Here is a 57,671-nt window from a genome sequence, read left to right as displayed (position 1 = left end):
CCGATTATTCCGGCTTTGACCTCCGGAAGGCCGAACTGGGTGTTGTCTGCAGCGACGATGATGTCGGCGCACATGGCAAGCTCGAACCCGCCGCCGAGGACGTAGCCTTGGACCGTCGCAATCAGGGGCTTGTTCAGTACTCGAAGCGGTCCTCCCACGCCGGTAAGGCCGCCTCCGAGCGCACGCCGTGATGGGCTCGCAGCGGTACCGCCGCTGATGTCGGCACCTGCGCAAAAGGCTCGTTCGCCGGTTGCTCCGAGCACGGCAGCCCAGATATTGGGGTCGTCCTCGATCTCGTCCCATCTACTTGCCAACTGCTCGTCGACTTCGGCCGAGATTGCGTTGAGGACCTTTGGACGGTTCAAGGTGAGGTAGGCGACGTGGTCCCGGACCTCGTAGAGAAGTTCGTCGGACACGGTCAGCTCGTCTTCTGTGTGCGTGGCGTCGGGACGAGCGCGTGGGCCTTCGCGTGGTAATTCTCGGTTCCGGCAGTCTTCTGTTCGCGACGTGAGATCTTCCAGCCCTCGTCGGTCCGGGTGAATTCGTCGTGGTACTGGGCGTACACGATCCCGTCCGGACGATCTCGGTAGTACTTGTGCCACGCGTAGAGAACCGACCGCACTTTCGCAGTGTCCTTGTTCACGAAGTCGATCACGATGTTGCTGACGTGATGACTCGTGCCTGCGAAGAATGCGGCGATTCCAGTTTTGTCGTTCGAAAGCACATCGAGGTAGTTTTCTGCGCCGGTGGCACCATGAGAGGGGCCGTAAGCAACGTACAGGTCCTCGACGAAGAGGGGGAGCATCGACTGGGGGTCGGCTGCGTCGAGATGAAACGCATACTGGAAAAGAACTCGTTCGATATCCCTTTCGTCGACAAGACGCTGTACGACTTCAATAATGTTGTCTTCGTTGACCGAAGTCATGACGCTCCATCCATTCTCAGGTGTCGATCCGGATCCATGGTTCATGTCAGTCTACGGTCATGTTGACAGCTCGTCAACGGTGCCGTTGCCTGTGAGAGGAATAGATCGGGTCGGTGCTGAGAGATCGGAAGTCGGTGCGACGCGAAACGATTCGATCACCGACTTCAGGCCTTCTTCGGCGATGCGGGCACGTAGTGCTGCCACCTCCGGGGTCATGTGGGCCAATGCGTCCGCATCGGCTATGGCTCCCAGCGCATTACGGGTTCCCATCGCCTCCATCGCGCGATTGATCGAAACCTTCTTGATGGTCAACAGGCTGGGCGGCACTTGAGCGATTCTTCGTGCGAGCGAGGCCACGCGTGCTATCAGTTCGCTTTCCGGGACGGCGTGATTCGCCCAGCCCCACTCGACTGCGGTGCGTCCATCGATGCTGTTGCCCGGAACGAACGCAAATTCCTTGGCCCGTTTCGGTCCGACGAGAGTTGCCCAGACGGGCGAGACGTAACCGGCCCCGATCGGAATGGTGACTTCCGCGATTTTCGCGTTCTCGGTCACGATGGTGATATCGGTGAAGGTGGCCAGCTGCGTTGCTCCGGCGACGCAGTAGCCGTGAATTGCTGCGATAACTGGCTTGGGGTGGTCCCAGATGGCGAGATACCGATCGATGTTCCTCTGCAATCGGGTGCGGTCGGCCACGGGGTCCGCGGCCGTGGTCGGCGCGACTTGTCCAAGGTCGTATCCGGCGCTGAAGCCTTTACCCTCTCCCCGGATGGCGATCACCGGTTCGCCCGTATGTTTCAGCCGCGCAAGTGCGTCGGAGAACTCGTCGAGCAGTTCGTTGGACAGTGCATTGGCCTTGTCCGGTCGGTTCAGCACGATCCAGGACACAGGTGAATCGTGTTCGACCCGTATGTTGACGTAGTCGGGCATTGCTGGATGTTCGGGCATGTGGCTCCTTGATTCGAGACGCGTCCAGTCGAAACGCCGCTTCCGTATTCGTCACACTAGGCAGCCGGTATCGCGCCGTCAACACCTGTGTTGCCAACATGTCGACGGTGTCGATAAGCTCCGCTCGGCAACGTTTTTCGACCGATGAGGAGAGTCGTGACAGTCAGTCAGCAACAGATCGACACGCAAGCGGCTCGCCTGTTGGAAGAGGTTCCCGACGGTGACGATCTGACCGAAATCCAGGTTGCGCTGATCCAATTCGCACTACGCACCACCTCCTCGGCCCTCGACACCCTCGGAAGCAGGCAATGGGCGGAACGTGCAGTTGCGGCGGGAGCGACATTCGACCAGCTGCACGAGATCGTCACGCTGCAATCCAGTGTCGGAGTACATGCTTTCTTCGAGAGTTCTCGTGCCCTGGCATCGGCGGCGTGCCCCGAGGGTGGTTGGCCGCCCCTGGACGAGCATCGACAACAGCTGTGGGACAGGCACATCGGCGGCACGAAGTACTGGACGACCATGCGGGAGGAGATTCCAGGCTTCTTGGAGTCCCTGCTCCGAATGTCTCCCGAAGCATTCGAAGGATTCATCGCCTACTGCGGACTTCCGTTCCGGGCACAGTTGGTTCCGAACATCACGAAAGAACTCATCAGCATGGCGTCGGACGCAGCGACAGCGCACAGATACCTACCAGGGATGCGGATGCATCTACGAAATGCTGTCAGGATGGGGGCAGGACGTGCAGCTATCGATCACGCACTGAGGCTTGGTGCCGAATCTCCGAGCTTCATCGGCGTGGAGTAGGGCGGGTGCATCGGCCTACTCCACGCTAGGAAGAGACGAGCCCCACCAAGCGACCGGCGATCAGTTTCTCGGCGTCGTCGATGATCTGCGTCACGACATCCGCGCAGGTCAGAATGTCGGTGACCAACGCCTGGCTTTGTCCGACCCACCACAGTCCGTCATCCATCCGGCCTTCGGTAAGAACGTTCTGTCGACCCCGAGCACCCGACGCCAGCGCTGCGATGTCCTCGAATGTCGTTCCTTCTCGCTTTTCGATGTCGAGAATCTCATCCGATACTGCGTTCTTGGCAACTCGCGCGGTATTGCGGAATTTTCGAAAGATCAGATTGGTATCGCGTTCGGTATTGGCCACGATCCGATCTTTGACGTTGCGATGCACAGGAGCTTCCGCAGTCGCGACGAAGCGGGTTCCCATATTGATTGCATCCGCGCCGAGCGCTAGAGCCGCGACGAGGCCTGCGCCGGTGGCGAATCCGCCCGAAGCGATGATCGGTAGATCTGTGCGTGCCGCGACGGCCGGAATGAGGACGAGACTGGATACGTCGTCCTCGCCGGGGTGACCTGCACACTCAAACCCGTCCACGGACAACGCGTCGACGCCGAGCTTCTGCGCGGAAATAGAGTGCCGGACGGCGACGGTCTTGTGAATTACTTTGATACCGGCGGACTTCAGTGACGGTAGATGGTCCTTCGGGCTCGAGCCGGCTGTTTCGACGATTTTGATCCCGTTGTCGATGATGACCTGGCGATACTCGTCGTAAGGAACGGGCGCGATCGTGGGGAGAATTGTCAGATTTACGCCGAACGGCCGATCCGTCAAGGCCTTCGTTCGTCGAATTTCCTCGTCGAGGGCAGCGGGCGTCGGTTGCGTTAGGGCCGAAAGGAAGCCCAGCGCACCGGCATTGGCGACGGCGGCGATCAAGACAGCTCGTCCCGCTCCGGTCATCCCGCCGCACACTATCGGATGTTCGATATCGAACTCTCGCGTGAATCGGGTGGAGATCATCGGTGGTCTTCCTTGCTGAGGTGGGGAGTGGGCTGCTGAAGCGTCCGGTCCGTCGCTCCGTCTCGGAGGTCTTTCAAGCGCGCCTCGATCTCGGCATCGGGGTAGCCGTGGGTGAGCACCGCGTTCTGGCCGGACAACACGGCCTCGACGGCGAGCTCGCCAAGGGTCTCTGCTGCTACGGGAAGGTTGTACGTGAGCGTCGCAGCTCGTTCGGGCTCGTAGGCCACGATGTTGCGAACCGCTGATCGATCGTTGTCGGGCCGGAGGCGCTCACTGGTCGCGATCGAGGTGGGGACGAGTCCTGGGTACAACACGGTGACGCCGAAGTCGTCGCCATGGTCCTCGAGTTCGTAACGCAACGCGTCGGACAGTGCGGTGACTGCTGCTTTGGAGGCCGCGTATGGCGCGTGCCCAGGAGCGATGTCGAGCGCAGTCACCGACGAAGTGTTGACCAGGTGTTTGTGGCCGGACTGCTCGCGCATTCTCGGTACGAAGCTGACTATCCCGTGCACGACGCCGAAATAGTTCACCTCCATCGCCCACGCAAAGTCTCTGATCGAGGCGTTCCAGGATGCGCGATGGGGTCGCATCGACACTCCGGCGTTGTTGCACAGAACATCGACACGACCGTGCCGAGAGAAGACCGAATCGGCGAGAAGCTCGACCGACTCTGCATTGCTGACGTCGACTCGTGCCGCGAAGGCGGTTCCGCCGAGCTCGGACACTTCGGCGACGAGCCCGGCGGCGGCCGCTTCGTCGATGTCGGCGACGATTACTCGAGCGCCACGAGCGACGAACGACAGCGTCATCGCTCGCCCGATCCCGGTCGCGGCACCGGTGATGACGACGACGGATTCGCTGTTCAACGATGCCTCGGTCATGTTCATGCGTTCCTCACCTTTCACCATGCGGTGTAGCCTCCGTCGACCAGCAGTGTATGGCCGGTTATCAGACCGGATGCGTCCCCGGCCAGAAAGGCGACGGCACCGACGATGTCCTCGGGTTCCCCGAAGCGGCCCAACGGGATTCGAGCGAGCAATTTGTCGCCCCACCCGGGTCGCGACAGGGTGTCGGCGGTGAATTCGGTTCTCACGAAAGTGGGGGCGACGGTGTTGACTCGGATGCCGTGTGCCGCCCACTCGATTGCGAGAACCTTGGTGAGTTGATCGAGGCCGCCCTTGGTCGCGCAGTACACCGCGCGTTCCTCGATTCCTACCGTGCCTGCCTGAGACCCGATGTTGACGATGGCACCGGGGGTACCGGCCGATACCCATTGCTGCGCAACGGCTCGGGTGAGGAAGAACGTACCTCGCAGATTGGTGTCGACGACGGAATTCCACTGCTCGATCGTCACGTCGAGTGCCCGTGCGGGGTGATTGACCCCGGCGTTGTTGACCAGAATGTCGAGGGAGGTGCCGCGCATGCGTACACCGAAACGCTCGACGAAGGGCGTAATCGAGTGCACGTCCTCCAGGTCGAGAACGAAACCTTCGGTGCCGAGGTCGGATTCGATCTGCCGAATACCGGCCTCGGTTCTCGATGTCCCGTACACCGTCGCACCGAGTTCGGTGAGTGCTGCTGAGATGGCCTTTCCCAGACCCCTGTTCGCTCCGGTGACCAGAGCAGTCTTTCCTGAAAGTGAGAACGTGAGCACAGTGTTTACCGCGGTCGGACCGAGAGCGTGGCCGGAGCCCATGGCAACGGTGCGCCGCCGTACTTCGCTGCTCGCACATCACCTGAACGGGCGTGGCCCTCGAAGTACTCCACCCGCGCAGCTCTGCCGCAGAGGGTTCCGAGTTCGGCGCTCGCGGACTCCGAGGTGATCTCCTGATAGGTGACGGTCTTCAGGTATTTTCCTACCCACAGCCCTCCCGTGTAACGCGCTGCACCGCGTGTGGGCAAGGTGTGATTGGTCCCGATCACTTTGTCTCCGTAGGAAACACATGTCTTCTCGCCGAGGAAAAGTGCACCGTAGTTACTCATGGATTCGAGTGCTCGACGGGGCGTGTCGGTCAAGATCTGCACATGCTCGGACGCGAACGTGTCCGCGAGGGCGTACGCGGCTTCGATGTCGGCGGTGACGATCACCTGTCCGTGGTCTCGCCATGCGACACCTGCGAAGTCGCGCGTAGGCATGTCCGGCAGGATCGCGTCGATGTGCTCGATCACGGTGCGAGCTAGGGCCTCGGAGTCCGTGATCAGAACGGCAGGCGAATCCGGGCCGTGCTCGGCCTGGCTGAGAAGGTCCACTGCGACGATGAACGGGTCCGCATTCGAGTCGGCGACGATCAACACCTCGGTCGGCCCGGCGAACAAGTCGATTCCTACCTGGCCGAACAGTTGCCGCTTGGCCTCGGCGACGAAGGCGTTGCCCGGACCGGCGAGCATGTCCACTTTCCGAATGCTTTCGGTGCCGAGTGCCATTGCCGCAACAGCTTGCACGCCACCGAGTAAGTAGATGTCGTCCGCACCTGCGAGATGGAACGCGGCAACGGTTGCTGCGGGGATTTCGCCTCGGATCGGTGGGGTGCACGCCGTGACGTGCGGAACGCCTGCGACCTTCGCCGTCACCGTGGTCATGTGCGCAGATGCAACCAACGGGTATCTACCGCCCGGTGCATAGGCTCCGGCTGCGGACACCGGAAGATTGCGTTGTCCGAGATGGACACCCGGCGAACTCTCGACCTCGAAGTCGTGCAGGGAGTCGCGTTGATGCTGAGCGAAAACTCGGACGTTACGCTGAACGGTCTCGATGTCGGCGATGACCTCGGCAGGAACTGTCGAGATGATCTCGTCGATCTTCTCCGCGCTCAGTCTGAAACTTTCCGGGCTCCACTTGTCGAATTTCTCGGAATAAGCGCGGACCGCAGCGTCGCCGCGGTCGCGGATGTCGGCGATGACCGTGGACACGGTGTCCGCGACCGAGGGGTCACCGGCGGTCGCGGTGTCGACTACTGCGGGTGTCTTCAAATGAAGTGTGTCGGGCATGATTGCCGCCTTTCTATGGTGCTGGTGGTCGGGAATATCAGATGCGACGGTGACTGCGCTAACGTGCCTGCTGGACCGCTGCGACTTCGAGGATGTCGAAATCGCTCAGATCGGGGCGTCTGACCATCTCCCAGTATTCGACGTTCAGGAAGGGCATGACGAAAATGACTCGGCCTTTGGAATTGCGGTAGTAAGTCGCGAATCCCGGATGGGTCCACACCGTCTTGGAGTGCATAGTGTCGACGAGTTCGTTGTATTGGTTCGTCGAGTCTTCGGTGGCGCTGATAGCAGTGATGTTCTTGCGGAACATTTCGGCGAGAAGGTCACGAAGATAACGAGCTTGAAGCTCCATGAAGTACATGAAGCTGCCGCTGCCCGGTAGCGAATGCGGTCCACCGAGCATGAAAAAATTAGGAAAATGCGGAATGGAAACGCCGAGGTAGGCGCGAGGGTCGTCGTCGTCCCAGGCCTCGCTGAGATCGAGCCCTTCCTCGCCGCGTACCTCGAGCGAACTCAAGAACCGTGCAGCCTCGAATCCCGTGGCCCAGATGATGACATCGACGTCGAGTCGTTCACCGGTGGACAATGTGAGTCCAGTCCGCGTCACATCCGAAACTCCGCTCGTGAACAGATCGACGTTCTCGCGCTTGAGAGTCCGATACCACCCGTTGTCGAGGAGCATTCGCTTGCCGAAGGGCGGGTAATCAGGGACGGCTTTTTCGATCAGATCGGGTCGTCCTTCCAAGGCGGACTCGATGTACTTCGTCAGGAATTCACGCTGTCGGTCGTTTCTCCGGTTCACCGACCGTTCGGGGTGCGGCCACGACGGATCCACCCGAAGCGCATCGATGATCTTGTCACCGTGCTGATAGAAGAGCCCGATCCAGTTCCACGCCCTGTATAGCGGAAGATGCTGCAGGAGTGTGCGTTCGGCAGTAGGTACTTCCTCGCGGAACTGCTCGAAGGGCGCAACCCACTGCGGTGAGCGCTGCACGATGTCCAGGTGCTCGACGATCGGAGCGATCGAAGGTGAGATCTGCTGGCTGCTCGCGCCTGCCCCGACGATCGCGACACGTTTGCCGGTGAGATCGAGGCCATCCGGCCATCTGTTCGAGTGAAATTGAAGTCCCTCGAACTCCTCGCGCCCCGCGATCGACGGTAGTTTCGGCTGGTTCAGCGAGCCGACCCCACTGATGACCATGTTCGCGACATGGGTGTCCAGTTCACCTTCCCGGTTTCGGGTGGTGACGGTCCACAGTGCGCTGTCGTCGTCGTACACGGCGCTCACGACCTCGGTCTCGAACGAGACCTCGGTGCGGGCATCCAACGAGTCGAGCACTCCGTTGAAGTATTCGTAGAGCTCGTCCCGAAGCTCGAAATGTCGATCCCAGTCTCGATAATCGAAAGAAAACGAGTAGAGGTGGCTCGGTGTGTCGACACCCGCGCCGGGGTATCGGTTCTGGTGCCACACGCCGCCGGCATCGGCACCCCGCTCGAACACGGTGAACTCGATACCGAGTTGCTGCAGTAGGTGAATGGCGGCGAGCCCGGAAATCCCCATTCCGATGACGATGGCGCGCGTACCCGCAGGAGGGGTGACGTCCGGTACGTCGTCCTGCTCGTCGCTGTCGGCGGAGCGTCGACGTAGCTCCTCGGTCAGAATCGCTGCGTATCGCCGGTCGATCGGTTCACCGAGGAAAAAGCTCGCGGCCTTTTCCATGTCGCGAACGTCGCTCAGATCCAGCACCGGGCGCCGGTGGGCGAGCAACGATGCGATCGCGTCGACGGCTGCGTCGCGGACGACGCGTTGATCGGCCTCGGCGATATCGCCGGTCGGGCGAGGTGATACTCCCCGAAAATGGCTGGGAGCGAACCGCGGTCCGATCCAGGACTCGTCTCCGGTCACCTGATAGAGGACCATCAGCAGCACTGGCACCGAGGCCCCTTCGACCGCCTCGCGAACCTCGTCTTCTGTCAGCGCAGGTGCGCCGTGCGATTCGGCGTTGTGATGCACCTTGGTCGTCGTATTGGTCATCGTTCCTCCGTATCGAGATTTCTTCTCCAGTCAACATGATCGTTAACGACCCGTCAACACTTGTGTTGAAACCTCTTTTCGGAAGGCGATCGATCGTTAACGGAAGCGTTGACGGCCGCCGGTGACCGGCCTAGTATTCGGATTCGGCTCGTGAAGCCCCGTCTCCGAAAGAACCGACTCGAGACGATCTACGAATGCAAGGATCAGGTCCATGTACAACCAGTCCGTGTTCAGCGAATGCATGCCGCTCGGCGATGTGCTCATCCGTTCCGGCGAACGTTTTCCCGACCATCCCGCGCTCGTATTGCCGGACGAGACTCTGTCGTACCGCGAGATGACGGCGGGCGCAGTTCGTATCGGCCGCCTGCTCGTCGCGCTCGGACTGACGGCCGGTGACAAGGTTGGCGTGCTTGCGCCCAACTCACGCGAATTCGTCGAGGCCGCGTTCGGTACGGCGCTCGCAGGCGCAGTGCTCGTGCCGCTCAACCCGCGTCTCCGCAGTCGCGAATTGAGTTACATCATCGCCCATTCCGAAATTTCGGTCGTGCTCACCACGGACGCACTCGCACCCCGCACGGACTTCCGCGCGGAACTGACTGCAGCTTTCCCGGGAGTGGCGACGACCGACTCGCTGAGCCTGGAACTACCCGAAGCACCACACCTTCGGAGGATTATCATGTTGAAGGGTGACGGGGGCCCCGGAATCGTCGGTGCATCGGCGGTGGACGAACTTGCGCAATCGGTGACGGAGGTCGACATCGAGGTGCGAAGGCAGCGGGTGCGACTGCGGGACGACGCCGTGATCATCTACACCTCGGGAACCACTGCTTCACCCAAGGGTTGCGTGTTGTCGCATGAGGCCGTGACACGAGGGCCCATCGGACGCACGGCTCAGGCTGTCCCATTTCCGGAGCCGCGGGAGATGAGGGTCTTCTGGTCACCGGCACCGCTGTTTCATATCGCAGCATTGCAGGGCCTGATCGCCTGTGTAGCAATGGGATCGACGTATCTGACCGATGTGTATCTCGATGGTGGACGCGCACTGACCATGGTGCGCAAGTGGCGTCCGACCTCGTTGTGGCCGATGTTCCAGTCGGCTTTCGATACTTTGATGGACGCGGAGGGCTTCCGGGAAGACGACCTGGAGGATGCCACGTCGTTGATTACGGTCGGCAGTGCCGACGAGATGCGCTTTGTCCAATCGAGATTCCCGAAAGCGTTGCTCGTCAACGGATCTGGAATGTCGGAGATGGCAGGCCACTTTTCGTTGTCCGCACCCGCAGACGACATCGAATTGAGGGCGACCACCTCCGGGGTGCCCGTACACGGGGTAGAGGTCAAGATCGTAGACCCGGTGACATTGGATAATGCGCCGGTCAGCGAGCTGGGTGAGCTCTACGTGAAGGGTTACGCGATGATGACCCGCTACTACCGAGACCCGGAGCAGACTGCCGCCGCAATCGACGACGAGGGCTGGCTGCGCACCGGAGATCTGTTCCGCACGTTGAATAGTGGTCATCTTCGCTACGAGGGCCGGCTGAAGGACATGATCAAGGTGGGTGGTGAGAACGTCCCTGCCATCGAGGTCGAGTCCTATCTGTGTACGCACCCGGATGTCGTACTTGCGCAGGTCGTCGCCAAGCGCGACCGTCGACTCGACGAGGTGCCCGTCGCTTTCGTCGAGTTGCGCGAAGGTGCCACTGCGGGTGCCGACGACATCATTGCCTTCTGCAGGGGACAGATTGCGAGCTTCAAAGTCCCACGGCAGGTGTACTTTCTGAGCGCCGAAGAGTGGCCGAGGTCGGCCACGAAGATGAACAAGAGGGCCCTTCGCGAGGTGGCCGCAACCAGATTGTAATCAACGGGTGTGTTGCCTGTCACTCTTGGCAACGCTAGTGTTGATGGCATCGAGTGTCCAACGATTCGATTCCACTGCTGCGGCAGTTGCCCGGCAATTCTCTGAACCGAGGAATTCGCATGACTCAGAATTCAACGCCCGCAGTCGCTTTCACCGAAGAATCCACGGCCCGACGTCGTCTTTTTGGCGGAGCAGTCGGAACTTTCGTGGAATGGTTCGACTTCGTCACCTACGCGGTGACGGCACCGACTCTCGCGCTGTTGTTCTTTCCAAAGTCCAATCCCTCTGCGGCAGTGCTCGGTACGCTCGCGATCTTCGCCGTCGGCTTCATTGCTCGCCCATTGGGCGGAGTCGTGTTCGGATACCTCGGCGATAAATACGGTCGTATCCGCGTCATGGCATCGGTGATTTTGTTGATGGGCGTAGCCACGGGAGCGATCGGATTATTACCGACTTACGCCAGTATCGGAATTGCTGCCCCTATCCTTCTCCTGTTCTTCCGTTTGATCCAAGGATTCTCTACTGGTGGCGAGCATTCCGGGGCGCTGAGTTTCGTATTGGAATCAGCTCCGTCGGACAAGCGCGCATCGTGGATCGCCATAATCTATGCCGTGACGATTCTGCCAAGCCTGGTGCTCGGCTTCGGGATCATCGGTCTGCGTGGTGCTATTGGCGACGACGCGTACACCGATTGGGGTTGGCGTCTACCGTTCTTCCTCGGTGCACTACTGGCGTGTGGTGGACTTTGGATCCGCCTAAAGCTCAGTGATCCTCAGGAGTTCGTCAAGGCTAAGAAGGAACGCGTAGCTGCGAGCAAGAACCCGCTCAAGACTGCAGTCGTCGAGGAATGGCCCGCCCTGCTGCGGGTGTTCCTGCTCCTTGCGCCCACGCTGATCGCCTACTACCTCGGGATCACCTACCTCTACACTCATATGGTCTCAAACCTCGGCATGAATCCGAACACCGCCTTGCTGGCCAACACGCTCGCAGGAGCATCCATTGCGGTTCTGGTTCCCGTCTTGGGGCGCGTGGCAGATCGCGTCGGCCGAAAGCCGTTGATGTGGACAGGCGCGGCTTACATGACGGCTATTGCGTTCCCTGCGATGTTCTTGGTCAATACCGCCACGTTTTGGGGTGCGTTCTGTGGCAGCCTGCTACTCGCGTCTGCTACGTCCCTGTTCGTTTCCGGGTCGATCGTGACGATGCTCGAACTCTTCCGGACTTCGAGCAGGTATTCAGGGCACGGGTTGTCCTACGGAATGGGCACAGTAGTGTTCGGGGGCTTCACGCCGATAATTGCTGGCAGCCTGATAGACGCGGTGAATCCATCTGCTCCTGCTGCAATGGTCGTCGTCGCGGGAGTCGTAGGCATGATTGTCTTGCGGTACACGCCGGAGACCAAGGACGTTGCTCTCGCCACCGCAGTCTCCCGGTCCGTTGCTGATTCTGCGTCTGACGGTGCAGCGGACAGAAAGCCCGACTTGCATGCGGGATCTGCTCAGTAACTGCAGACACACAACGGCATCATCGCCTGGCTGACCACAGTCGGTCCGGGGACACCGCAGAAAAATACAGTCAAGAACCAGTCAGTCCTGGCACGAGCGGGTTTTGGCCAAAGATGACAACGCGAGAATCATGAGTGACATTCAGCGAGTTGTTGCCTACATGCGATTCGAAGAGGCGTCGCTCGATGTCCCGTTGTCCGACGGGGTGCGTTCGCTCGGACTATCACTGCATACGGAGGTCGGGTGGTCCGCATCGCGTGTGCTCTTGAAGCCGAGGCGGATGTGCGCGTGAGCACCACCGCGCCAGGGACACGCTGACGGCACTGGAGCGCTAGCCGAAGGTCGGTCATGGCGGTGTCAAATAGCCGAACAGGCAACGCCTACAGGCTATTTCGACGATCTCGGTCAAACCGTTCTCGAACATCAGGTCGTCCGACAATGCCGCTTTGACCTCGATGGCACCGGGACCGGTCAGCGTCCGTCTCGTGTGTCGTCGCGGGTGGGCTGCCGCGGCGGAAAGTACGACGGCTGCACTGCGTGCAACCTTGTGCACGCTTGCCTGGTATCAGGATTGTCTACCCCGGCCCTTCACGGCAGGTACGGAACGACGGTTGGGTTGTCCAGCACGGTTCTGCGCGCGTGATGCCAGGCACCGATCAGTGGAGACTCCAGTCCGTGAGTGGCCAAGGTGATTTGGGGGTTGAAGTGTGGCACCCTTTCGGATCGTGAGCGGATGAGGTCGTTGACGTACGGCTCCAGCCATGGGAGCAAGGCGGGGAGTACGCCGCCGAGTACTATGACGTCGACATCGGTGTAGTTGCTCATTGTTCCGACGGCAGATGCGAGCGCCTTGCCTCCACGGTGCAATGCCGCATGCGCATCGGCATTGTCGGCTTTCAGTAGTTCGATCAGGTCGGTGACAGATCGCGAACTGTCGAGGCCTGCGTGTTCCAGAAGCGCGTTCAGGCTGAGATACAACCCGAGGCATCCTCTTGCCCCGCAACTGCACTGCGGGCCTGCCATATCGACGCCCACATGTCCGACGAGTCCTGCTAGTCCATGCGACCCACCGAAAATGTCGCCTTCGATGACCAAGGCACCGCCTACGCCCTCGCGCTGTGCGCTGACGTACGCCATCGCATGAGGCCGCGCATCACTCTGGCTCGCGGTGTATTCGGCCAGTGCGCTCAGCCGCCCCTCGTTGATGACTTCGACGGTCCGAGGTTGCGCAAGCGCCTTTTCGAGAGGTGATCGAATGTCGAGTGCGCGTAGGCCCAATGGAAGGGCGGCCACGATGTTCGAGTCGTGTGCAACGATCGCCGGCAGAACAGCAACGGGGTTCGCGATCCACGCGTTGGTGGCATGGTTCGCACGTTCGATCGCGGAATCGAACATGTCCGCAAGCGCGGTAACGAAACCAGTTGCATCGCCTGGCTCGATGGTATGGGCTCTGCGTCCGGACCACAGAACTTGACCCGCCATGTCGCGGACCTCGCCGGACACTGATTCGGGAAAGAGCTGCACTGCAACCGTGCGCACACGATCCGGTGCGAGCGTCAACAGCCTTCGCGGTCGCCCTCGTCGTCCTTGGACGTTGCCGGACTCGACCAGCAATCCCCGCGCAATCAAGTCCTCCACCATGGTGGTTACAGTCCCGCTGACCAAGCCGGTCCGCTCACGCAATTCCATACGCGCACACGGTGCGTTCTCGGCGGCGGCGGCCATCACCAGAGACATGTTGTGTCGGCCGACATCGGAGGAGAGAGCGGGAGAGCCTGTCATGGACTCGTATTGTCCGCTACATCTGCCGGCGGACGAAACGAGGCCGACACGAATCCGAACGCCACAGTCTGTGGTGACCTGCCAGAGCGTGCCGGCGATTCGTTCTCCAGTCGTTGGCTTCCATCTCGAACCGTCCCCGGATTCGCATACGACGAGAAATTGAATAACAGATATAGCCTGCGGCAAATCGACGTCGATTCCCGCTCGAAGTTAGAGAATCTTTTAGTCAATCGTTGACTTATTAACCTGAACCGTCTTAGTGTCGTAGAGCACACTTTCGATATCGGAGCTACGGTTGCCGTCGACTCGACGCAGACCAGTAGGGATCGAAAGCATCTGCGCCGGAACGCAATCCGAGTCGCGGAATGCCTGTGCTGCCGAAACGACAGAGGGAAGAAAGCCATGAGAGGCGTCATTTTTACAGGCAACCGCAGGGTGGAAATTCGCGACTTTCCCGTTCCGGAGCCCGGACCGGGCGAAGTAGTCGTCGCCGTACGAGCGTCCGGAATGTGCGGAAGCGATCTTCACGTATACCGCGCCTCGCCAGACGGGGACGACACGGACGGACAAGCGATTGCGGGCCATGAGCCTGCCGGTGTCGTCCACAGTGTCGGGACCGGAGTAGGAGACCGGCTTGCTGCGCCGGGCGACCGCGTCATGGTGCACCACTACATCGGGTGCACGACGTGCGACAGCTGCAGATCCGGGTGGCCGCAGATGTGCACGCAAGCTCCGTTCAGGGCGTTCGGAACTCAGGAGCACGGTGGGCACGCTCCATACATCGTAGTTCCGGCAGCGACCTTGGTGCCTCTCGACGACTCATTGAGCTTCGAGGCGGGGGCGGCCATCGGATGTGGCACCGGCACGGCATGGGGTGGCCTGGAGCGCCTCGGCGACGTTGGGGGATCGACCTTGGTGGTCTTCGGACAAGGTCCAGTGGGGTTGTCGGCGACGATGCTTGCGACAGCGAGGGGTGCTCGTGTCATCGCCGTCGACCCAGAACCGGCCCGCCGGGTTCATGCCGAGCGGTTCGGCGCCGTAGCCACCGTCGATCCGACAACGAGCAGTGCGTCGGACATGATTCGGAACTTGACCGACGGTGCGGGAGCGCCGCTCGTACTGGAAACCTCCGGAAACTCCTCTGCAATCTCCGCTGGATTGAATTCTCTGCGTCCGTGGGGAAAGATTTGTCTGATCGGTTTGGGTGCGGGTGAGGCACGATTCCGGGTGACCGATTTCTATCGAACACAGGTTACAGTCATGACGTCGTGGACGATGTCCATCGTTCAACAGCGACAGTGCGCCGAATTCATTGCGCGCGAGAAAGTGCCGATTGACGAATTGTTCAGTCACCGTTGGCATCTGAGTGAGGCCGCCCAAGCCTACGAAGAATTCGACAAGCAGAACGCCGGGAAGGGTGTGTTCGTGTTCGACCCGCTGGATTCAGATGTCGAACGAGTCGGTGCCGAATCCGCTATCCCGCAAGAGGGCCGATAATGAACACAGTAAATCCACGTCGCCGCCTCATCGGAGGATGCATCGGCAATGTCTGCGAGGTCTTCGACTACTCGATCTATGCTCTTGCCGCACCGGCGCTCGCGCTGCACTTCTTCTCGCGGGAGAATCCTACCGCCGCCTTGCTCGGAACCTTTGCAATCTATGCATTGGCCTTCTTCGCGCGACCCGTCGGGGGCGTTTTGTTCGGCTTCATGGCGGACAGGGTCGGCCGCCTCAAAATATTGTCGTTGACGATTCTGCTGATGGGCGGAGGAACGGTCGTCACGGGGTTGCTTCCCACGTACGAGACAATCGGCATCGCTGCGCCCGTGCTCCTCGTTCTGTGCAGGCTCCTGCAAGGACTTTCGATGGGAGGCGAATCGTCAGGCGGCTACAGTTTCATCGTGGAATCCGCACCGGACGGCAAACGCGGACGTTGGATCGGTTTCGCCGTGTGCTTCATCTACGTCCCGACTTCGCTCGCCGCAGTGTTCGTCCTTGGCGTCCAAGCAGCCCTGGGCAGCGAGGCCTATTTGGATTGGGGCTGGAGAGTGCCGTTCATTTTCGGTGGTCTCATCGCAGTGGCAGGGTTCTGGATACGCCGAACGCTCGACGATCCGGAGGAATACACTGCCGCAGTTGCCAATCAAGGTGACGCGCGGAGCACGATCCGGGAGGTAGCTGCTTCGAGAAAATCGATGCTGCGAGTGATACTTCTGCAAGTTCCACAGGCCGTAGGAGCCTATCTTCTGGTCGGGTACATGTTTACGTTCGTCGTGAAGACAGGCGGTCTCGGTGAAAAGCCGGCTTTGTTCTCCAATGCCGCGGCCATCCTGGTCTTGGCAGTAATCGCAGTGTTCTTCGGCTCGCTGGGTGACCGTATCGGTCGAAAGCCACTGCTCATCGGTGGCGCGTCGTGGTTGGCGGTGACCGCGTACCCGGCGTTCTCGCTCGCCGCGTCCGGAACGCTGTTGGGTGCACTCGTCGGACAGAGCCTTCTTGCGATCGGAGTCGCCATCTTCGCCGCCGGTTACTTTGTCACGGCCGTAGAACTATTCCCGACTGCAGTGCGCGGCACCGGTCATGGGTTCTCGTTCAACCTATCCGCGGCCATTTTCGGAGGGACCACACCGCTCGTCGCCACCGCCCTCGTCGGCTCTTTCGACAGTCCAGTTGCCCCTGCGTTCTACGCGATGTTGTTGATCCTCACCCTCGGTGCAGCCGGCATAGCCATGACGCCGGAAACCAAGAACACCGACTTACGAACATCTGTGCAGTCGACTGGATTAACCGGGAGGATCTCTTCGTCCGATCGATCCACTGTCGACACAAACAGCAGTTAGACGCAACGGCACCAGGCGCGCTTCGAGGTGTTCAACTAAAAACAGCGCCCCGCTGCTTAAGACGAACAGGGTGCATCTTTGCCTCGATCCCGCCCTCGCCGGACGACTCTTAGGGTCTGGTGAGGGCGGGCTGATGAGCTGCAGGAACTCTCAGCGAGAGAGTGGGAAGGATGTGTAGACGAAGGTTGCTGGGACCTGTCCGAGGTTGCGCAGATCGTGCATACTGCCAGGTAGCACGATGCTGTCACCCACTTCAAGGCTCACTTCTTCAGTTTCGAGGACTATGTCGAGCGCCCCGGAGGTCAGCGTGATCACGTGAAGGGCATCGTCGAAGTGAAGATCGAGTACCCACTCCTGGCCGTCGGACAGAGGCGGAACAGACAGTAGGCGGACTACTGCTCCGCTCGAAGGTGGTTCAATTTCCACTTCGCCTGCGCGGCTTGCCAGTCCTTGCTCTGGACGAAATGGAATCTGTGGCTGCCACCAGACCTCTTCGATCGCCACCTTCCCTGGATGGGATTCGGCCATGTCTCGCGCGTCCGAGAGGACCACCGACCGACCCTGGGGATCTGTGCCTACGACGATCCGTCGATTCTTCGATGTGCTCATGTCCGTCATCTCTTTTTCTACTTCCTGGTTGGTGCGAGACCATCGTAATGATGGCTCGTTTTTCGCTCGGTCTCCCTCCACGGGAGTCTGGAAAATGCGCGACCCACGAACAATCCGAAGGTCTTCTTGGCACGGCACCATCTCGTAGATGAGATGCAGCCGCACCCTGCGTCTGGTTCCGGCTCAATGGTGGTGTTAGTCGCCAATTTACATGTCACCATTCCGGGCAGTCTGGCAGCTCGATAGGGGACTCCTAAAACGGTTATTGCTTGTCTCGATCGAAAGTGTTGCAGTCGGGAGAATTTCAGGATGGGCTGCTAAGGGAAAGGTGGATTCGAACCGGAGCAGCAGAGGGTTCTCGAACTGCTCGCACCGTCCGGACACCCGTAGACTGGCTGCGCTGGGAAGCACGATAACTCCGCCAGCTCGGCCCGCCGACTTGGCTAGCCGACTATCGTCACTGCTCCTGCAGCAGTCCCTGTTCTCGTTGTCGTGGCCACCCGGCCTGTGCGCAGCGACATCACCACTTCCGCGCGGGTCGGACGCAAAGCTGGTGGACGTACTCGCAGGGCCTCCCTCGGGCGTCCTGGACCCGCTACCGTCCATGACATAGGCCGCGCGATGGTCGGTCTCGTTGTGACAATCATCTGGAGGGAACTGTGTCGCGAGTGTTGATCACCGGGTCGACCGACGGCATCGGCCGCGCCACCGCCGTGTCGTTGCTCGACGACGGTCACGAGGTCGTCGTGCATGCTCGCACGCAGCAGCGTCTCACTGCCGTCGAGGACTTGATTTCCCGTGGCGCGTCGAGCGTTGTCGGCGACCTTGCGCTTCCTGAGGAGGTGGAGCAGATTGCCGAGCAGGCCAATGGAATAGGGGCTATCGACGCGGTAGTCCACAATGCCGGAATCATAGACGGGCCTTCGTTACTACCAGTCAATGTTGTTGCGCCATACGTACTTACTGCTGCAATCCAGGGTCCGGGGCGGCTGATCTATCTCAGTAGCAGCATGCACCGCGGCGGGCACACAGACCTCACTGGCGCAGACTGGTCCGGGTCTCGAAAGACCGTCTCGTACTCGGATAGCAAGCTGTTCGTAACGGCGCTCATGGCTGCGGTGGCCAGGTTTCGCCCCGAGTCGATCTCGCACGCGGTCGATCCTGGTTGGGTGCCGACCAAGATGGGCGGCACTGGTGCCACTGACGACCTTGCTCTGAGCCATGTCACTCAGTCATGGCTCGCAACCACAGACGATTCGCGGGCGTTCGATTCGGGTAAGTACTGGCACCATCAGCGCACCGCGGTGCCCCACCGAGCAGTGCACGACGAGCAGTTTCAGACCGACCTACTCGCCGCTCTGGCGCAGCACACCAGAATTCAGCTGTCGAGCAACTGATTCGACGTCGCTACAAGCAAGATTGGAGCACATTCTCATGACCGTTACCTACGATTTTACCGGTAAGACTGCCTTCGTCACCGGTGGCAGTGCAGGCATGGGCGCGGCCACCGTCCGCGCCTTCGCCGAAGCCGGTGCCCGTGTCGCCGTTGTCGACCTCGACGGGGACGCCGCCCGGCAACTCTCGGACGATCTCACGTCTCGAGGATTCGAAGCATTGGCGGTGCGGTGCGACGTGTCCGACGAGGATCAGGTCGAGGCTGCAGTCCGTGCAACCGTCGAGAAATTCGGCAGCCTGGATATGGCGTTCAACAATGCCGGAATCATGTTGCCTCCGATCGATTCCGCCGATGAGACGGCAGAGGCTTTCGACAAGATCGTCTCCGTCAACTTGCGTGGCGTCTGGGCAACGATGAAACACGAGCTGGTGCAGATGCGAACACAGGGGTCTGGTGTCATCGTGAACTGTTCGTCGTTGGGTGGTCTGGTCGGCGGAGAGGGGCGGGCCACCTATCACGCAACCAAGCACGGCGTGATCGGTGCCACCAAAAGCGTTGCGCTGCAATATGGACGTCATGGAGTGCGAGTCAATGCGGTGTGTCCAGGCACGATCAGCACGCCGATGGTCGAGAAAATGATCGCGGGTAGGGAGTTGGATCCTGACGCTGCGGCAGCAGGAGTGCCGTTGGGGCGATTGGGGCGACCCGAGGAAATCGCGGCGGCTGTCTTGTGGCTCAGCAGTGACGCATCCAGTTACGTCACCGGAGTGGCCCTTCCCGTCGATGCTGGATATACCGCTCAGTAGGCAGCCCGACAGCCCGTCGGCTCCAGCGGTGAACGTGCCTTACCCTGAGTTTGACGCCATGCTGTGTCCTTTCAGGGATTCGAGGTCGAGGCCGTACGTGTTGGCGTGGCGGACTACTTGCGAGAGTCGTTGCAACGCACCTTCACTCCCGTCGATCGATGCCTTCGGCTTGTCGGTCAACTCGCCGGAGAGGGTGCGCAGGACTTCATCGGCGGTTCCCTCGATTGTCACCTCTGCTGTATCGGTCGTGTTCGCCAACGTTGTTGTAACACCATCCGTTCCGGACGAGAGCAACAGGACATCTCCGTCGGCGACAATTGCTGCAGTCAGGCTGGGGAGCCCGGCAAGATCTTTTTCGGTTCGATCGGGATACAGAGCCATGATCGCGAACACCAACCATCGACCCTGACTGTGGTCGCCGTCGATGCCTGAGGCGAGCAACGGCGCGCCCCAGCGCGCGAGGCCCACCAGTGCAGTCTGCAAGCCGTGACCCCATTCGGTGAGCTCGTACACCCGTGCCGAGATGGGCGCGGGTCGTTCGGTCGAAGTGACGACGCCTTGTTCCTCCAGGGTCCGCAGCCGTTGCGCGAGGAGGTTCGTTGCTATGCCCGGCAGCGATTTCTGAATGTCGTTGTATCTGCTCGGCGTAATCAGAAGCTGGCGAATGATCAGCATAGTCCAGCGATCGCCGACCACGTCCAACGCACGTGACAACGCGCAGAACTCCCCGTAAGTCTTCATGCTCGAAACTCTACGCTTGACAAAACAGAGCATCAACTGGAAATAATAAAGTGGTGACCTCACCTGAGATGCGACCACAGAAGTCGCACGTTCTGATCCTGGCCGCTCTGTGCTTGGCCACGTTGTCCATCAGCCTCGCCACCACCGCGATCAACGTGACGTTGCCGACGCTTGCCGTCGAACTCGAGGCCAGCAATCGGGACCTGCAATGGATCGTCGATGCGTACAACCTGCTGTTCGCTACTTTCGTGCTGGCCTTCGGCAGCCTCAGTGATCGCTACGGACGTAAGGGCGCGCTTCTTCTGGGTCTGGCCGTATTCGCCGGCGGTGCAGTGGGTGCCTCGTTTGCGAGCAGTACCGGGCAGCTGGTGTCGTGGCAAGCAGTCATGGGGCTCGGTGCCGCATTCGTCTATCCGACGACGCTGTCGATCTTGTCCAATGTCTTCACCGATCGCGCGGCAAAGGCGAAAGCAATCGGCGTGTGGGGCGCTACTACCGGCGTAGGAGTTGCGTGCGGTCCCATTCTGGGTGGCCTCCTGCTCGAATCATACTGGTGGGGAAGCGTATTCCTGGCCCTGTCGGCTGCCGCCGCGATTTCTATCGCCGCAACGCTCGCCGTCGTCGAGACCTCGAAGGATCCAGCAACGCCACGGATCGACTTCGGCGGACTCGCCCTGTCCGTGCTCGCGGTCGGCAGCCTTGTCTACACGGTCATCGAGGCACCTGAACACGGTTGGGGCAGCTGGACGACGATCATCGGATTCGGGCTGGCAGCAATCCTTTTCGGTACACTGGTGTTGTGGGAGCGGGGCCGCGACGAACCGATGATCGACGTCACACTATTCACCAATATGCGGTTCACCGCCGCCAGCGTCTCGGTGACGTTCGCTTACTTCGCTCTCTTCGGCTTCATCTTTCTCATCACCCAGTACTTTCAACTCGTACGTGATTACGGTCCTTTGGAAACCGGCCTCAAGTTCATTCCCGTCGCAACAGCCATCGCAATCGGTTCGGTGGTCGGCACGCTCCTGGCAGTACGAATCGGGAACAAGTTGGTCGTGACGACCGGTCTGTTGTTGTTCACCACAGCTTTCGTGTGGATCGCGACGTTGAGCACGTCGACGAGTTACCTCGAGATCGCCGGCCAGATGATTCCGCTCGGCCTGGGGCTCGGCCTCACGTCAGCGCCCGCGACCGAAGCCATCATGGGCGCGGTACCGCTGAACAAAGCGGGTATCGGATCGGCCATGAACGATGCAACACGTGAAATCGGCGGCACCCTCGGAGTGGCCGTCATCGGCAGCGTGTATTCCTCCCTCTATGCATCCACCATGGCCGACTCTGCCGCGACGCAACAGTTACCTGAGAACGTGAGGTCTCTGGTGGAAGAGTCCGTAGGAGCAGCCGATATTGCGAGTGAGCGACTAGCGGCGGGAGGCAATTCGGCTGGTGCGCAGGCGGTGTCCGATGCCGCTGCCACCGCCTTCCTCGACGGTCTCTCAGTGGGAGCGTACGTCGCAGCAGGGGTCACTCTCATCGGTGCCGCCATCGCTTTCCTGTTCCTCCCTGCCAGGCCCCGAGAACAATCGACGCCGACCACTTCCGCAGGTAGAGCGAAGGATTCAGCATGAAAATCGACGGTACTATGAGCCATTTTCACACCCCGGCCGCTCTCGATGCACCGGTCGGCAAGCTGCGGTACATCACGGGTGGTTCCGGGTCGCCGATCCTGTTACTGCACACGGTGAGAACGCAGGCCGAACATTTTCATCGACTGATTCCACTACTTCTTCCGCACCATACGATCTACGCGTTGGACCTGCCAGGGATGGGCTATTCGGATATCGTCCCCGGTGCGTCCTACGACGAACCCCAGATGCGACGCGGGGTCGAGAACTTCCTCACCGAGATGGATCTACGAGACGTCACGATCATCGGCGAATCGATGGGCGCAGTTCTTGCGCTGACAACAGCGGCGAACCAGCCTGGACGGGTTCGCAAGGTGATTGCAGTCAACCCCTACGATTTCGCCGGTGGACTGGCCAGGTCCAGCCTCCTTGCACGATTCGTCCTCGGCGGAGTCCTGATGCCGGGTGTCGGCCCCCTACTTGCCGGAGTCGAGCCCAAGCCGGTGATGCGGGCAATTTTGCACGGCGGCCTGGTCGACAAGTCCGCACTCACGGATGAGTACCTCGAAGAATTGCTCGCCGTGGGGCGTCGCCCGCACTACTCGACAGTTGCACGCGGGGTGTACGCCAATCTCCCGAGCTTGATTGCCGCTCGGTCATGCTATATCGAGGTGAAGGCCGACGTGCACATCGTCTACGGCAAAGATGACTGGTCCCGCCCCTCCGATCGACGCGCCAACCAGGCACTGCTGCCCAGTGCTGAGTTCGTGAACGTTCCTGCAGCAGGACACTTCATCAGCCTGGAACGGCCCGACTCCATCGCCGTTCTGGCTTAGTGGATCTCCTGAATCGTAGACCTTCACGAAAGCTGGACGCGACGGCTCGACTGCTCGATTGACGCCACCTCACGGCGGTGGCATCTCGAGTACTCGCGAATTGTTCAGTCGCCACACCAGGTACGCCGTACCCAGCCGCGTACGACCGAATCCGACGAACGGGTCGAAGCCCAGAAGCTCCGTTATGGTCAGGACCCTCGTCTGCATCGTGCTGTGGTGCACACCCGCCTCACGCGCCGCCTCGCGGAGCGATCCTGACTGCACGATCGCGCGGACCGTCGTCGATCCCCACGTATGGTGCAGAACTGTTGCCAGTTTCTCGACGTCCGGTTGTCGAGTTGTACCGGGGGTGTCGGCCAGCAGATCGGCGAGTCCGCCGAAGTCGGCTGCGTCGACCGGTCCGGCCTGAGGATCGTCGCAGAGTCTCAGAGCGACAATGGAAGTGCGGAACGAATGATGCAGATCCTTAGGTGTAGTCGCGACGCCGATGCCGCATGGGCTCGCGTCGATGGCCGTGACGCGCTCGGGAGCGATGATGGCGTGGAGTGGCCCGAACTGGGTTGGCACGACGTCCTCGGGGCCCGATGGACGCACCTTCCACACAGCGAACAAAGGAGCTGTCACTACGCGATACCCACAGTCGGTTGACAGGCCGAGGGCCGCGGACGACAGGCGTCGCTGTTCCTCGCTCACCGTCTGATCGACCAGCAATCCGAAGTGACGTCGGTTGTCGAGTTCGCGACGCCCGTGACCGTGTCGAATTTTGACCGCGAGAGCCAGGCGTTCGAGAACAATGGCGTCGTTCGGCCGATGGGGACCCTCGCGTTCGAGCCACACGCACAGATCGTCGATGACGACCGTCGTCAGATCCGTCCGCCGTTCCGGTGCCGGGCCCGGGGCATTGTTACCGTCGGGTGCTATCCGTTCAATCCGGTCCGGTTCCGTCCGACCGAATCCGACAACGCATCCGGACAGCGATGCGGCCGACGCGAGCAAAGCGCGTGTATTGACGTTGCCGACGACGAGTTCGTCGAAGCAGGCGATGATTCGGAGTCCCAAGCTCGCTGTGGGGTCCAGTCGCGCGATGCGACCCAACAATTCCTGCATCAGGTCACCCCTGTCGTATGAGCCGACGGTGTGCTCCACTCGTGGTCAGTCGGCAAGAATCTTCTCCACCCAGGCGTTGCGAGTCTGGATCATGCTCCGCCCGACGGTGGTGTGGGGGGCGAATATGTCGCATGCGTGGAACGCGCCGCCCCAGACGTGAAGTTCGGCGTCGCCTCCGGCCTTCCATATGTCACTGGCATAGGCGATTGCCTCGTCGCGAAAAATCTCTGCGGCACCGACGTCGATAAATGTAGGTGGCAAGCCGCCGAGGTCGATGGCACGCGCGGGTGAGGCGTAGATGCTGACGTCGTCGGTACCCCGAGCGCTTCCGAGCAGGGCATCCCATCCGGTGACGTTGCTGATCCGGTCCCAGACGCCTACCCCGTCGAACTGGCCGGTAGAGGGGGTAAGGCACCGGTCGTCGAGCATCGGGTAGTCCAAAACCTGGCCACAGAGAGGCGGACCTCCTCGATCACGCGCTGCCAAAGCCAAGCCCGCTGCAAGCCCGCCACCGGCGCTTGCTCCGGCGACCATGATGCGATCAGGTCTGAGATTCAACAACGTCGCGTTTTGAGCGACCCATTCGAGTGCTGCGTACATGTCCTCTCGGCCGTACGGGTCGGGAAACTCCGGTGCCAGCCGGTAGTCGACGGTCACCAGTGTGACTCCGAGTCGGTCCACCCAGTCGAGCACGAGGTCGATCCCGCTGAAGCGGTCGCCGAACATCAGTCCGCCCGAATGCGCGTAGAGGACCACAGGGGCCGGTCGATCCGGCGGGTCGTGGCGCAGTACCGACACGGTGATCGGATCACCACGGTACCCCGGTACCGCGACGTCGAAAACGTCAATTCCTCTGTCGCCCAACAACTCTCCTAATGGGGGCGAGGCGTAGGACGTTCTCATGAAGTCGATGAGGTCGGGGGTGATGGTTGGTGGGAACATTCCGCCGACCACGGCCAGACCCGCCTTCAGCTCAGCGTCGAACGGTGGACGCACGACTCGGGATGCGTTCTGCACCTGGACCTCCCATCGCAACACCGACCCGTAACGGTACGCACGATCGTCGGGCGGTGCGGCCGATTGGCGTGTTCGACTCCGGCGACCCGCCGTTCGGCGGGTGACGCAGGCCGAATTGCGTCGCGTTGTCGGTTCTCTCGAGACTCTTCACGGACGAGTGTGATGTGAGACATACCGAACGGCTACAAGGCCTTTCCGAAAGGACCATTGACATGACCAGAAGCTTCGACGGCACCGGAATCGACCGGGTATTGAGCGAGTCCGTCGGTCGACAAGCGGTACCCCATGTCGCCGCGATTGCCGCCGATGCCGACGGGGTGTTCTACGAAGGCGCCGCAGGCACGCGAATAGCGGGGGAGTCGACCGATCCCGTGACGACGCGGACGCAATTTCGGATCATGTCGATGACCAAGATGGTGGCGACCACCGTCGCGCTGCAACAAGTCGAACGCGGCGATCTCGACCTCGATGCACCGGTGGAGGACTACGTGCCCGAGTTCGCGGACGTCAAGGTTCTCGACGGGTTCGACGGCGACAACCCGATCCTGCGCGAGCCGGCGAGCAAGGCAACGGTGAAGCAGCTCGTGACGCACACATCTGGCCTCGGCTACTGGTTCTGGAACGACCAACTGGTCAGGTTCGAGGCAGTTACGGGCGTACCGAACGTCGTTCCAGGGAAAGCGGAGGCTTTTCAGGCACCTCTTGTAACCGATCCGGGCACCGAGTTCGTCTACGGCATCAACACCGATTGGCTCGGCAGAGTGGTGGAGTCGGTGGCAGGCACGGGCCTCGACAGCGTGATCAAGGACGGTGTCACGGGACCTCTGGGTATGGACGACACCATGTTTGTTCTGGACTCCGAGAGAACGGCTAATGCAGTGACCGTTCACGTGAAGGGTGAGGACGGAGCGTGGACGTCGGCGGGTGAGATTCTCAACCAGGAACCCGACTGGTACGCGGGCGGGCATGGCTTGTATTCGACACCGCAGGACTACATCCGGTTCGAACGGGCACTGCTGCGCGGCGGTGAACTCGACGGCGTCCGGATCTTGGCACCCGAAACGGTCGATGCGGCGTTCCGCAATCAGATCGGCGAACTAGACTTTCCCGCCGAGATCCCGACCGCAGACCCAGCGACGACAGACACGATGTACGCCGGTCCCGGAAACAAGTGGGGCTACGGTTTGATGCTGAACACTCACGACGTGCCCGGCGGTCGCCGCGCAGGAACCGGAGCATGGGCAGGCTTGTTCAACACGCACTTCTTCATCGACCGCACCACCGGAATCTGTGCCTCTATCTACACCAATTCACTGCCGTTCATCGCACGCGACGATGCGTGGAAAATGTACGGCGACTTCGAGAAGGCGCTGTACGCAGCGCTCTGACATCAGGCCGCGAGACATTCGGCACCGAGTGGTGCCCTGCTGGTGCGCTCAACAGTAGTGACTCCCTCGGAAGGGCTGACCCGATTAGCTTCTCCGGAAGAGGAAGTCTGGCGTGACCGATCAAGCCGAGCAAGTAGAAGGTGGGCGATCGATGTTCGGGGATTACGCGCGCCGTGAGGTTTCCGCCTCCAGACTCGACGGCACCACTGAAACGAAAGGATGAGGATGCACACCAGAACACTTGGGCGTGATCTCGAGGTATCCGCGATCGGATTCGGGGCGATGGGCATGTCGCAGAGCTACGGCCCGAACCCCGGCAGCCGCGACGACATGATCACAGTGTTGCGTTCGGCAGCCGATGAAGGAGTGACGTTCTTCGATAGCGCCGAGGTCTACGGCCCTTACGTCAACGAAGAGCTTGTTGGCGAGGCTCTCGAACCTATCCGCGAGCAGGTGGTGATAGCAACGAAGTTCGGCTGGGATATCGAGAACGGCCGGGTCGCCGGATTGAACAGTCGTCCCGAGCAGATCCGGCGTGTGGCCGAGGCGTCACTGACGCGGCTTCGTACGGACGTCATCGACCTGCTGTATCAGCACCGTGTAGATCCGAATGTCCCGATCGAGGATGTCGCCGGCACCGTCGGTGAATTGGTCCGCGAGGGCAAGGTCCGGCACTTCGGGCTCTCCGAGGCTTCGGCTACGACGATTCGCCGCGCGCACAAGGTTCATCCGGTTACTGCGGTTCAGAGCGAGTATTCGCTGTGGACTCGGGATCCCGAACCGCAGGTGCTACCCACTCTGGCCGAGCTCGGAATCGGTTTCGTCCCCTTCAGTCCGCTCGGCAAGGGATTCCTGACCGGCGCTGTCGATGCGTCCACAAGTTTCGCCGACGGCGACATCCGCCACCGCGTCCCGCGGTTCGAGGCGGAGAACCTTGCTGCCAACCAGTCGCTCGTCGACCACGTGCGAGGCCTTGCCGATACAAAGCGCGTGTCACCAGGTCAGATCGCCCTGGCCTGGCTGCTGGCGCAGCAACCATGGATCGTTCCGATCCCGGGGACCCGCCGTACCGCACGTATCCGCGAGAACGCGGCGGCCACCGAGGTCGGGTTGTCCGCTGACGAGCTGAACGGCCTGAACCTGCTGGCAAAGTCCGTTGGAGTGCGCGGGGACCGGTACGACGCCGAGCACATTGCCTTGGTCAACGGCTAGGTGTAACTACTGATCGACCGGCGCAGGCGAGCCTCGATCGACACGCCATTCGGGTCGAGGGCTTCGTAGTCGACTGGCGATGCGTCAGACAAACGCGATCAAAATCGAGCCGGCCCACAGTCTGTTGAGAACGAGCTGAAAGAGACGACATGACCGCTAGCGAATTCGATCAAATTTTCCCGCTCGGGGAGCCCAACGAGGCCTATGCGCAGTATTTCTCCGGCCAGAGCTACCTAGCTCCGTTGTCCGATGGCAGCGTCCCCGTCAGCAACGTCAGTTTCGAGCCTGGTTGCCGCAACAACTGGCACATACACCACGGATCTGCGGGCGGAGGCGACCAGATTCTGCTGTGTACGGCAGGCAGTGGCTGGTACCAAGCCGAGCACCAAGATCCAGTCAGCTTGGCGCCTGGATCGGTGGTCCGGGTGCCGGCAGGCACGAAGCACTGGCACGGCGCAAAGGCAGGCTCGTGGTTTTCCCACCTCGCCTTCATAACGCCTGGCGAGAACGTCAGCAATGAGTGGCTCGAACCTGTTACCGATGAGGTGTACGCCGCGCTACCAGACAACGGCGAAAAATCAGGACCACTCGGGGACTGACGCGATAACGGGTCAACGGTGGGTGGGTAATGGCCAGGCCGCTGCCTCCCTGGGCTGTGGTTGCGTCTCCACCAAGAGCCAGATCCTTCGTGAGTACAGAAACATCCACGGCCAGTCATTTGTTGGTCCACCACACACCACGGCAGTCCACATTCGTTCAGGCTCGCCTGAGGCCGACAAGGTATGCCTCGTTCAGTGTCACGCAAGTTTTAGAAGTCGCCTTCGAGTCCGTGCCATATTCGAGGACAGGCGGCGGAGTTCGTTGACACAGATGTTGGCTGCGGGGCACGGTCGTGGGCATCCCAGAGACTGTCAGGTCGGTCGCTGCGGAGCAAGAGATCCCGGCCGCTGTCGCGAACCGGATCGCGGCCGCCGTGCAGTCCTCCCGCTCCGAGGGAACCCGTAAGACGTACGCGGCCGCGTGGAGACGCGCCACAACTGGTGCGAGTCGAATGGTCACGTGAGGATGCCGGCGCACCCGATCGGCGTCGCCGCTGACCCGTTACTGGTCGACGACATCAAATTCCTCGTCGGGACCGCTCGGGCGCGGTGCCGCGGGTGGGCAGACGAAGTCCTCGAATGCCGCGACTCGGCTATCCTGCTCTTCGGGTTCGCCGGTGCCTACCGCCGAAGCGAACTGTCCGAGATGGTGTGCGGTGACGTCACCGTGCACCGGCACCACGGATTGCACATCCGACTGCGGAAGTCGAAGACCGACCAAGAGGGTAGATCGATTGATCGTCCACGCGTCAGCCCGTTGACTCGGCAGATGCCGGCCCCCACGACGCCAACATAGGGAGTGCTCGAGCAGTAGACGACTCGGGCTCGACGGTATAGATGATCAAGCGTTGCTCCGGGTCGTGCGGCGACACAAGGGATTCGATGCCGAATGCGAGTCGGCCGACCACGGGGTGAGCGATCTTCTTGTCGACGGACGTGCGATCCGCTACACCATGATCGTCCCACCAGCGGGCGAAGTCCACACTTTCCGAACGCAATTCGTCGACCAGAGCGATCAATCGAGCGTCGGCGACATGGCGACCGACCTCGTAGCGCATCGCCCCCACTGCGGCCGACGCGTAATCGGACCAGTTGACGATGCGCTCGCGCGCACGCGGGTCCAGGAAGAGCCAGCGCACCAACACCGCGCCCCCAGCGATCTCCTCGCCGAGGACTGCCCGCGCCAGCATGTTGCACGCCAGGATCTCCGATCGGCGCCCGAGGACAAGCGCGGGAACGTGATCCAAGGTGGTCAGCACCCGCATCAGACCGGGATCGGGACGCTGCGCGTACTCCCACGTACTGGGCCGTCCCCGGCGGATCGGAGCGGCAAGGTTCCGCAGGTGCGCATCCTCGATCTCGTCGAGGCGCAATGCCCGGCTCAGGGCATGGACGATGTCGTCGGTGACCGTGTGCTGGCGGCCCTGCTCGAGTCGACTGTAGTGATCGGTGCTCAGTCCGGCGAGCACCGCGAGCTCCTCCTTGCGGAGGCCCGGAACTCGCCTCGGTCCAGGGAACGGCGCAATCCCCGCCGTCGCCGGGGTGAGTGCGTCGCGTCGTGAGCGGAGGAATGCTCCGAGTGCGGATCTGTCTGCTGGCACGCTGCTCAGAGTACGGAGATTACACTGGGTGCGCCTGGTCACGCCGTGACCAGGCAGCGCTCGCCCTGGTGCGATACCGGGCTGGACGGTGAAATGGTGGTCATGAGCAACCTATTGCATTTGTCCAACCGCACCGCCGTCGTCACCGGTTCGACGAGCGGAATAGGCGCAGCCACCGCCCGCACACTCGCGGCCCGCGGAGCTCGCGTCGTGATCACCGGGCGCGACGCCGAGCGCGGCGCACATCTGGTCGCTGAGATCGAACGCGACGGCGGATCCGCCGTGTTCGTCAGCGGCGACCTCACCGCTCAACCGACCGACCTGCGCCACCTCGCAGAGCAGTGGACCAGCGCTCTCGGCGGGAGGGTCGACATCCTGGTGCACAACGCGGCGATCTGCCCGGCCGTCGACACCGTCTCCCTCACCGATGACGATCTGGACGCGGCACTTGCCGTCAACATCCGGGCACCGCATGTTCTCACCGCCGCACTTGCCCCGGCGATGGCCGAACGGGGGAGCGGGGCAATCGTTGTCGTCGGGTCGTGGATGGCCACGGTCGGCCACGCATTCGTCGGCCTGTACTCCGCCACCAAGGCGGCCGAAGCTCAGCTCGCTCGAAGCTGGGCAGCCGAGTTCGGACCACGGGGGGTTCGAGTGAACACCGTCGCGCCCGGCGCCACCCGCACTCCGATCAACGATTCGGACGGTGACGTCATTGCGACGATGACCGCCGGCATACCGGCCGGCCGGCCGGGTACACCCGAGGAGATAGCGTCGGCCATCGCCTGGGTGGTGTCGGACGAGGCGGCCTACCTGCACGGGGCGACGATCCCGGTGGACGGTGGCATCACCGCGACCCGTTAGGCGGCGGTGGCTGTGGTGCTCGTGGATTGCATCGCCGGGGCCCGAATCCGATGACGAATCGACTGTCGAACCCGAGATCAAGCGCGCAACTCTCGCATCGACGACCGCGGCAAGAACCAGAAACGCGCTGAACAGGTCAGCCTTGGAGACGGCTACGCCATCTCGCTCCCGAGTCAGAACCCAGATCGCCGTCCCAACGTTGCCCAGAGCTCGCGCGCCCAGCCACGACCATCGGGGGCGTCCCAACGGACAAACCGGATGTCCGAGCCAGATACAGCGGGTCCGGGGTACGAATCCCTGATGGCGCACACCAAGTGCCCCTGAATAGCATTTATGCTGGTCAGGGGCACTTTTTGTTGTCCGGATACTTATGGGGACCTGCAAGCTTCGCAATAATGGCCAACTCTGTGACCTGCGGGTTCTCAAGCGGCGTAGGGAGTTTCGAGGACTTGAACCTCAATCGCTTTTACCGGGAGTCAAGTGCATGTCTAACGACTTAAGAACTGCCTCTGAGCTGGCGCTGAATCCGATCTCCGGACAGCGGGATTGGCTCAGGGGATCGCCGTCCCCCCCAACTCATCACTTACTCATCTTTTTGGAAACGCGGCCTCACCTGAACGGCGGTGGTTCTTACCGGATCTGTTGGACAAGCTGGCCGCATGTGCCAGTCGTCAGGCTCACCGATGGATCATCCGGTCTGAGCCTGGCGGCATGCTTCAGATGTGTGCCGGCTGTGAGTGCCCCTCTGATCGAGGGACTCCGAGCACTGGCGGGGAGGTGATTGCCGGCGTCACCCGGATGCGTGCTGAGGATTGCTTGGGCGTCTGTCGGACGCGAATCCTGGGTGAGGCTCGTGCACGCTGTCAGAAGCGGTGTCGAAGCACAGCTGACGTCTCCCGCGTACAAACACAGACTGCGTCGCCGAGGACATCGAGACGACTGCCGTCGACGAAGATGTCGACAACGGTCTGCTCAAGCCCGCAGCCGACGGCCTTCACCTGTGGCTCGACCCCCCCGAGTGTCGCGACGGTATAGCGAGGACCGGGCCGCAGATCTCCGTTAGTTCCGTTAAGAAGTACGTAATGGGTTTAGTCCGCAGCGCGCTCCATAAGGCGATTGAACTCTTGGTTGACGAGCTCCGCGGTCAACCCACGCGCCTTGCCCACTTCGAGCGTTACGCGACTGCAGGCCGTTTCGGCAGCGTCAAGTAATAGCGCGATATCTGCGAGATCGTTGATCATTATTTGCTGCCCAGCGGCGCTTATGAAGTCTTCGGCGTGATCACGAAAGAAATGATGGATTAGTCGATTCCTCTCCGACACCGCGCGGCGACAGGTCTCCAGGTCGGCGGGACCCAGACGGTTCTCTTTGGAGATGGTGTTGACAAGCGCGCCGGTTGTCTTGCGGAACAGCTCGACGAACAGAGCGTCGATTTCGGTTGCCCTGTGAATAATCTCCGATCCTCGCGCAAAGGCCACAAGATTGACGAGCCCATGGTCGAACACTTGAGCCTTGTAAGCAGTGAGGCCGAACCGTGCGAACACTTCTTTCACACGGGCGTCGTCGTCGGGTAGTTCATCTATGAGAACGTAGCCGTCCTTGTCTGGCACGGAGCGAGTCTATCGTGCAGAGAAAATCTGTGGTGGTTACTTTCGGCCGAAACGTAGGCGGCTGCCGACTCACATGACGTGTTTTCCGGCACTCGGTGATGGCTGAATGGCTGTCGGATCGGCAGACACGTCATAAATTAAGCGAAAATCTTTGATGAGCGACCCCATCTCGTCGTTCGTGATACTGATCGCGGGGCGTCTTGCGCGGAGATGGCGGACCAGCTCCGTTGTCGGCCAATGTAATTCCTCGTAGAAGCTCTCGAAGGATTTTCCGCTCCGAATAACGTACTCGCGTGCCTGTGAAGGCCAATCGTCGTCGTTGCGGCGAAGCATGTCGATGGCGACATCCACGTCACCGACGTGGGTGCGACCCGGGTCAAGATAGCTGCCGAATACGTAAAGCCGATTCACAGTTAGCAGCTTGGTCGGGTCGGCGTTGTATTGACCGGCGCGGTCCACGATTTCGTTCACGTATTTGTCCGCTGTCCCGCGGGTGATTGGTCGGGAGAAAGAAGCCTGCGCCAGGGCGTTGCCTTGAGTTGTAGTGACCCAGAAGTCCTCTCCGTCGGTGGTCGCGCCGGATCGTTCAAGATAGCCGGCAGCGGCCAGGGCGTGGAGGGCGGACATGGCTTCTGCGTCGGTGATGCCTAAGACCTCGGCAGCGACCCCGATGACGTGGGGAATCCGGTACCAGCGTGCCAAGGTACGGGCTGTCGTGGCAGGCAGTTCGGCGATCTCCTCGTCTTTGCTGATGCGCACCCGATCATCTTTTCATACCGCGTTGCACTTGAAACGCTACGAGCGACCAACCTTGACGTTGCACTACCGGATGCGAACCATGACTACTGCCCGGCCTGTGCCACACGTGTGCGTTGTGTGGTGGCTTGGATACGAGTTACTCATCAGTGCAACGTATTTGATGGCTATGGTCGGTTGTGTTCGCGTGAGTTCGTTGACTAAAGCCCGACGCACTGCTCAGGGTGCAATACTTGGCGCAGCTGGTTGACGGCTCAAGCGACTGCATCGTGCAGTAGGTACGGAGTAGGCGGGCGGGGTCTGCTGTCGTCGCTGGTGTGACCAGTGCACAGTCATGAACGTCGAATATAAGGAAGTGTCTGTGAACCTGTACGAGCGCATCGCCTCATCTTTGGCAGACACGTCTGTGCGGATCAATGCCACTGTCTTCGAGGAATGCGCTACTAGCCTGTTGAGTGTGACGTACCCGAACATGGTTCCGGTGCGTGGGGGATCCGATTCTGGTCGTGACGCTGATCTAATCCAGTCGCCTGGTGTGGACCCGGTACGGATGGCAATCACGTCATCACGAACAGAGAATGGCGCTAGGTCTAACCTTCGGACCGCGATGAATTCACTCACCGAGCATGGTCTTCCCGGGGAGTGGCTGGTATCTGTCAGTTTGGCAGAGCTCAACGAGTCGAAACGTCGCAAACTCTACGAACTCGCGGAGGACCTCGGATACCGCTTGCACGCGATCGTGGATCGGAGCTTCTTCGCCGACAGACTTCTCGCAAACGGTGAGTGGCGGAAGAAACTACTCCGCCTGCGTGGTGGTCCATTCTCCCTTTCCCGAGTACCCGCGTCGATCACGTTTGGCGCGTCTGCGCCGAGCCTCATCGGACGGGATGGTGTGCTGGAACAGCTTCAATCGCTGACGAGTGACATTGTCGTGTGGGGTCTGCCAGGAGTGGGAAAGTCCGCTCTGCTGAGCAATATAGACGAACTGTACTTCGTCGAAGGCATACCCAACGACGAGCAACTGATGGCAGACATACTGGAGACGCAGCCGTCCTACGTAGTGGTCGACGATGCCAGGCGGAGGTTGGCTGTGCTCGAGCAGCTCACCGTGATCCGCAGGCAGGAGCAGCTCGCCTTCGCGCTAATCGGCGTCTGCTGGCCTCACGAACGAGATGAGGTCGGTGCGGCGCTTCCGGATCGGGTGGAGTTCGAAGTCGAGCCGTTGGTTCGACCGGACATCGCGAGGATCGTTCGCAACCGTGGAATCGAAGGCGAGATCGAACTGGCGCGGATCTTGGACCAAGCGCAAGGTCGTCCGGGATGGGCTGTCTACCTCGCGGATCTGACACGCACAGACGTCGGGTTGCCGGACGTGTACAGAGGTACTGCGCTTCATGCCCGCGTCCTCACCTACCTGGAGCGCGCGGGTCTACGAACCGCGGCCCGTGACATTCTCGCGCTGATCGCTCTACTCGGCACACTGCGGGACTCGGAAATTTCAGAGCTTGCCGGACAGCTGGGGCACTCGAGGGCAGTAGTGACACAGGCAATCAACGAAGTCGCTGTCGGAGGGTTGCTGGACGTGGACCACCACTTTGGCTCAGGAGGCGAGTACGAGAACGTTTACAAGGTTGCCCCGGAAATACTCGCTGTTCCCATTACCGTGGAGTATTTCTTCTCTGGCATCACCCCCGTGATTCCAGTGAGCGAACTCTTCGAATCATGGCCCCACAAACGACTCGAGATCGCCCACGCGGTCGCAAGGTGCGCGGTAGCGGAGGCACCCAACGCAAACCTGACCGCGCACAGACTCTTCGACCTGGTTATCGACGATGTCGAGGTCGCTGGCGCACGTGAACCTTTGCTGCAACAGTTCTTGCACCTTGGCCCGGCGGAAGCAAAACTAGTCGTGGATCGGGCCGTTGCGAACTGGCGCGCTAGTGTGGGCGATTCGGCATACGTCACAAGCGCCGCCCTCGACGTAGTGACCAGGTCACTAGGCGCGGCGATAGCGCATCTGCACGTATTCGAGGTCGCGGTTGTGGCCGCCGATGTCGCCTGTCAGATTCGCCAGTCAGGTGGAGATCCGAAGTCCTTCTGGACGAGCGTCGTCGACAATGTGCGTGGATTCGGTCCCGAGGGCACCATTCAGATAGGTCTACTCGCAGAGATGTGGTTGCGGATCCAGAGATGGACAGAAGACGACGGCAGAGTGTCTGAACGCACCTCGGTCGCGGTATCGGCTCTACGCCAGTTGCTTCGTCCGACGTTGGATGCGAGTTGGATGAGCGCCGAAGACCTCAATGTAGCTCGAATGGTCAGTGCGACTTTGCCTGCACACGCGATGTCGACGCTCATGGACCGAGTATGGGAGCCATTCGGAGCCGAACCGAGCAACCTCACGCGCTCTGACCTCAAGTCGCTCGTCGACCTGGCCAGCGAGTGGTCGCGTGTCGCGCGCGGGCTCGAATCGCATCCCGGCGCTCGCGTCTCCGCAGAAGAAGCATCTACTGCAACCAAAGTAGCGATCTCCATTGCGGATTACGTCGTGGACGCAAGCGCTGACTACCCCGGCCTTCGCGCTCAAGTACGCGCCCTTGCTGAGCCGTTGGGTAAGGACTACCCCGAGACGGACCCACTGCTCGCGTTCCTGTTCGAGGCACGGCCACCCGGATCGAACTGGAGGCAGTGGCGCGAACACATAGAAGAGGAAGCTCGTACGCACGTCGCCGCGTACCTTGTCCAAGACCCAAAAGTCTTGTGCGAGCGATTGGCACTACTCAAGCCCGAGTTCGACGGAACCGACTGGGGTGTCGCGAACCGTTCGTACACGGTATTCGCGGCGATCGCTCGCTCTGACGTCCGGTTAGTGCCCTGGCTAGAGGCCGCACGAACCCACGGGCTTTTACGCGAAGCGCACCCTGTGCTCAGTCGTGTACTCGATGATTACGCACTCGAAGACGACCTCTTCATCGAGTTGTTGGACGAGCCTGCCGTCCGCGGCGCTCTGGTGAATACTGCCTTGTCAGAGCGGCATGTCGATCGCTACTTCAACCTCGTCGAACCGAGAGTCACCCCGCAGGACATCGCTGAGCTCGAACTGGTAGTCCGTAGGAACGAACACGCGGAAAGTGCGATCAGGAGACTTCTAACGTCCGACAGGAAGGATCTCCGAGCAGCCACCGCAGCAGCATTGCTCGCTGCCAGCGACGATCAAGGCGCGTTTCTAACTCCAGGGCTCGAGCCGTTGTGGGTTTCGGCAATAGCGCAACTCGAACTGCCGATGAAATTCCATCTGTACGGGGATCACGAGTTCTTTGACAAGCTGCTCGTCAGGACTCCTCATGTGTATGAGGAGGTGTTCATCGGTGCGATGAGAAGGTCCTCTACGAGCGACATTTTTCACGTTCTAGACGCTTTCGATCATTCCGGTTACAAGCTGGACATCGACGCCAAGACCAGGATCCTCGAAGCGTGTCCTGTTGACTCAGCTCGACGCAGAGTGTTCTGGGCATTGAACGGTGGGGACAGCAATTGGGTAGCTCACCTCCTTGACACGCACGTCGTAGACACCGAGTTCGTTCTACACTCGGCCAACAGCATTGGGCCAGCAATACCAATCCACGACCTGGCCCGAATTCTAGTCCCGCGGGGAGTGGACCCCGGTCAGATAGCCACCTTGATAGAGCTTGGCACTCACTGGGGCGAACGCCACGAACGTATCGCCGGTCATCTCGAGCAGATGAAAGATTACGCACAGTCGCCCGATCCGTCGGTCTCCTCCGTCGGACGAGCAGGCATTGAAATATTCGCACCACAACTGGAGTCCGCCCGTCGCCAGCACAAGCGGATGATGATACGCGGGCGCCACTAGTTTCGGTAAGGCGCATCAACAAGAACGCCGACGACGAAAACTGTGGCAGCCGAATCTGTTCAGTGTGCGATTGGAGGGCCAAATCACCCAAGACCCGTCGATGAGGTTCGACGGCATTGTGGCATGTACGCCCACAGCATGTACCTGCCAACCGCGCGCAGCGATTCTGGCCCGGGAAGTGGGCTCCGGGCTGCAGGTATCCCAATGTGCTTGTCGTATGACTCATTTACGATCAGAACATGACTCGACTCGGCGGATTCCCAGAACACCGCCCCTCCGATCTCGACGCGTTATTCGAGTCCACGACTCCTACGTCGGGGGCCGAGGTGATACGGTCTTCGATCCCTCCTGGGCCTAAACGTGAAGCTCTGTTGAACGAGCTACTGGGCGCCTTGCAAGAACAATCAGGTGACATGACTGCGATGATTGACGAGCTCCGCGCACTCATGGCCGGTCGAAATCTCACCCAGCTCATCAATTCGGTAGTGGTACCAGCAATGACCGTTATTTACAGCAGCCAGAGTGTCGCTGACGGTGACACCACGTCTACGTGGGCTGCGAAGATCGAGTACTTAGTCGGCGTTGCGCTATCCATAGATCCCGCAGGGGAAGAGGGCACTCCCACTGAGGTCACGCGCCGCGTGACTCAACTGATCAGTGACATCTTCGAAGCCGATGAAGTTCGCATGGCCTCGAAGGCCATTGAGGACGCCGCCGACGGCGAAGAAGAGCGTGGATTCCTACTTCATCAGATGCGGTTGGATTATCAAGCTGATCGGATGCCCGGTTATGCGGCGCACCTCGAACATGTGGACGCCGAAGTGTCTGGGCGACACCGCGACTATTATTTGAACGGGCTCGGTTTCGACCCAGCTGACGTCATTCGTTGTACGCGACGTGTCGCCCGATCTGCGAACCAAACATTCTCGGACGGGCTCAACACTGTCGCTGACGCTTTGAACGGCGGCGGTTCGAAAGTTGAGGCGGGAGAAGCGATCCGTACAGCGTTCGACGCGATTACACTTTGGAATCCAGCCGATGTGGCGGAGAAAACTGGTATCGCTGTGGAGCAGGTTGCCGCCATGCTGGACTTCTTCTCGACGAAGTACGGTTGTCAACCTGAGTTCCGTTCGCCCAGTGACTTAAACCAAGCACGCACCCACCCCTGTATAGCGATCGACGAGGGCACCTACCTCGTTCCAGATCCGTGGGCGCTCTCGGCCGTCATCCACCACCGGCTTGCTGTGGAACCGAAGCGTGACGGCTACGACCCGGCGAAGTACTATAAACATCGACAGGACGGGCATGAGCGCATGGTTGCTGGCGCGCTGGAGAAAATATTTGGTGCTGCCAACGTCCACTCAGGGCGACACTACGACCTGGCCGCCGGTACTCACGGCGAGATCGATGCCCTCGTCTGTACAGAGTGGCCGCTGGTGGTGGAGGCCAAGGCTATTGCACTGACCGAACCTGGACGGCGCGGGGCTCCGCGCCGGGTAGACGCAAAGATCAAGACCATCCTTGGTAAAGCGCTCGAGCAGACTGACCGCGCCCTTACCTACATCCTGGATGAGGGAGGTCGATCGTTCGCGCCAACGGAGAACGGGCAGCCGGTCCAGCTACTTCCAGAGGAGCTCTCGGGCGGCACAGCGATCATCGTGACCTTCGAACGGATCGATCCGTTCTCCTTCAGTGGTCTTGCTGTCGCGGGTGGCACCAGACGCCCGACCTGGGTCGTCTCACTCACCGACCTTTTGATGGTGGTGGATTTGCTCGACAATCCCGCGGCGTTCCACCACTACGCTCGCATTCGAGCAGGCATGTACGCGGCGCAGGCTTCTTCGTCGACTGAGGCTGACGCCGTCGGCGCATACCTGCTCTCACGCTTGAGCATATTGGACTCCGCGGACGTCAACACGAGAATTCTCATTGGTTACTCCTGCGAAGAAATCAATGACTTCTACACACGGCAGGAATTCGGACTTTCGGCGAAGAAGCCCTCGACCGGCGTATCGGAAGACGTCGTCGGCGCTTTGACGGATGCGCTGAAGGAGCCCGGGTGGGTGACATTTGTCGATGTTGTAATGGTCGCCGACGCTTCTATCTGGAAGAAGTGGAAGAAATTCCGGAGACGGCATCAGAAAGGTGGTGTATTCACTCTTAGCGAGCAGGCATCTCTCGTCATATCGTCCTCGGCGAAGGCGGCGCTTGAACGCGTCGGCGACTTAGTTTCTATCAACTTCCCGGGGAGATCCTGATCGCACGACGGAACGAACGTGAACCGGAGTGATCGGCCGCACTTACAAAGGTCGATCGCCGGCGCTGCCATGAAGATCAACCGCATCACGTCACGTGTAGCACCTGTACATGCGGCCGACGATGGCCCTCAAGTGGTTCGGAACAGCAGTTGTGAGGGGGCATCGTATCGGCTTCGTCGGTAAGCTGAACGTCCAACGATTTGAGGAGTATCCGGGTGGACGAGCATCTTGAACGGCGAAAGTTTATGCGACGAGCCGTTGAGATGGGCAAGCAGAGCAAGTCAGAAGCCGGCAACAAGCCCGCAGTAGGTGTTGTGGTAGTCCGAGACGGTCGGGTGCTGGGTGAATCGTTTCGAGGTGAGACCGGCGAGGGTCGCCACGCCGAGTACGGTTTGCTCGAGCGGCTCAGCGGAGAGGGCGTTGACTTGAGCGGGTCAACCGTCTACACCACGTTGGAACCGTGCTCACGTCGCAACGACCCGAAGAAGCCATGCGCGACTCACCTGATTAATCATGGCGTGAGTGCAGTCTACGTAGGGATCTACGATCCGAACCCAAAGATTTATCGTGAGGGTTGGAAAATGTTACGCGATGCGGAAATCTCGATGAAGGATTTCGACGAGGACTTCCGTGAGCAGATTGCAAAAGACAACAGCAGTTTCATCGATCAGTACAAGATCGCTATTGGTCAGCGCGGTAGCGCTTCGTTCGACTATTCAATTGGAGACGGCAGCTTCAGCGTCGAACACGGGAATCTAAAATTTAGATTTAGGTTGACGCGATGCGGTCATGACAGCGTGTACGCCCTCGATCACACCAGTTACGTTGCTGATATGCGATTCGCAAAGGAATTCAATGAGATTGATGATCCAGGTGCGTATGATTGGAGCCACTACTCGCGTAAAGTTGCAGTCGGAAACATTGCTGCCGTGAGATCCCAAGGCGGATTTCTACTGCTTAGAGTTACTGATGTCCGAGACCGCGAGCGTGGCGCAGATCGTACGGAGGTCGCGTTCGACTTTGAAGTCCGCCTGGGGCGTGTCATCCCAACTCTGTGATAGGTAAAAATTCACCCCAACGCGTAGCTGCGTTGGGCACGTTGCTGCCTACACTGCACACTTCTGTAGTTAAAGAAAAACGCACGTCCACCACCACGGCTTGCTCGGGGTTGTTACCGTCTTATCGGCGTGGGGGTCAAAGAGCACTTGCGTCGACACGGCAGACCAGGAGGGCAATGTGCGCGTCTCGCGCCTGCGGCTGAAAGACTTCCGCGGTTGGGCAGAGCTGGATCTTCGACCCGAGAAACATGTGGTGCTTGCAGGCGTGCCTCGATCGGGCCGTACCGATGTGATCGCCGCACTAGCGAGACTTCTAGATCCCGCGTACATCCGCGTGCAGCCGTCGCTCACCGACATCCGACGGCATAGGAATGGCACCTCGACGAATGTAAGTGACGCATCCACGTTGGATGACTCTGGTGCACCGAACTCGCCGTGCGAGGACCAGCCCGCCGAAGACGCGTGCACGACGGACGGCTCTAGTGCGCCGACCCCGCCACCCGAGAATCAGCCCGTCGACGTGCTGGCAGCTGGACCGGCCGGCGGGACTAGTGTGGATGAACCAACCCTGGCTCCCTACGCCGAAGTCGAGGTGACCCTGGTGGACCTCGATCCAGAGCTAGAACAGTTGTGCGATGGGTTCCTTGAACCGCTCGACGGCGACCAGATCGACAACACCGGAAACGCGGCGTTCGACGCAAAGCTTGGGGTGCGGCTCAGCTATCGGGTCACCTACGATCCGAAAGCCGACTCTCTTGAGCACGTTGTGTACTTTCCGGCACGTAGCAACCCCGCAGTAGCGCAGTACGCGAAGGTCCCTGTTGCGACCCGGCGGGTCCTTCCTGTCATCGTCCTGTCAATGCAGCGCCCGCTTCAATTGAGAGCTGAAGGTGCGCTGCGACGGCTTGTTATCGAAAGGAACGCCGAAGGGGCGTCCGAAGCGTTCCGAACGCTTGAGAAGTCGGTAGCCACCGCGACAGCAGCACTCGCGCGGCACCCCACCATCTCGGCGACCGTAGACGACGTATTGAAGGTCGGGGAACTCTCTCACCATCTAACTGGGACGCCGATTACGGCCGACGCTGTGCGGTTTCAACCGGAGGACGGCTCATTGTCAGCCTTGCTGCGCACCGTGCAACCAGCGCTGGAACTCGACGACGCGGGCTTGCTAGGCCTGTCAAACCACGGATCAACGACGTCGGCGGTCTTGGCTGCGGCCGAGGCGCTGCTGCTCGCCACCACTACTGACCGCCCAATTGTGCTCGGCGACGACTTCGGCGATGGACTGGACGCGGCCACCTCCGAACATTTGGCCGCGTCGTTGCGCGCCGCCGCCGCGCAGGTGTGGGTGTCCACGCGGCGGCCTGAGGTGGCACGAGCGTTCGCTCCTGCCGAGCTGGTGCGGCTCGCGCGCCTCCGAGGCATTCGAAGCCACCACCAGCTTGCGGTGCCGAGCGACCGGAAGGAAATTGCGGTGCGGCGCCTAGTGCACACTCAGCTGCTACCCGCTCTCACGGCGCCGGTAGTTGCGATCGTGGAGGGCCCACACGACCTGACAACCTTCAGCGCGGCTGACCGCTACCCGGGAACCGCCCGCTCGCCTCTCGCGGCGATGGGCGTGCGCCTTATATCGGCGGACAACGGCTCCGGCGGCGGAACCGGTCAGATCCCGCGCGTAGCGAATCTTGCGCGTTTACTCGGGTTTCGCGTCATCGCGCTCATCGATCGCGATCCGGACAAGACTTCGGCGACGGTGCTGGCAGACATCGAGGCCGCGTGTGACGCGGTGGTCCGGCTTCCTCTCAAGACCGCGATCGAGCAGGCGTTGCAGTCGGGCGTCAATGTCGTCCACCTCCGTGCCGCCTCAGGGGTGCTGCCTGCGTATGGAATCCCCGATCCGTCCGTGGGCACGTCTGATGACGATGTGCCTGGCGTTGTATCGACAGTCCTGCACAAAAAAGGCTTACATGAGCAGTTCCTGGACGCCGTCGTCGAAAGTGCGGGCGCGCTGCCCCCTGTCATCGAGGAAGCTCTCGCGACCGTAGGCCTTGTAGCGTCCGCCGCGTACGCCGGTCCTCGCCGTATCGATTTGTTGACCCCCACCGCGACGGTGGCATGAGCAGCGAAGTGACTTTCACCCCAGTCGGAACGCAGATCGACGTAATCAAGTCGGTGGCCACGGTAACCGTCGTGCTCGGGGGAGCCGGCACAGGCAAGACGACGACGGCGGCTGCGGCGGCCGCGGATTTCATCCGTTCAAACGACGCGTCGCACGACGCGCAGCGCCACAGAATGTTGACCGAGAAAGTAGCGACGCCGTTGCCGTCCCGGGCCCGGGTGCTCCTCATCTCCTTCTCGCGGACCGCAGTGGCTCAGGTCGTCGAGCGCGCAGGGCTCGTGGTGGGGCCGTTGCTCAACCGCATGGACATGGTCACCTTCCACGGTTTCGCTTGGCGCATCGTGAACGACTGGGGCCCGGCATACGGCCATCCTCCGCCGATACGGATCCAGTCGGAGGCAGAACACCGAGTGCAGGGCTCCGTTCCCGACAGTCTGCGCTACGCGGAACTAATCCCGATGGCACTCGACATCCTCAATAATGACGCGGTATCCGACTACTACCGCCGTCGCTATGCCTTGGTGATCTGCGACGAGTTTCAGGACACCAGCAACGAAGAGTGGCAGTTCATGCAGGCCATCGCGCCGACGTCGCGCCGGATCCTGCTCGGCGACGTCAATCAATGCATCTACGCCAAGATGAAGAGGATCGACCCTGACCTCCGTGTGGCGGACGCCCTACGGCTTCCCGGCTCGGTTCCTATCTACCTGCCGGTCACCAGCCATCGCGACACGACAGGCGTGCTGCCTGCGGCGGCCGACGCAGCGCGCGAACGCCGATTCAACGACGCAGCGTTCGTGAGTGCCGTAAAGGGCAGGCGTCTTGTCGTCACGCGGATTGGGGGCAGGGCCCCGTACGAGACCCCAATCAAGATAATCGCCGCGGAACGCGCGGAGCAGCACACGGTGAGTGTGTTCACCCACACCAACGCAGCGACAACCGAACTGTCTGACGTTCTGACCGAAAGCGGAGTGCGGCACGAGCAGGTTGGTCTTTCCGAGGCGTACGCGGAGGCGTTGAACGCGCAAGCGGCTATGCTCCGCTACGCTTTGCACGGCGTACCCGGTCGATCGGCCTTCGCGGTCTACGTCGCTGCGAATTACCGGGCGCACACGCCGTTGGTTCAGGACATAGTGCAGAAGACGAACCCGGTATTCGAACGCGCCCTGTCGTATGTGGCCAATGATCTTCTCGCAGCGTCGAACCCGTTGGATGTCGACAGGCTTGCCGACGTCGTCTCGGGTGCTTACTCGCGCCTAGGAACGCGCCGCGGCCAGGAGACATGGACCCTAGCGGCCCGTCGTACCCGGGCAGCGTTACGGCACCTTCGCGACGGCGGGCCATTCAGCGTGGTCGAAGCGGAATTGGAGCGGTATCGCCACTCCACGCTGGTGGGAAACGGAGGATTGCGACCGCACCCGGTGCAGGTCATGAATTTGCATCAAACCAAGGGGAGGGAGGCCGACGTAACGATCCTGCTCTTGCAGGACGATGAGTACCACGGCAACGAGGGACACCCGTACCCAACTTTGTCGCGTCTACTATACGTCGTACTCACCAGGGCACGTCGGCGCGCACATATTGTGGTTCCTGACCGAGTGCACCCGCTGTGGTCGCCGATCGTCGATACTTATGACAGGTTGATCGAGGAGACGACTTTAGGCAGTTGAGGCGCTGCACGCTGCAACTTGGGTCAATCTCTAATGAGTTTTGGCATCGGCTAACTTTCGATTGACTATCTATCTCAAACACAGCTCAAAATTTATGTGGTGTAATACGCGTCCGTCGCCCAAGCGTTGTCGCGAGCCGGCTATCGCTATCGTCGATCAAGTGAAAGGCGAGGCTACTGGTTGTGCTGCGCTGACCTTGAGCTGCGGGCAAGTTAGTCCCTCTTCAAGTGTGGCTGCCTTGAGAGTGGGTTGCTGGGTGTTCGCAAACCGCCGGTATGACCGCTGCCGACTGGTCCAGGCCGACAGCGTGATCGGCCGGTGTTGCACTTATTTTCCAGCTCATCACTTTCAGTCGTGGTGGAGTCGAATGGCCATGGCGGTCCGTTTACACGATGGTGGACCATGCGGGATTCCGATGGACTGAAAGCAGGTCGCCGGTGGTCATCTTTTACTCATCACTTTGGGTCGAACTCGCATGGACGCAGACGGACACAGGTGGTCACTCGATTCGCCGAACACCCTGCTCAGCGGGCCACCGATGGACGCGAGTGTATCCACTTGAATTGTTATCTCTTGTACAGCGGGTCCGGGGTTCGAATCCCTGATGGCGCACAAGAATGGCCCCTTGACCAGCGAAAATGTCGGTCAAGGGGTCATCTTTTTGCCTCGACGGATCAGGTCAACTCATCACTTTGCGGGCAAAGTGATGAGTGAATCATGGTGTGTTTTCCCAGGTCGCGTTCGATTTCGCGGCGGTCGTGATGATTCGAATCGCAAGACTGTGTGTCATGGAGTCAAATGAGTCGGTGGCGGTGCTTCCATGCCTGCTACCTGCGCATCTTGCTGATTTACGGGTTTCGGATCGTCGTCGGGGCGCGGCCACAGGGGAAGGTCATCACTTACTCATCACTTTGGGCCACCCATGCTCGGCCATGGGCCGCACTTGCGGGCTTCGGTTTGCCGGTGTGGTCAGCGGATGGAGAGGACCGACCCAGCGACCGCGGGGGAGTTTTCGGCGTGTGTCGCCTCGAAGCGTGTTCGCTGCCAGCTTCGTTCAGTGCCGGGCGGCGGAACTGGTATCGGGGTCGGGGCGGTGCCCGTGCCGAGGTGTTGTTCTGCGTGCTCTGGAACGGGAGCGCAGGTAGTTGATCGCGATCGGGAGTATCGACAGTGCGACGACTGCGATGAGAATGATCTCGATGTGGTTGCGCACGAACGGGATTCCGCCGAGTAGGTAGCCGAGCATCGGTACGCCGGCACCCCAGACGACGGCCCCGATGACGTTGTAGACGAGGAAGGTTCGGTATCTCATGCTCGACGCGCCGGCCATGACGGGTGCGAGTGTCCGGATGACGGGAACGAATCTGGCGAGTACGACAGTGCGTGCCCCGTAGGTGCCGAAGAACGACTGGGCGCGGGCAAGCTGCGCAGGGCCGAGCCGTTTGGCACCGGGTCGGTCGAGGACAGCAGGGCCGGCGGCGCGGCCGATCAGGTAGCCGCATTGATCGCCGAGAACGGCGGCGATCGGTGCGGACACCAGGATCACCCACAATGGAACGAACGGATCGGACTGCGCCACAAGCACTCCGGCGGTGAAGAGCAGAGAGTCGCCGGGGAGAAAGAACCCGATCAGCAGACCTGTCTCGACGAACAAGGCGACGAGCAGCCCGATCAACCCGAATGTCGCGACGAGCGTGCTCGGGTCGAGGACGCCGCCGGTCAATCCCGACGTCACAGCGAGATCCTGTTCATCAGCAGTCGAGGTGGCGTCGCGTCAAAGGCACCGGCGGAGTCGAGACGATGCAGTGCGTAGCTGCCCAGGGTGACCGCGCAGGCTGCGAGGAGCGCGCCGGCGAGAACGTCGGTGAGCCAGTGGACGCCGAGATACATCCGTGTGCACGCAACGGCAACGGTCACTGCCAGAGCGATCCCGAGGAGCAACGCTCGTACGCCTCTCGATCGATGTATTCCTGCGAGGAGGGCGAGCATGAGCGACAGGGCAGCGGTCCCGGTGACGTGCCCCGACGGAAACGAGAAATCGGTTTCGAGCATCAACTGGATCGACTGCGGCGGCCGCTCGCGTCCGACGACCAGTTTCACGATCGTGCACAGCATCGACGCCGAGGCGACGGTCGCCAGCATCACCAGCGCCGGGCCGTAGCGTTTGGTTCTCCACACGATAAGCACCGCGACCACGAGGCCCAACGCGGCGGTCTCGGCGGGGCCACCCGCTGTGGTGACGGCGAGGGCCAGATCATCGAGCGCGTGCGTTCGGTGATCGACGAACCAGGCCGCGACAGGTGCGTCGGCCTTGGTCAGCCATCCGTTGGTGTGGACTGCGACGGCGAGTACCACCACTGCGAAAGCGAAGCCGAGCGTGCCGAGGATCGTCGCTCCGGCATGGTCGGAGCGGATGCGGAGCATGATCCCGGCTGCGAGGAGGCCAACTGCGATCACCAACCCGGCGATCTCGACGTCGGCGGTGGCGGCTTCGGTGAGCGCTTCGGCGGCTGTTGCGTGAACGGCGGACATCGATGAGGAGAGGAGCACGCCGATCAGTGTGTAGAGCAGCTCCTGAAGAACCGCTGAGAGCGGCTCGTCGGTGCCTGAGTGGGTCTGTTGTACTTGCGTCACATATACGGACGGAGTTGTCGATGCGGGTTCTGGTGGTGGAGGACGAAGTGCGTCTGGCGGAAATGGTCCGCCGCGGTTTGGTAGCCGACGGGTTCACCGTCGAGGTCGAGCACGACGGTGACAACGGGTTCCACAGCGCCGCGACCGGCGAGTTCGACGTTCTTGTTCTCGATATCATGCTGCCGGGCAGACATGGGTACGACATCGTGCGCGATCTCCGCGCGCAGGGCGTGTGGACGCCGATTCTGATGCTCTCGGCCAAGGACGGTGAATACGATCTGGCCGACGCCTTCGATCTCGGAGCGGACGACTATCTGGTCAAACCGTTTTCCTTCGTCGTCCTGGTTGCTCGCCTACGCGCCCTGGTCCGACGGGGCGCTCCCGAACGCCCTTCCGTGCTCGCAGCCGGCGATCTCGAGTTGGATCCCGCACGTCACCGTGTCACCAGGGGCGGAACGGAACTGGCGCTGACCCCTCGTGAGTACAGCGTGCTCGAATTCCTGATGCGGCGCAGCGGCGTCGTGGTCACCAAGTCCGAGATCGTCCGGTCGGTGTGGGACGTCAACTACGACGGGGACGAGAACATCGTCGAGGTCTACATCGGGTATCTCCGGAAGAAGGTCGATCAGCCCTTCGGGCGCAAGAGCATCGAGACGATCCGCGGGGTCGGATACCGGCTGGCAGGAGACTGAGCGCCATGAGAGCTATCGGTACCTCCGTGGACCTTTTGCGGCCACGATCGTGGACGGTGCGGGTGCGATCCGCGGTCGCCTCGACCGTGGTCCTGGCCGTGTGCCTGATCGCGGCGGGTGGCGCATTGATCGGTATCCTCTACAGCTCACTCGAATCCTCCGCTCGCACGGCCGCTGACACCCGGGCCGTACAGGTCAGCGAGCAACTCGAGACCGATCGTCCCGCGCAAATCGACGAGTCGTCATTGGCAACAGACGGCCAGATCGGCATAGTGCAGGTCGTCGACGGGAGCGGGGCGGTAACGGCCTCCTCGCGGGCGGATGGCGGACGTCCATTGTCCACGGTCGAGGTCGCACCCTCGACCACTAGGGATCTCGGACGCATCGAACAGGCCGAAGACGGTGACTTCTGGGTCACAGCTCGCGGCGCGGAGACGGCGGCCGGGCCGGTGACGGTACTGGTCGGGGCCGACCGTGAGCCAGTGGAAAAAGTGGTGTCCACAGTCGCGATTCTGCTCGCCATCGTCGGTCCGGTAGTGGTCGCTTTGGTCGCGCTGGCGACATGCCGTCTCGTCGGTGCGGCGTTGAGCCCCGTCGAACGCATACGCACCCGCGTCGCCTCGATCTCGAACAAAGATCTGGGAGAACGTATCCCGGTGCCACAATCCCGCGACGAGATCGCGCGACTCGCAGTGACGATGAATCGGATGCTCGAGCGGCTCCAGGCCGGACAACGCGCGCAACAACGATTCGTCAGCGATGCCTCCCACGAGCTTCGTAGCCCGCTGTCAACCATTACTGCCGCTCTCGAGCTCGCCGCAGCAAGGCCGGAGCTGATCGATGCCTCGCTGATCGACGAATCGTTGTTGCCCGAAGCGCGTCGGATGCGCCGGCTGATCGAAGACCTTCTCCTGCTTGCTCGTTCGGACGAGAAGCAATCACCGCTCGGCGCGGTCGACGTCGACCTCGACGATGTGCTGTACGAGGAAGGCAAACGGATCGACGCAATGACGGATCTGACTGTGGGAACGTCGATCGTTCCGGTCCGGGTAACCGGAGATCAACCCGCGTTGGCGAGAATGGTGCGCAACGTTGTCGACAATGCTGTTCGGCACGCCGTCACTCGAATCGAATTGTCCTGCACACCGTCCGGAGGGTCCGCTGTCATCGTGATCGATGACGACGGCCCGGGGATCCCCGAACAACAGCGTGAACGAGTCTTCGATCGGTTCGTACGGTTGGATGCATCCCGCACACGCGACGAAGGCGGTGCCGGTCTCGGATTGGCCATCGTCGCCGGCACCGCCGCCGCCCACACAGGCTCGGTGACGGTTTCCCGTTCCCCGCTCGGAGGAGCACGCTTCGAGATCAGAATTCCGACGCATCAGCCCAGCGGATCGAAGGAACTCACCTGATATCGCCGAGATGGCTCTACGGTCTCGTTCGGTCCGGTGAGTGCAACGCCAATGCCATCCGCGGACACAGGTCGACGGCCTTGAGCGCATTACCCAGAGATCTCGAGGGGACGGTCGGATCAGGAGTTGCAGACAGCGGATATCCCCACTCGTCGCAGGACAGGATCTCGGGGAGCAGTTCGGTGCACAGGCCCCGGCCGTCGCAGCGCGTCCAGTCGATGTGAAGCCTGGACTCTGAAGTTCTGTCGAGTTTCACCAGGTTCTCCGCAGTCGCGCTGTTGCCTCGCAGCGGCCGGTGCTGTGCATGCGCACGTCGTCGGCGAATGCGGTCAAGGCCGACAGGACGAGCCGTACGGTTCCGTCGGGATGGTGGCATGCACCGCGCCCGTCGACGAGTCCGGCATAGCGGCGGATCTCGTGGATCGTCTGTTCACCGGGACGGTGGTAGGCGAGGTCGGCGAATTCCGACGCCAGCCGGGGAAGCCCGTTCAGGCAGGGCCCGCATTGCCCAGCGCTTTCCCGTGCAAGGTAGTCGACTATGTCGGCCGTGGCACGAAGACCGCAGGTGTCGACTGCCAGCGCGTGTACCACCCCCGCTCCCGGACTAGCGCCTATCGCGGCGAGAGATTCTCTCGAGAGGCGTCGCCCTGCGAGGTCCGCTCGGTTGATCCAGGTTCCGTGATAACCGCCGACCAGCACGGCGCGAGTGTTGTCCATGTCCGCTCGTCCGATATCGCCGACAACCCACTCGAGTGGGCTTCCGATCGGTACCTCGACAACGCCGGGGTTGTTCACTGCGCCGGACAACGTCACGAGCATCGTTCCAGGTTCGCTCGTAGTTCCTGACGATCGGAACCAGTCGACGCCGAATCGCGCAACGGTGGCGACGTGCGCGAGAGTTTCGACATTGTGCACGAGAGTCGGACGTCCCTTCATTCCCGATTTCGAAGACGATGCCAGTGAGGACCGCGGAATCGGTGGCTTGCCCTCGACCGCCGCGATCAGAGCCGTCTTCTCCCCGGAGACGAAGCGTCCGGCGGACACGACGACGTGGACGTCGGTGCGATCCCAACCACTGTGTCGCCGTTCGGTGATGGCGCTGCGCAACCGGTCGGTATTCGGGGCCGGTACGACAAGGAATGCGTCGGTCGCACCCACTGCTTCCGCGGCGATCGCCAGGCCGTCGAGAACGAGGTGTGGTGAATCGGATAGTAGGACAGCGTCTTTGCTGCTCATCGGTTCCCCCTCGGATCCGTTCGCAATCACTACGGGTCGGCGACCGGTGATGGCGGCCATCTTCGCCCCGGTAGAAAAACCTGCGCCACCGCGCCCGGCCAGGCCGGAACGTGAGATAGCCGTGATGACCGAATCGTCGCCGGCAGGCACCGGCCCGAACGTGTGCGCATGTCGGTCGAGGTCGAACCCGGCACCGGACAAAATGTGAGTGAGGCTGGAGGTCGTCATTGCTGTGCTCCTGCTCTGGAGTGGTGGAATTCGAGAAAATCGTGGCGGAGCCGGAACGTCGTCGCTGCCGTCACCAGTACCGCGCACCCTGCAGCAATGGAAAGGAACCATGCGTGTCCGACGTCCGTTCCGTTCCCCAGGGCGTGAGCGAGGGCAATCGGCCACAAGGCATACGCCGACCAGTGAACGACCCGAAATGTTCTGTGCCCCAATCGGTGCCTCAGCAGAGCAGTGGCGACGACAACGATGATCAGATCTACGGCGAGGGTGCCGAGCCCGAGCCAGAACGGCCGGTAGCGCCCGAGAAACGGGACCACTGAGTCGACGACGTTCAGCTGTGCGTAGGGATCGAAAAGCAGTGCACCCACATGAATCACGATGAGCAGCGACCCCAGTAGAGATGTGTTCTTGTGGAGTTCCACGACGCCGAATCGTGGCAACGTAAGAATCGGTCGCCCCGATCGCGTCACCGTTCCCGATGCCATGGAGAGGGTGAGTATCAACAACGCCGCGATGCCGGTTCCCCGTCCGAGTGCCCACAGTGCTTGATCCATCAGTCCTCCTCGGTGTTCGGATGTCCACTGTGGGAACTCTTCTCGAGCCATCCGGGTGTCACTGTCGTGTCACCGTCGGCATCGATCATTCGCGCGGGAAGGCCGATGTCTCTCAACCATCGCACGGCGGCCGAACCTTTCACGACGGCGGCGGTACTGGCCGTGTTGGCCAGAAAACAGCTCTGTGCGGCGACAGTGACTGTGCGCCAGATTGGTTCGACGGGGACCAAGAGCTGCGGATCGAGGATGTGATGTGCAGTCTTTCCGCCTTTCGACCATCGCCTCCGCTGGGTGCTCGACGTGGCAACTCCGACGCCGGACCCGATGGTGACGTTCGTCGAAGGTTGGTTGTCACCGTCGGCCACTCGAATCTGCCATCCCGTGCTCGGCGGCGGACCGCTCGTCGAGATGTCACCTCCGATAGACACGAGAACTCCGCAGCCCAGTTCGGACGCGACGAGTGCGGCACAGCGGTCGGCTGCCAGCGCTTTCGCGGTCGCTCCCAGATCGAGAACAACACCCTCCGGAACCGTGAGCATGCCGTCGTGCAGGGTCACCATTGTCCAGTCGGCGCGGCGTACGACGGAGACGGTTGCGGAGTAACCCCCGGTGGGTGGTTCGAGCAGTGAGAAGTCCCTGTCGTAACCCAGGTCGATCATCGCTGAGCCGAGCGTCGGGTCCACTGCACCGTCGGTGATGTCGGCTGCGTGCAGCGACGCGAGCACGAGGTCGGCGAGTACGGCACTGACGGGGGCGGGTCGGACATGTGATCCCGTCAGGTTCATGATTTCGGAATCGGGCCGGAACCTGCTGCATGCGTGGTCGACCGCGTCGAGTTCGCTGCGCACCAGCGACTCCGCGGCCTCGAGCGACCTCGGGTCGGTCACGACAAGATGAACGTCGGTGCTCCACATCTGCCAGCGGGACTCGGCTATCGAGTTCTTCTCGGCGACGACAGTCATGAGCCGTGGGTCGTGCTGTGTGGTGTTCCGGATCCCGATGAGACGCGCGGCGAGGTACCGAACGGGTTCGGGGACGAGGTGGTCCCATTGTCCGACTGCGTTGTCGAAGTCGTTTCCGAGACGCTCGCTGCGTTGGCTGTATCGGTGTTCTGAGTATCGAGGAATGCCAGTGCCGAGGTTCCGATCACGACGGCGACCCCGACTCCTGCCACTGCCGCAGTAGCGATACGTGCTCTGCGGAAGCCGGATTCCGGTGTAATCATGTGAGGCCTTTCCGAGGTCTGCCCGCGTGGTCGAGGGTCTCGAGATCCAGAGTGTGGGAGCTTCCTGGGACGACGCTGTTCGTTCGCTGCAACTCGGGTGCGAACGTCCAGAGAACACCCTGCGTGACCACGTGTTGTTCGGCGTACGTCGACCGCTGGATGGACATGGCTTCATGGTGCCCACCGGCCGCTGAAGAAGCGCTGAGAGTGGTTCTGTCCCCGCCCTGGTCTGAAACCGATACAGGCCACGCCACATACTCGACCGGTGAGTTCCTCCTTGGCCCAGCCTGGTCTGCCGCTCGTGGTTCTCTGCTGCGTGATGGTGACGCTCGCTGCGATCATCTATCGGGTCTCGTCGATCGGTCGAATGATCACCGCTCCCGCTGCTGCTCTGCGCGGCTTCGTTCAATTGGCGGCGATCTCGCTGATTCTCGCTGCGGCGCTCGAGCATCTGTGGTCGTCGTTGCTGGTGCTGCTGGTGATGTTCGGGGCTGCGGCGTTCACGTCGATTCGGCGTTCGGAGTCGGGGAGGTCCGGTATCTGGCTCGTGGTTCCCCTGGCGGTGGGTGTCGGGATCGTGGTCCCGTTGTGCTTGCTCACCGGTGTCGTTCCGGCGCAGGGCATCTCGATTGTTCCGGTCGGCGGAATCATCCTGGGCGGGACGATGACCGCAACATCACTGTCCGCGCGCCGCGCACTGGCCGCGTTGACCGACAGGCACGGAGAAGTGGAGGCGGCACTGAGCCTCGGAATGACCGAACGTGATGCGCGCGTGGAGGTGGTGCGGCCCACCGCGAACGACGCGCTGCTGCCGGGCCTGGATCAGACACGGACGGTGGGGCTGGTGACGTTGCCGGGTGCGTTCGTGGGCGTGTTGCTGGCCAGTGGTTCGGCCTTGCAGGCGGGGGCTGTACAGATTCTGGTGCTCGCCGGGTTGTTGCTTGCGCAGACCATCGCCGTCGCGCTGACCGTGGAACTGGTCGCGCGGGGATCGGTTCGCCGGGGGCCGTAGACGCGTGGTTCGGCGAGGTCGGCATCCACGGTGGGTGATCCTCAGCGGACCTTCAGCAACACGTGGGTACGGTCCCGGTTCATGAGCGATCTCACCGATTCCGAGCACCTGACGGTCCACCACCGGGCGCTGAGCAAGGTCCCCGAAATCACGGTCTGGTTCTGGGTCGTGAAGATTCTCTGCACCACGGTGGGGGAGAGTGTCGCGGACTGGGTGAACATGACCCTCGGTGTCGGACTGACCGCGACGGCGGGATTGTTCACCGCGATTCTCGTTGCGGTGCTTGCGGTTCAGATCTTGCTGTCGAAGTACGTACCGGCCGTGTACTGGCTGACGGTGGTGGTGCTCAGTGTCACGGGAACGCTGTACACCGACATCCTCACCGACAGTCGCGGTGTTCCGTTGCCGGTGAGCGTGTCGGTGTTCGCCGCGTTGTTGGCGGTGGTGTTCGGGGTGTGGTTCGTGCGGGAGCGGACCCTGTCGATCCACAGCATCGTGACCGTGCCCCGAGAGCTGTTCTACTGGTTGGCGATTCTGGTGACCTTCGCGCTCGGGACCGCGGCGGGCGATTGGACGCTGAGCATCACCGGGTGGGGCCCGGGCACGTCGGTACTTCTGCCCGCCGGCTTGATCGTGGCTGTCGTCGCCGGTTGGAGGCTCGGTGCGAACGCCGTGTTGGCGTTCTGGTTGGCCTATATCCTCACCCGTCCGCTGGGTGCGAACCTGGGAGACTGGTTCGCCCAACCGAGCACCGAGCACGGCCTCGGACTCGGCACATTCGTCACCAGTGTGGTGTTCCTGGTCGCGATCCTGGCTACGGTGCTGTACCTGACGCGAACGAAACGAGACGTGATCGGAAACCACCGTGTCGAGCCCGAACCGGTCGCCACAGACACGCGCCGTGAGCGCACGATGCTGGTCTATTTCGCGGCAGTCGCGGTTGCCACGGCGGGTCTTCTGTCGTGGGCGTCTGCGCAGCCACATACAGCGCCGGTAAGTGAGGCGGAGGGTTCGGGGGCTGCGATCACCGATCTCGCGCCGGGGGAGGCGATCGCGAAGTTCCCGCCGCAGCAGGTCACCGAGCTCCGCGCGATCGTCGACGACACTGCCTGGGCAGTTCGGTCCGGTCAGCAGGACGAGGCGAAAACTGCTGCGAAGAAACTCGAAACCACCTGGGACGACGATCAACCCACGTTGCAGCCGCTCGACGCTGCGGGGTGGACAGCACTCGACTCGCGTATCGACATCGTGCTCACCGCAATCCGGTCGAGCACCCCCGACCCTGGCGCGGAGACCGCTGCACTGACGGACCTCGCCGCCGCCCTGCAGTGACGAGACCACTCGCTCTGGTGCTCAGGGCCGGTTGCCCGTCGAACAGCGGCGGCGACGGACGTCGCAGGGTGAGTCATGTTCGCTCGAGGGGACGAATTAGGTACCAATGTTTTTCTGGGCCAATATCACTGCCAACTCTTCGATCCGGCATCCTGGCACGATGAGGCCGTTGGCCTCCAGCCACGCGGCGCGCGCTAGCAAGACCGGTCCGAATCCGATGGTTTGCCTGGCCACGATCGATGCTGTCAAGCCTCTTTCCTCCATCATCGCAAGCGACTTCGGAACGTCAGCGTGTTCGGAATGGACCAGTAGGAGGAACCCGTTGTCGGACAGTAGGTCTGGAGCCGCACGACACAGTGGATCCAGGAACGCTCGCCCGTCCACCCCTGCATCCCACGCCACCGAGGGGCCTTCGGTGGGTGGTAGGTGCGCACTCGGTACATACGGGGGATTGCACAGTACGACGTCGTAGGGGCCGTGTGTCAGTGCGACGGAGAGGTCGCCCTGACGCGCTTCGATATCGAGGCCGAGTCGCCGCGCGGCAGCCCTCGTCGATTCGACGGCTGCCGGTGAGATGTCCACTGCCAGTACTCGATGAGCCCCGAGCGTCGCGGCCGTCAGGGCTTGAATTCCAGACCCCGTACACAGGTCCAGTACCCGTGAGTTGTTCGGAATGCCGCGGGCAAGGACGGCTTCGGCAAGCATGTGCGAGTCGTGCTGCGGTTTGTACACCGTCCCGTGTCCGAGTAGGAGCGGGTCTGACGCTGTGGACTTCATGGTGGATCCCCCCTTCGAGCCGACGGCGACAGTGTCGTCGGGTTATGCAGCTACTCCCGTCGATTGGCCCCTGCCCGCGGCGAATGCGCGCATCGACGTTTACCGCCACCTTCATACTACCGGGCGTGTAGTAGTTGGTGTCGCCTCCAGGAGAGGGTGATCTATCGCCCGCAGCTCATGCAGCTGACTCGGTCTCTTTGCTATCGGCACTATGTCGCGTCGCAAATGTGCGAGTTATCGGTCCGTGCGGTTCAGCAGGTAGTCCCGAAGTACGTAGTTTCAGAAGGTTCCGAACTCATCACTTTGAAACATGGTGGAGTCGAACGTCCACGGCGGTCCGTTTAGACGGTGCAAGATCTTGCGGGACGTCAATGGACTGGGAGCGGGTTGCTGAAGGTCATCTTTTACTCATCACTTTGGGTCGAACTCGCATGAACACAGACGGACACAGGTGGTCACTCGATTCGCCGAACACCCAGCTCAGCGGGCCGATCGTGGACGTGAGTGCATCCACGTGAATTGTCATCTCTCGTACAGCGGGTCCGGGGTTCGAATCCCTGATGGCGCACAACAGGTGCCCTTGAACAGCATATTTGCTGTTCAAGGGCACTTTTTGTTGTCTGGTTATGTGTAGCCGACCGCAAGCTTCGCGAAAATCGCAACTCCCTGACCTGCGGGTTTTCAAGCGGCGGAGGACGTTTCAGAGACTTGACTCCCAATCGCAAATACCGGGAGTCAGGTCCCGGTTGCTATGCCGCTGACCTGCGAGTTGTGTGCCGGATTCGCACCGCCGGGTAGCTGATGGACGTCTGTGGATGCTCCAGTCATCACTTACTCATCTTTTTGAACCCTCGCAATCGAACGCAAGTGAACCGTGCAAGGCGGCGACTCACCCAGGTGGACCTACAGGCCGTTCGGACTACTCCCACCGATCCCGTCACGCCTGTGTGCGACAGAGTGAACCCGCCCGCGCCCGAACTCTGATTCGCCTGCCACCACGAAGGCAACAGCGCGGCAACTGACGAGGGCGAGCTGACCACGACGCCTCAGGCCGTGGCTTGTGGAGGAACGGCCGGGCGTGTTTACTGGCGCTCGGTGACCCCGCGTCCGTCGGCTTCGTCTGGCGGTCCTCCTAGTTCGCGGGTTTTCATATGTGGTTGCAAGAAGTAGAGGGTCGAGTCCTCGAACAATTCATCTACGACGGTGTCTCGCTGGCCGACGCGAACGCGATGCGTCGCTTACCGCCGGTGCACCGAGATCTGTTCGACGACTTTGTGTTTGCCGCCACGGCCGTAGTGGTGGGGGAAAGCGACTGGAGCAGATTTCCCATCGCTTGCTTGGGCTACATGTCGGCCGTGCACGGCGACCTCACGTTGGTGCCGCCATTGATACCTCCCGACATCGCCGACGTGGTGGCGGACGTGCTCTTACATTTCACACCGTTCAAATCCGGAGATGAGCGCGTTGCGGATGGGTCGCGCATCAACGAAGGACAGTACCGACTTGCGGAGGAATTGTTCATCCGTCTCGGGGGTGATCGTGGGGACGGCGCACGTACTGCCGGGGCGAGAGCACACAGCAGGATGATGTCCGCGCGTAGTGCAGATGCGTTCGTTCATCCTGTGATCGGGGCGCACATCTGGAGCGATGTTCTCGCCGCTCCGCGGGCATACCCGGGCAGCAGCCCCGAAGTCGTCGTTCTCGAACTCGTCTGAATGCCCTAGCGCAGAAACTATTCCAACCCGAGTTGGGGCCTTCGTATCCGTAAGCGCAGACAATAGACGATCGCGGCTGTCGCTGTCGTGGGCAATCAGCCACCGTCCCCACCCGACACCCACGTCCGTGTCGGTCTCCGGGTGGGGTGGGGTGATGAGGGTGTGGGCGGCTACGAGCTGCCGAACAGGTTCCCCATCTCCACGCTGCCGAAGAACCCGCCGCCGGGAGGCGGGGGCGTGACCAGGGTGACCGGTACGCCGTCACCGAGGTTGAATGAAGCGATAGGCGGGATATCGGGGGTCAGAGTAAGACCGGTATCGGAGTCTCTGCAGAGAGCGGCGACAAGGTAGTCACCGTCGGGCAGTGTCGTGGTGTAGGTAGCCGTCCCGCCCACGGCCGGGGCAAAGGATCCGCCCACAACCGGCACGAATTGCTGGTCGACGATCACCGTGGTCGCGGGGTCGTCGGTTACCCAGACTTCGCAGCCGAAGAGGACTCCGTCGGACTTGACGTTGGCGAACTGGACGGTGATGACATTGCCTTCGGCTGTCACCTCGGCGTTGCCTGCGAAAACGACGGCTCCAGCCAGGGCGGGGTTGGCAATCAGGGCAAGGGCGGTCGCGCCGGATACGGCAGCGGCGGCAGCCAGGCGGCGGGCGGCGAAATTCATCAGGGGCTCCTTGCTATGGGCGATCAAGACTGATCGGTTCGATGCTGTCACGGGGATTGGTGTCCAAGCGTGTCTTTGCCATAAACCCAATCCCGCGACGAACCGAATCGAGACGCTCGCCGATGACACCAGAAAGGCGGGAGCATGCAGTCGATTCTCCCTACCGGGTGGCCACGGCGGCAGAAGAATTCGTTCTTCGGATGGCTTTCGAGTACTGCATGAACTGGAGCTTGGTTGCACGGTATCGGTGTACACCCTCACGTGATGGTCCCCGTACAACCTCATATGTAGGTGCTCGGCGAGTCCTGTCGTAACTCGCCCACGACAAGGGCCACCCTTC

49 protein-coding genes (1 of these 49 running past the window's edge) are annotated in these 57,671 nt (G+C 61.3%); 23 read left to right on the top strand and 26 right to left on the bottom strand.

Annotated elements, in window-relative coordinates:
• The 3 genes in view from CH276_RS14865 to CH276_RS14855 are tightly spaced (at most 57 nt apart) and all read right to left on the bottom strand, a layout consistent with a single transcriptional unit that may run on beyond the window.
• Positions 1 to 416 carry the 5' portion of an enoyl-CoA hydratase-related protein gene (locus CH276_RS14865; protein ID WP_094623352.1) on the bottom strand. The gene continues 361 nt to the left of window position 1, outside the view, so the window shows 416 of its 777 coding nt (coding positions 1–416); the start codon lies at positions 414 to 416; its stop codon lies beyond the left edge, outside the window.
• A 2-nt stretch (positions 417 to 418) separates the two neighbouring features.
• A complete protein-coding gene (locus tag CH276_RS14860; RefSeq protein WP_094623351.1) occupies positions 419 to 925 on the bottom strand; it encodes a nuclear transport factor 2 family protein in 507 nt (168 codons plus the stop codon).
• 57 nt (positions 926 to 982) lie between these two features.
• Positions 983 to 1,873, bottom strand: a complete 891-nt coding sequence (locus CH276_RS14855) for an enoyl-CoA hydratase-related protein (RefSeq protein WP_254924336.1) — start codon at positions 1,871 to 1,873, stop codon at positions 983 to 985.
• A gap of 156 nt (positions 1,874 to 2,029) precedes the next feature.
• On the opposite strand from CH276_RS14855, the gene CH276_RS14850 reads away from it, so the two are divergent.
• Positions 2,030 to 2,677 carry a carboxymuconolactone decarboxylase family protein gene (locus CH276_RS14850; RefSeq protein ID WP_094623349.1) on the top strand — a complete coding sequence of 216 codons (648 nt, stop codon included), beginning with the start codon at positions 2,030 to 2,032 and terminating at the stop codon, positions 2,675 to 2,677.
• Positions 2,678 to 2,702: 25 nt separating this feature from the next.
• On the opposite strand, the gene CH276_RS14845 is transcribed toward CH276_RS14850, so the two are convergent.
• The 5 genes from CH276_RS14845 to CH276_RS14825 are packed head-to-tail and all read right to left on the bottom strand — an operon-like array spanning position 2,703 to position 8,706.
• A complete protein-coding gene (locus CH276_RS14845; RefSeq protein WP_094623348.1) occupies positions 2,703 to 3,683 on the bottom strand; it encodes an NAD(P)H-dependent flavin oxidoreductase in 981 nt (326 codons plus the stop codon).
• Complete coding sequence (locus CH276_RS14840; RefSeq protein WP_176459257.1) at positions 3,680 to 4,570, bottom strand: SDR family NAD(P)-dependent oxidoreductase; 891 nt, start codon at positions 4,568 to 4,570, stop codon at positions 3,680 to 3,682. Before CH276_RS14840 ends, CH276_RS14845 begins: the two co-directional genes overlap by 4 nt.
• Positions 4,571 to 4,584: 14 nt before the next feature.
• Positions 4,585 to 5,337 (bottom strand): SDR family NAD(P)-dependent oxidoreductase, encoded by a 753-nt coding sequence (locus CH276_RS14835; RefSeq protein WP_094623373.1) that lies wholly within the window; start codon positions 5,335 to 5,337, stop codon positions 4,585 to 4,587.
• A 5-nt stretch (positions 5,338 to 5,342) separates the two neighbouring features.
• Complete coding sequence (gene hisD / locus CH276_RS14830; protein WP_094623346.1) at positions 5,343 to 6,671, bottom strand: histidinol dehydrogenase; 1,329 nt, start codon at positions 6,669 to 6,671, stop codon at positions 5,343 to 5,345.
• 58 nt (positions 6,672 to 6,729) lie between these two features.
• The gene (locus CH276_RS14825; protein WP_094631422.1) at positions 6,730 to 8,706 is read right to left on the bottom strand and encodes a flavin-containing monooxygenase; all 1,977 of its coding nucleotides are present in this window, start codon (positions 8,704 to 8,706) and stop codon (positions 6,730 to 6,732) included.
• A 211-nt stretch (positions 8,707 to 8,917) separates the two neighbouring features.
• On the opposite strand from CH276_RS14825, the gene CH276_RS14820 reads away from it, so the two are divergent.
• Both CH276_RS14820 and CH276_RS14815 read left to right on the top strand, forming a co-directional pair.
• Complete coding sequence (locus tag CH276_RS14820) at positions 8,918 to 10,564, top strand: class I adenylate-forming enzyme family protein (protein WP_094623344.1); 1,647 nt, start codon at positions 8,918 to 8,920, stop codon at positions 10,562 to 10,564.
• A 119-nt stretch (positions 10,565 to 10,683) separates the two neighbouring features.
• Entirely contained in the window at positions 10,684 to 12,069 is a 1,386-nt protein-coding gene (locus CH276_RS14815; protein ID WP_094631421.1) for an MFS transporter, read from the top strand.
• A gap of 346 nt (positions 12,070 to 12,415) precedes the next feature.
• Here CH276_RS14815 and CH276_RS14810 read toward each other — a convergent pair whose 3' ends face one another.
• Both CH276_RS14810 and CH276_RS14805 read right to left on the bottom strand, forming a co-directional pair.
• Positions 12,416 to 12,622 carry a hypothetical protein gene (locus CH276_RS14810; RefSeq protein ID WP_094631420.1) on the bottom strand — a complete coding sequence of 69 codons (207 nt, stop codon included), beginning with the start codon at positions 12,620 to 12,622 and terminating at the stop codon, positions 12,416 to 12,418.
• Between the two features lie 35 nt (positions 12,623 to 12,657).
• Entirely contained in the window at positions 12,658 to 13,851 is a 1,194-nt protein-coding gene (locus tag CH276_RS14805; RefSeq protein WP_094631419.1) for an ROK family protein, read from the bottom strand.
• 402 nt (positions 13,852 to 14,253) lie between these two features.
• Between CH276_RS14805 and CH276_RS14800 the strand changes: the two genes are divergently transcribed.
• Complete coding sequence (locus CH276_RS14800; protein WP_094623341.1) at positions 14,254 to 15,348, top strand: zinc-dependent alcohol dehydrogenase family protein; 1,095 nt, start codon at positions 14,254 to 14,256, stop codon at positions 15,346 to 15,348.
• Positions 15,348 to 16,691, top strand: coding sequence for an MFS transporter (locus CH276_RS14795; protein WP_094631418.1), 1,344 nt, complete (start codon positions 15,348 to 15,350; stop codon positions 16,689 to 16,691). Before CH276_RS14800 ends, CH276_RS14795 begins: the two co-directional genes overlap by 1 nt.
• 150 nt (positions 16,692 to 16,841) lie before the next feature.
• Here the strand turns inward: CH276_RS14795 and CH276_RS14790 are convergent, their stop codons facing one another.
• Positions 16,842 to 17,300, bottom strand: a complete 459-nt coding sequence (locus CH276_RS14790) for a cupin domain-containing protein (RefSeq protein WP_037183770.1) — start codon at positions 17,298 to 17,300, stop codon at positions 16,842 to 16,844.
• 659 nt (positions 17,301 to 17,959) lie between these two features.
• On the opposite strand from CH276_RS14790, the gene CH276_RS14785 reads away from it, so the two are divergent.
• A complete protein-coding gene (locus CH276_RS14785) occupies positions 17,960 to 18,697 on the top strand; it encodes an SDR family NAD(P)-dependent oxidoreductase (protein WP_037183772.1) in 738 nt (245 codons plus the stop codon).
• 37 nt (positions 18,698 to 18,734) lie between these two features.
• Positions 18,735 to 19,502, top strand: coding sequence for an SDR family NAD(P)-dependent oxidoreductase (locus tag CH276_RS14780; RefSeq protein ID WP_037183773.1), 768 nt, complete (start codon positions 18,735 to 18,737; stop codon positions 19,500 to 19,502).
• 39 nt (positions 19,503 to 19,541) lie between these two features.
• On the opposite strand, the gene CH276_RS14775 is transcribed toward CH276_RS14780, so the two are convergent.
• On the bottom strand, positions 19,542 to 20,321 hold the full coding sequence (locus CH276_RS14775) for a winged helix-turn-helix transcriptional regulator (protein ID WP_254924333.1): 780 nt from the start codon (positions 20,319 to 20,321) through the stop codon (positions 19,542 to 19,544).
• Here CH276_RS14775 and CH276_RS14770 point away from each other — a divergent pair.
• The gene (locus tag CH276_RS14770; RefSeq protein ID WP_254924332.1) at positions 20,297 to 21,874 is read left to right on the top strand and encodes an MFS transporter; all 1,578 of its coding nucleotides are present in this window, start codon (positions 20,297 to 20,299) and stop codon (positions 21,872 to 21,874) included. The genes CH276_RS14775 and CH276_RS14770 overlap by 25 nt on opposite strands.
• Positions 21,871 to 22,707, top strand: coding sequence for an alpha/beta fold hydrolase (locus CH276_RS14765; protein ID WP_094623336.1), 837 nt, complete (start codon positions 21,871 to 21,873; stop codon positions 22,705 to 22,707). The genes CH276_RS14770 and CH276_RS14765 overlap by 4 nt, the downstream gene beginning before the upstream one ends.
• A 69-nt stretch (positions 22,708 to 22,776) precedes the next feature.
• Here the strand turns inward: CH276_RS14765 and CH276_RS14760 are convergent, their stop codons facing one another.
• On the bottom strand, positions 22,777 to 23,814 hold the full coding sequence (locus tag CH276_RS14760) for a helix-turn-helix domain-containing protein (protein ID WP_094623372.1): 1,038 nt from the start codon (positions 23,812 to 23,814) through the stop codon (positions 22,777 to 22,779).
• A 45-nt stretch (positions 23,815 to 23,859) separates the two neighbouring features.
• Positions 23,860 to 24,831: an alpha/beta hydrolase gene (locus CH276_RS14755; protein WP_303396058.1), complete on the bottom strand. Its 972-nt coding sequence runs from the start codon at positions 24,829 to 24,831 to the stop codon at positions 23,860 to 23,862.
• A 212-nt stretch (positions 24,832 to 25,043) separates the two neighbouring features.
• Between CH276_RS14755 and CH276_RS14750 the strand changes: the two genes are divergently transcribed.
• From CH276_RS14750 to CH276_RS14740, 3 genes are all read left to right on the top strand, one after another.
• A complete protein-coding gene (locus CH276_RS14750; RefSeq protein ID WP_094623335.1) occupies positions 25,044 to 26,219 on the top strand; it encodes a serine hydrolase domain-containing protein in 1,176 nt (391 codons plus the stop codon).
• A 225-nt stretch (positions 26,220 to 26,444) separates the two neighbouring features.
• The gene (locus tag CH276_RS14745; RefSeq protein WP_094623334.1) at positions 26,445 to 27,431 is read left to right on the top strand and encodes an aldo/keto reductase; all 987 of its coding nucleotides are present in this window, start codon (positions 26,445 to 26,447) and stop codon (positions 27,429 to 27,431) included.
• A 149-nt stretch (positions 27,432 to 27,580) separates the two neighbouring features.
• On the top strand, positions 27,581 to 28,030 hold the full coding sequence (locus CH276_RS14740) for a cupin domain-containing protein (RefSeq protein ID WP_094623333.1): 450 nt from the start codon (positions 27,581 to 27,583) through the stop codon (positions 28,028 to 28,030).
• Positions 28,031 to 28,779: 749 nt separating this feature from the next.
• Here CH276_RS14740 and CH276_RS14730 read toward each other — a convergent pair.
• Positions 28,780 to 29,631, bottom strand: coding sequence for a helix-turn-helix transcriptional regulator (locus CH276_RS14730; RefSeq protein WP_094631416.1), 852 nt, complete (start codon positions 29,629 to 29,631; stop codon positions 28,780 to 28,782).
• 102 nt (positions 29,632 to 29,733) lie between these two features.
• Between CH276_RS14730 and CH276_RS14725 the strand changes: the two genes are divergently transcribed.
• Positions 29,734 to 30,495 carry an SDR family NAD(P)-dependent oxidoreductase gene (locus tag CH276_RS14725; protein WP_217901417.1) on the top strand — a complete coding sequence of 254 codons (762 nt, stop codon included), beginning with the start codon at positions 29,734 to 29,736 and terminating at the stop codon, positions 30,493 to 30,495.
• 1,088 nt (positions 30,496 to 31,583) lie between these two features.
• Here the strand turns inward: CH276_RS14725 and CH276_RS14720 are convergent.
• Both CH276_RS14720 and CH276_RS14715 read right to left on the bottom strand, forming a co-directional pair.
• Entirely contained in the window at positions 31,584 to 32,105 is a 522-nt protein-coding gene (locus tag CH276_RS14720) for a hypothetical protein (protein WP_094631414.1), read from the bottom strand.
• A gap of 69 nt (positions 32,106 to 32,174) precedes the next feature.
• Complete coding sequence (locus CH276_RS14715; RefSeq protein ID WP_094631413.1) at positions 32,175 to 32,864, bottom strand: hypothetical protein; 690 nt, start codon at positions 32,862 to 32,864, stop codon at positions 32,175 to 32,177.
• A 604-nt stretch (positions 32,865 to 33,468) separates the two neighbouring features.
• On the opposite strand from CH276_RS14715, the gene CH276_RS14710 reads away from it, so the two are divergent.
• The 5 genes from CH276_RS14710 to CH276_RS14690 all read left to right on the top strand — a co-directional run bounded on the left by CH276_RS14710 (position 33,469) and on the right by CH276_RS14690 (position 43,840).
• Positions 33,469 to 36,735: a hypothetical protein gene (locus CH276_RS14710; RefSeq protein ID WP_094631412.1), complete on the top strand. Its 3,267-nt coding sequence runs from the start codon at positions 33,469 to 33,471 to the stop codon at positions 36,733 to 36,735.
• A 413-nt stretch (positions 36,736 to 37,148) separates the two neighbouring features.
• On the top strand, positions 37,149 to 38,993 hold the full coding sequence (locus tag CH276_RS14705; RefSeq protein WP_254924331.1) for a hypothetical protein: 1,845 nt from the start codon (positions 37,149 to 37,151) through the stop codon (positions 38,991 to 38,993).
• Positions 38,994 to 39,208: 215 nt separating this feature from the next.
• Entirely contained in the window at positions 39,209 to 40,051 is an 843-nt protein-coding gene (locus tag CH276_RS14700) for a hypothetical protein (protein ID WP_094631410.1), read from the top strand.
• A gap of 553 nt (positions 40,052 to 40,604) precedes the next feature.
• Positions 40,605 to 42,170, top strand: coding sequence for a hypothetical protein (locus CH276_RS14695; protein WP_217901416.1), 1,566 nt, complete (start codon positions 40,605 to 40,607; stop codon positions 42,168 to 42,170).
• Positions 42,167 to 43,840, top strand: a complete 1,674-nt coding sequence (locus CH276_RS14690) for a UvrD-helicase domain-containing protein (RefSeq protein WP_217901415.1) — start codon at positions 42,167 to 42,169, stop codon at positions 43,838 to 43,840. Before CH276_RS14695 ends, CH276_RS14690 begins: the two co-directional genes overlap by 4 nt.
• 1,054 nt (positions 43,841 to 44,894) lie before the next feature.
• Here CH276_RS14690 and CH276_RS14685 read toward each other — a convergent pair.
• The gene (locus CH276_RS14685; protein ID WP_094631408.1) at positions 44,895 to 45,575 is read right to left on the bottom strand and encodes a DedA family protein; all 681 of its coding nucleotides are present in this window, start codon (positions 45,573 to 45,575) and stop codon (positions 44,895 to 44,897) included.
• Positions 45,572 to 46,372, bottom strand: coding sequence for a phosphatase PAP2 family protein (locus tag CH276_RS14680; RefSeq protein ID WP_141214725.1), 801 nt, complete (start codon positions 46,370 to 46,372; stop codon positions 45,572 to 45,574). The genes CH276_RS14685 and CH276_RS14680 overlap by 4 nt, the downstream gene beginning before the upstream one ends.
• Positions 46,373 to 46,494: 122 nt before the next feature.
• Here CH276_RS14680 and CH276_RS14675 point away from each other — a divergent pair, with 122 nt between their 5' ends.
• Positions 46,495 to 47,166: a response regulator transcription factor gene (locus CH276_RS14675; protein WP_032368258.1), complete on the top strand. Its 672-nt coding sequence runs from the start codon at positions 46,495 to 46,497 to the stop codon at positions 47,164 to 47,166.
• Positions 47,167 to 47,171: 5 nt separating this feature from the next.
• Positions 47,172 to 48,581, top strand: a complete 1,410-nt coding sequence (locus tag CH276_RS14670) for a sensor histidine kinase (protein WP_094631406.1) — start codon at positions 47,172 to 47,174, stop codon at positions 48,579 to 48,581.
• Between the two features lie 16 nt (positions 48,582 to 48,597).
• Here CH276_RS14670 and CH276_RS14665 read toward each other — a convergent pair whose 3' ends face one another.
• The 5 genes from CH276_RS14665 to CH276_RS28510 form a co-directional block, all read right to left on the bottom strand.
• Positions 48,598 to 48,837 carry a ferredoxin gene (locus CH276_RS14665; RefSeq protein WP_094631405.1) on the bottom strand — a complete coding sequence of 80 codons (240 nt, stop codon included), beginning with the start codon at positions 48,835 to 48,837 and terminating at the stop codon, positions 48,598 to 48,600.
• The gene (locus tag CH276_RS14660) at positions 48,834 to 50,045 is read right to left on the bottom strand and encodes an NADH-ubiquinone oxidoreductase-F iron-sulfur binding region domain-containing protein (RefSeq protein ID WP_094631404.1); all 1,212 of its coding nucleotides are present in this window, start codon (positions 50,043 to 50,045) and stop codon (positions 48,834 to 48,836) included. The genes CH276_RS14665 and CH276_RS14660 overlap by 4 nt, the downstream gene beginning before the upstream one ends.
• Positions 50,042 to 50,599: a ferric reductase-like transmembrane domain-containing protein gene (locus CH276_RS14655; RefSeq protein ID WP_032368256.1), complete on the bottom strand. Its 558-nt coding sequence runs from the start codon at positions 50,597 to 50,599 to the stop codon at positions 50,042 to 50,044. Before CH276_RS14655 ends, CH276_RS14660 begins: the two co-directional genes overlap by 4 nt.
• Positions 50,599 to 51,561 (bottom strand): FAD:protein FMN transferase, encoded by a 963-nt coding sequence (locus CH276_RS14650; protein WP_094631403.1) that lies wholly within the window; start codon positions 51,559 to 51,561, stop codon positions 50,599 to 50,601. The genes CH276_RS14655 and CH276_RS14650 overlap by 1 nt, the downstream gene beginning before the upstream one ends.
• A 259-nt stretch (positions 51,562 to 51,820) precedes the next feature.
• The gene (locus CH276_RS28510) at positions 51,821 to 51,991 is read right to left on the bottom strand and encodes a hypothetical protein (protein WP_176459256.1); all 171 of its coding nucleotides are present in this window, start codon (positions 51,989 to 51,991) and stop codon (positions 51,821 to 51,823) included.
• 98 nt (positions 51,992 to 52,089) lie between these two features.
• Here CH276_RS28510 and CH276_RS14640 point away from each other — a divergent pair, with 98 nt between their 5' ends.
• Positions 52,090 to 52,836, top strand: a complete 747-nt coding sequence (locus CH276_RS14640) for an ABC transporter permease (protein WP_094631402.1) — start codon at positions 52,090 to 52,092, stop codon at positions 52,834 to 52,836.
• Between the two features lie 81 nt (positions 52,837 to 52,917).
• On the top strand, positions 52,918 to 54,168 hold the full coding sequence (locus CH276_RS14635; protein ID WP_094631431.1) for a COG4705 family protein: 1,251 nt from the start codon (positions 52,918 to 52,920) through the stop codon (positions 54,166 to 54,168).
• A gap of 96 nt (positions 54,169 to 54,264) precedes the next feature.
• On the opposite strand, the gene CH276_RS14630 is transcribed toward CH276_RS14635, so the two are convergent.
• Positions 54,265 to 54,945 (bottom strand): HemK2/MTQ2 family protein methyltransferase, encoded by a 681-nt coding sequence (locus CH276_RS14630; protein ID WP_032368252.1) that lies wholly within the window; start codon positions 54,943 to 54,945, stop codon positions 54,265 to 54,267.
• Positions 54,946 to 56,102: 1,157 nt separating this feature from the next.
• Between CH276_RS14630 and CH276_RS14625 the strand changes: the two genes are divergently transcribed.
• Positions 56,103 to 56,660, top strand: a complete 558-nt coding sequence (locus tag CH276_RS14625; protein WP_141214723.1) for a hypothetical protein — start codon at positions 56,103 to 56,105, stop codon at positions 56,658 to 56,660.
• Positions 56,661 to 56,830: 170 nt separating this feature from the next.
• Here CH276_RS14625 and CH276_RS14620 read toward each other — a convergent pair whose 3' ends face one another.
• Positions 56,831 to 57,331, bottom strand: a complete 501-nt coding sequence (locus CH276_RS14620; protein ID WP_094631400.1) for a hypothetical protein — start codon at positions 57,329 to 57,331, stop codon at positions 56,831 to 56,833.
• Positions 57,332 to 57,671: the final 340 nt, after the last annotated feature.

It is taken from the genome of Rhodococcus sp. 06-470-2 (genome assembly GCF_002258235.1).
Classification (GTDB): Bacteria; Actinomycetota; Actinomycetes; order Mycobacteriales; family Mycobacteriaceae; genus Rhodococcoides.
Note: the sequence above shows the minus strand (reverse complement) of the source record. Positions and strands in the feature narration are given on the sequence as shown.

Bases quoted from the DNA above. Each gene is read 5' to 3' on its own strand.
- CH276_RS14820 (WP_094623344.1), top strand. From the start codon at position 8,918: ATGTACAACCAGTCCGTGTTCAGCGAATGCATGCCGCTCGGCGATGTG.
- CH276_RS28510 (WP_176459256.1), bottom strand. From the start codon at position 51,991: ATGTCCATCCAGCGGTCGACGTACGCCGAACAACACGTGGTCACGCAG.
- CH276_RS14805 (WP_094631419.1), bottom strand. From the start codon at position 13,851: ATGACAGGCTCTCCCGCTCTCTCCTCCGATGTCGGCCGACACAACATG.
- CH276_RS14845 (WP_094623348.1), bottom strand. From the start codon at position 3,683: ATGATCTCCACCCGATTCACGCGAGAGTTCGATATCGAACATCCGATA.
- CH276_RS14745 (WP_094623334.1), top strand. From the start codon at position 26,445: ATGCACACCAGAACACTTGGGCGTGATCTCGAGGTATCCGCGATCGGA.
- CH276_RS14660 (WP_094631404.1), bottom strand. From the start codon at position 50,045: ATGACGACCTCCAGCCTCACTCACATTTTGTCCGGTGCCGGGTTCGAC.
- CH276_RS14740 (WP_094623333.1), top strand. From the start codon at position 27,581: ATGACCGCTAGCGAATTCGATCAAATTTTCCCGCTCGGGGAGCCCAAC.
- CH276_RS14630 (WP_032368252.1), bottom strand. From the start codon at position 54,945: ATGAAGTCCACAGCGTCAGACCCGCTCCTACTCGGACACGGGACGGTG.
- CH276_RS14725 (WP_217901417.1), top strand. From the start codon at position 29,734: ATGAGCAACCTATTGCATTTGTCCAACCGCACCGCCGTCGTCACCGGT.
- CH276_RS14840 (WP_176459257.1), bottom strand. From the start codon at position 4,570: ATGAACATGACCGAGGCATCGTTGAACAGCGAATCCGTCGTCGTCATC.
- CH276_RS14860 (WP_094623351.1), bottom strand. From the start codon at position 925: ATGACTTCGGTCAACGAAGACAACATTATTGAAGTCGTACAGCGTCTT.
- CH276_RS14825 (WP_094631422.1), bottom strand. From the start codon at position 8,706: ATGACCAATACGACGACCAAGGTGCATCACAACGCCGAATCGCACGGC.
- CH276_RS14620 (WP_094631400.1), bottom strand. From the start codon at position 57,331: ATGAATTTCGCCGCCCGCCGCCTGGCTGCCGCCGCTGCCGTATCCGGC.
- CH276_RS14855 (WP_254924336.1), bottom strand. From the start codon at position 1,873: ATGCCCGAACATCCAGCAATGCCCGACTACGTCAACATACGGGTCGAA.
- CH276_RS14795 (WP_094631418.1), top strand. From the start codon at position 15,348: ATGAACACAGTAAATCCACGTCGCCGCCTCATCGGAGGATGCATCGGC.
- CH276_RS14710 (WP_094631412.1), top strand. From the start codon at position 33,469: ATGAATTCACTCACCGAGCATGGTCTTCCCGGGGAGTGGCTGGTATCT.
- CH276_RS14765 (WP_094623336.1), top strand. From the start codon at position 21,871: ATGAAAATCGACGGTACTATGAGCCATTTTCACACCCCGGCCGCTCTC.
- CH276_RS14650 (WP_094631403.1), bottom strand. From the start codon at position 51,561: ATGACTGTCGTCGCCGAGAAGAACTCGATAGCCGAGTCCCGCTGGCAG.
- CH276_RS14635 (WP_094631431.1), top strand. From the start codon at position 52,918: ATGAGCGATCTCACCGATTCCGAGCACCTGACGGTCCACCACCGGGCG.
- CH276_RS14815 (WP_094631421.1), top strand. From the start codon at position 10,684: ATGACTCAGAATTCAACGCCCGCAGTCGCTTTCACCGAAGAATCCACG.
- CH276_RS14750 (WP_094623335.1), top strand. From the start codon at position 25,044: ATGACCAGAAGCTTCGACGGCACCGGAATCGACCGGGTATTGAGCGAG.
- CH276_RS14705 (WP_254924331.1), top strand. From the start codon at position 37,149: ATGACTGCGATGATTGACGAGCTCCGCGCACTCATGGCCGGTCGAAAT.
- CH276_RS14790 (WP_037183770.1), bottom strand. From the start codon at position 17,300: ATGAGCACATCGAAGAATCGACGGATCGTCGTAGGCACAGATCCCCAG.
- CH276_RS14780 (WP_037183773.1), top strand. From the start codon at position 18,735: ATGACCGTTACCTACGATTTTACCGGTAAGACTGCCTTCGTCACCGGT.
- hisD (WP_094623346.1), bottom strand. From the start codon at position 6,671: ATGCCCGACACACTTCATTTGAAGACACCCGCAGTAGTCGACACCGCG.
- CH276_RS14655 (WP_032368256.1), bottom strand. From the start codon at position 50,599: ATGGATCAAGCACTGTGGGCACTCGGACGGGGAACCGGCATCGCGGCG.
- CH276_RS14800 (WP_094623341.1), top strand. From the start codon at position 14,254: ATGAGAGGCGTCATTTTTACAGGCAACCGCAGGGTGGAAATTCGCGAC.
- CH276_RS14690 (WP_217901415.1), top strand. From the start codon at position 42,167: ATGAGCAGCGAAGTGACTTTCACCCCAGTCGGAACGCAGATCGACGTA.
- CH276_RS14760 (WP_094623372.1), bottom strand. From the start codon at position 23,814: ATGCAGGAATTGTTGGGTCGCATCGCGCGACTGGACCCCACAGCGAGC.
- CH276_RS14680 (WP_141214725.1), bottom strand. From the start codon at position 46,372: ATGTCCGCCGTTCACGCAACAGCCGCCGAAGCGCTCACCGAAGCCGCC.
- CH276_RS14675 (WP_032368258.1), top strand. From the start codon at position 46,495: ATGCGGGTTCTGGTGGTGGAGGACGAAGTGCGTCTGGCGGAAATGGTC.
- CH276_RS14670 (WP_094631406.1), top strand. From the start codon at position 47,172: ATGAGAGCTATCGGTACCTCCGTGGACCTTTTGCGGCCACGATCGTGG.